Below are 55296 nucleotides of genomic sequence, written 5' to 3' on the forward strand. Positions count from 1 at the left end.
GCAGGCTGGTGAGCAGGGCGAGGGGGGTGCGAAGTCCGCTGTGCCTCGGGGCGTTGCTGGCTTTGAGTCTGCTTCTGTGCACGAAGTCCCTCCGGGGATGGGGCCGTACGAACAGGTGCGAAGACAAGCGACGGATGCGGTGTGTGCGGGCGCCGGGGTGCGCCGTCACCCCGGAGACGTGGGTGTCCTGAACACTTCAGGGACGGTAACCGCGTTCTTCCAAAGCCAACACCCCTTGGAGCGCTTCTGGTTCAACTTTTTCCCAACTCAGGACAAAGCGGGACGCGGGCAGGGCCGGCCGGGGACCGGCGCCGCCGCCGGCCCCCGTCCCCGGCCCGCTGCGGGCCCTGCGGTCAGTTGTTGAACGCGGCGTCGAAGGAGGCGCTGGGCGGCTCGAAGTCGAAGGCCTTGAGCCGCTGGAGCGCCTCGGGGGCGCCCTGGAGCCGGTCCATGCCCGCGTCCTCCCACTCGACGGACACCGGCCCCTGGTAGTCGATGGAGCGCAGCATGCGGAAGACGTCCTCCCAGGGAACGTCGCCGTGACCGGCGGAGACGAAGTCCCAGCCCCGCCGCGGGTCGCCCCAGGGCAGATGGGAGCCGAGGCGGCCGTTGCGGCCGTCGAGGCGCTTGCGGGCCTCCTTGCAGTCGACGTGGTAGATCCGGTCGCGGAAGTCCCACAGGAAGCCGACCGGGTCGAGGTCCTGCCACACGAAGTGGGAGGGGTCGAAGTTGAGGCCGAACGCCGGACGCCGGTCCACCGCGTCCAGGGCGCGGACGGTGGTCCAGTAGTCGTAGGCGATCTCGCTGGGGTGGACCTCGTGCGCGAAGCGCACGCCCTCGGCGTCGAAGACGTCCAGGATCGGGTTCCACCGCTCGGCGAAGTCCTCGTAGCCGCGCTCGATCATCGACTCGGGGGCGGGCGGGAACATGGCGACCAGGTGCCAGATGGCGGAGCCGGTGAAGCCGATGACGGTGTCGACGCCCAGGAGGGCCGCGGCGCGCGCGGTGTCCTTGATCTCGTCCGCGGCCCGCTGCCGTACGCCCTCGGCCTCGCCGTCGCCCCAGATGCGGGCGGGCAGGATGGCCTGGTGGCGTTCGTCGATGATGGCGTCGCAGACCGCCTGTCCGACCAGGTGGTTGGAGATCGCCCAGCACTTCAGCCCGTACTTGTCGAGCAGCTGGTGGCGGGAGGCGACGTAGGAGGGGTCGGCGAGCGCCTTGTCCACCTCGAAGTGGTCGCCCCAGCAGGCGAGTTCGAGTCCGTCGTAGCCGAAGTCGCGGGCGAGTCGGCAGACCTCCTCCAGCGGCAGGTCGGCCCATTGGCCGGTGAAGAGCGTGAAGTTGCGCGGCATCGTGTCCGTCCTCTCAGGCGGCGATCGGTGTGTAGACGGAGTTCTTCCCGGCGCTCTCCTCCACCGCCGCCAGGACGCGCTGCACCTGGAGCCCGTCGGCGAAGGAGGGGGCGGGGCTGCGCCCGTCCGCCACCGCGTGGACCAGGTCGCGGGCCTGGTGCACGAAGGTGTGCTCGTAGCCGAGGCCGTGGCCCGGCGGCCACCACGCCTCGAGGTAGGGGTGGTCGGGTTCGGTGACGAGGATGCGGCGGAATCCGGCGTGGCCGGCCGGCTCGGTGCCGTCGTGGAACTCCAGTTCGTTGAGCCGTTCCAGATCGAAGGCCAACGTCCCGCGCTCGCCGTTGAGTTCGATGCGCAGGGCGTTCTTGCGGCCGGTGGCGTACCGGGTGGCCTCGAAGGAGGCGAGGGCGCCGGAGGAGAAGCGGCCGGTGAACAGGGCGGCGTCGTCGACGGTGACCGGTCCGGTGCCGGCGGCGGAGACGGCGGCCAGGCCGCTGCTGGGTGCGCTCGGCAGCGGCCGCTCCCGTACGAAGGTCTCGGTGAGCGCGGAGACGCCCGCGAGCTGCTCCCCCGCCAGGTACTGCGCCAGGTCGACGATGTGCGCGCCGAGGTCGCCGAGCGAACCGGAGCCGGCCTGCTCCCGGCGCAGCCGCCAGGTCAGCGGGAACGCGGGGTCCACCAGCCAGTCCTGGAGGTACACCACCCGCACGTGCCGCAGGGTGCCGATCCGGCCCTCGGCCACCATCCGCCGGGCCAGCGCGGTGGCGGGCACCCGGCGGTAGTTGAAGCCGACCATCGCGATCTGGCCGCGCGCGCGGCCCTCCTCGGCGGCGCGGACCATCGCCTCGGCCTCGGCGACGGTGTTGGCGAGAGGCTTTTCGCACAGCACGTGCTTGCCCGCGGCGAGCGCGGCCAGAGCGATCTCGGCGTGGCTGTCCCCCGGTGTGCAGATGTCGACGAGGTCGATGTCGTCCCGCTGGACCAGTGCGCGCCAGTCGGTCTCGGCCTCCGCCCAGCCGTGCCGGTCCGCCGCCGCGCGCACGGCGTCGCCGTCCCGGCCGCAGATGACGGCCAGTTCGGGACTGAGCGGCAGGTCGAAGACGCGGCCCGCGGTGCGCCAGCCCTGGGAGTGGGCGGCGCCCATGAAGGCGTAACCGACCATGCCGACGCGCAGCGGTGGCTTCCCCGCCCGATCCCCTTCGGACGCTTGCGGCTGTGCCATTCGGATGTCCTCCTCGTCATCGTGGCGGGCGGGGGTGGGCCCCGCCCGGTGGGCTGGTCAGGCCCGTGGGGCGGGGCTCCTCACTTGAAGCCGGTGGACATGTACTGGTCCACGTTCTCCTTGTCGACCACGGCCGAGTAGCAGGTCACCGACGAGGGGATCTCGAACTCGGCGAGGCCGCCGACGCCCTTGCCCTGGCCGAGGGCGCGGGCGAGGTCGATCGCGGAGGCCGCCATGGTCGGCGGGTACAGGACGGTGGCCTTCAGGACACCGTTGTCGGCCTTGATGGCCTCGAAGGCGGAGAGCGCGCCCGCGCCGCCGACCATGAGGAACTCGTCGCGCCCCGCCTGGTCGATGGCGCGCAGCGCGCCCACGCCCTGGTCGTCGTCGTGGTTCCACAGCGCGTCGATCTGCGACTGGGCCTGGAGCAGCTGGGCCATCTTGGCCTGGCCCGACTCGACGGTGAACTCCGCGGCCTGGCGGGCCACCTTCTCGATGTTCGGGTAGTTCTTCAGCGCGTCGTCGAAGCCCTGCGTGCGCTGCTTGGTCAGCTCCAGGTTGTCCAGGCCGGCCAGCTCGACGACCTTGGCGTTCTGTTTGTCCTTGAGCTTCTCGCCGATGTAGTGGCCGGCGTTGAGGCCCATGCCGTAGTTGTCGCCGCCGATCCAGCAGCGGTACGCCTGCGGGGTGTTGAAGATCCGGTCGAGGTTGACCACCGGGATGCCGGCCCGCATCGCCTTCAGCCCGACCTGGGTCAGCGCCTTGCCGTCGGCGGGCAGGATCACCAGGACGTCGACCTTCTTGTTGATGAGGGTCTCGATCTGGCCGATCTGCTGGGCGGTGTCGTTGGAGCCCTCGGTGATCTCCAGGGTGACGTCCGAGTACTTCTCGGCGCGCTTCTTGGCGTTGTCGTTGATGGCGTTGAGCCAGCCGTGGTCGGCCTGCGGTCCGGCGAAGCCGATCGTGACCGGCTTGCCGGGCTTGTCGTCGGCGGCGGGCTGGTCGTTGTTGGCCGGCTCGTCGTCGCCCGAGTCGTTGCTCGTGCAGCCGGTGACGAACACGCCGGCGGATACGGCGGCCGCTCCGAAGAGCAGTCCTCTGCGGCTGGCGAAAGGTGTCTCTGGCATGGCGGTGAACCCTTTCCTAGGTCGTGCTCGCGGTACGGCGCTGGACCAGCACGGCGGCGACGATGATCGCGCCCTTGGCGATCTGCTGGACGTCGCTCTGCAGGTTGTTCAGGGCGAAGATGTTGGTGATGGTGGTGAAGATCAGGACGCCGAGGACGGAGCCGACGATGGTGCCCCGGCCCCCGGTGAGCAGGGTCCCGCCGATGATCGCGGCGGCGATGGCGTCGAGTTCGTAGAGGTTGCCGTTGGTGTTCTGGCCGGAGCCGGCCAGAACGATGAGCAGGAAGGCGGCGATGCCGCAGCACAGCCCGGACAGCAGGTACAGGTAGAGCCGCTGGCGGCGCACGTCGATGCCGGCGAGCCGGGCGGCCTCGGCGTTGCCGCCGACGGCGACGGTGCGGCGGCCGAAGGTGGTCCGGTTCAGGACCAGCCAGCCGATGACAGTGACCGCGGCGAACACCAGGACCAGCGGCGGGATGCCGAGGATGTAGGAGTCGCGTTCCCCGAGGTCGAGGACCCCGTCGACGGTGACGATCTGCGTCCGCCCGTCGGTGATCTGCAGGGCGAGTCCGCGGGCGGAGGCGAGCATGGCGAGGGTGGCGATGAACGGGACCATCCCGCCGTAGGCGATGAGCACCCCGTTGACCAGGCCGCAGCCCAGACCGACCAGCACGGCGGTGAAGAGGATGCCGCCGAAGCCGAACTCCTGGGTGGCGACCGTGGTGGCCCACACCGAGGCGAGGGCGACGATCGCGCCGACCGACAGGTCGATGCCGCCGGAGATGATCACGAAGGTCATGCCGACGGTGACCACACCGATGACGGAGGCCTGGGTGAGGACGAGCTGGAGGTTGCGGGTGTCCAGGAACTGGTCCGGTTTGGTGATGCCGCCGATGAGGATCAGTACGGCGAGTACGCCGAGCAGCGACATCGTGCGGACGTCGGCGCGGAACAACACGGCGCGCCAGGCGGGCTGTTCGGCGGCCGACGGCACCTTTCCGGTGCTGTCCCGCGGCGGGGAGACGTTCTGCGTCATGACGCCGGGCTTCCTTCCATGACCAGGTCGAGTACACGGTGTTCGTCGAGTTCGCGGGCGGGCGCCGTGTGGACGACGTCGCCCTCGCGCAGCACCAGGACGCGGTCGGCGAGGCCGAGGACCTCGGGCACCTCGCTGGAGACCAGCAGCACGGCGAGTCCCTCGTCCGCCAGCCGGCGGACGACCGCGTACAGTTCGGCGCGGGCGCCGACGTCGACGCCGCGGGTGGGTTCGTCGAGCAGCAGCACCCGGCAGCCGCGCAGCAGCCAGCGGGCGAGCACGGCCTTCTGCTGGTTGCCGCCCGAGAGGGTGCGCACGGGCACGTCGGGGTTGTCGGGCCGCAGGGACAGTTCGCGGACCGCCGCACGCGCCGCCCCCAGTTCGGCACCGCGGTCGATCCAGCCGGCCTTCGCGAAGCGCGACATGGAGGAGACCGACACATTGCGGGTGACGGACTCCAGCATGAGCAGGGCCTGGGCCTTGCGTTCCTCGGGGGCGAGCCCGAGCCCGGCGCGTACGGCGGCCCGCACACTGCCCGGTTTCAGCGGCCGCCCGCCGACGAGGACCCGTCCGGTGTCGGGTTTGCGGGCGCCGTAGATCGTCTCCAGGATCTCGGAGCGTCCCGAGCCGACGAGCCCGGCGAGCCCGACGATCTCCCCGGGCCGCACCTCGAGGTCGAGCGGGGCGAACTCGCCCCGGCGGGACAGGTTCTCCACGGTCAGTACCGGTTCGCCCCGTGGCGGGTCGGCGGGCCGCTCCGGGAAGACGTACTCGACGTTGCGTCCCGTCATCAGGGCGACCACCTCGCGGGTGGGCGTCGACTTGGCGGGCAGTCCGCCGGCCACGGCCCGGCCGTCCTTGAGGACGGTCACCCGGTCGCCGATGCGCCGGATCTCCTCGAGCCGGTGCGAGATGTAGACGACGGCGACCCCGTCGGCGGTGAGGTCCCCGACGATCCGGAAGAGGTTGTCGACCTCGTCCGGGTCGAGCGCGGCGGACGGCTCGTCCATCACGATGAGCCGGACGTCGTGGGAGAGCGCCCGCGCCATGGACACGATCTGCTGCTGCGCCGCGGACAGGTCCCCGACCAGCCGGCCCGGGTCGACCTCCGGGTGTCCGAGCCGCTTGAGGAGTTCGGCGGTCGACGCCCGGGCGGCCTTGCCGCGCACGACGAAACCCGCGGTGGTGGGTTCGTGGCCGAGGTGGACGTTCTCGGCGACGGACAGGTGCTCCACCAGGTCGAGTTCCTGGTAGATGGTGGCGATGCCGAGACGCATGGCGGCGATCGGCGAGCGCAGGGTGACGTCCTCCCCGCGCCAGCGGATGGTGCCCGAGTCGGGCTGGTGGGCGCCGGCCAGCACCTTGATCAGGGTGGACTTGCCGGCGCCGTTCTGTCCGAGCAGGCAGTGCACCTCGCCCGCCTGGACGTCGAGGTCGACGCCGTCCAGGGCCCGGACTCCGGGGAAGGACTTGGTGATGCCGGACATGCTGAGCAGCGGTGCTTCTGGTGCCATGCGGATTCCCCTCGGCGGGCGTACGGGCCGGTGTCAGGGCGATCCCCTTGCGGGGCAAGCGTTTTCAGGCAGGGCGGAGCGGAGCGTTGGCGGGGCCTGGCGACTGAACGGTGCGCGGGTGGGGCGGGTGGGGCGTGCTGGGTGCGTGTGATGGAGCGGGTGGGGCTCGGGGCGTGCGTGCGATGGAGCGGGTGGGGCTCGGAGCGTGCCTGTGGTGGAGCGGGTGGGGCTCGGGGCGTGCGTGCGATGGAGCGGGTGGGGCGTACTACGGGTGTGCGGTGGAGCGGGGCGGTGCGCGGGGCCGTGCTGCTTACGCGGGTGAGAACAGGTGGTCGCTGATCAGCCGGGCCCCGCCGATGACTCCGGCGGTGGGGCCCAACTCCCCCAAGACGATGGGCAGGTTGCCCGTCGCCAGGGGCAGCGACCCGCGGTAGACCTGGGTGCGGATCGCGGCGAGCAGGGTGTGGCCGAGGCCGGTCACCCCGCCGCCGATCACCACCAGGCCCGGGTTGAAGAAGCTGACCAGGCCGGCGATGACCTGGCCGGTGCGGTTGCCGCCCTCGCGGATCAGATCGAGGGAGGTGGCGTCACCGGCCGCGGCCGCCGCGGAGACGTCGACGGCGCTGAGCGTGCCGTTCGCCTCCAGCCGGCCGGCGAGTTCGGCGGAGAGCTGCTGCTGGGCGGCCTCGGTGGCGTCCCGGGCGAGGGCCGCGCCGGAGAAGTGCGCCTCCAGGCAGCCCCGGTTGCCGCAGGCGCACGGGCGTCCGTCGGGCACGGCCTGGATGTGCCCGATGTCGCCCGCGCTGCCCGTCGTACCGCGGTAGACCTCGCCGCCGACGACGATGCCGCAGCCGATGCCGGTGCCGATCTTCACCACGAGGAAGTCGTGCACGGTGCGGGCGACGCCCGCGTGCTGCTCCCCCATGGCCATCAGGTTCACGTCGTTGTCGACCATGACCGGGCAGCCGAGGTCCTGGCTGAGCGCCTCCCGCACGGGGAAGCCGTCCCAGCCCGGCATGATCGGCGGAGCCACCGGGACACCCTCGGGGAACCGGACCGGGCCCGGGACGCCGATGCCGGCGCCGTCGAACCCCTCCGCGAGCCCCGAGGCCTTCAACTTGGCGGCCATGGACAGCACTTGCTCGAAGACCGCGACCGGTCCCTCGCGTACGTCCATGGGCTGGTTGATATGCCCGAGGATCTCCAGCTCGGCGTTGGTGACGGCGACGTCGATCGAGGTCGCGCCGATGTCGACGCCGAGGAACCGCAGGTGCGGGTTGAGCCGGATGTTGTGGGAGCGCCGGCCGCCGCGCGAGGCGGCGAGTCCGTCGGCCACGACGAGTTCCGTCTCCAGCAGCCGGTCCACCTCCACGGCCAGTTTCGACCGGGAGAGGTCGACCTGGTCGCCCAGCTGGGCACGGGAGTTGGGGCCTCCGTCGCGCAGCAGCCTGAGCAGTCGGGCCTGATGGGCGTTGGCGGGTCGCGCGGTCATACGTCTCACGAGCCCCTCCCCGCCTCATCGGCCTGTGCGCGCCGGATTCCGGCCACGTGTGTGGCGTTCCTTCGGATGGGAAGTTAGCAGCGCTTGCCGGAGGTGGGAAGAAGTCGCGCAGGAATTGACCCCTACTTTTTCCACTCACAGGACAAAGAGGGGCCGGGCGGCACGGCGGGCGCAGGTCACCCGAAGCACGGGCGGGCGCTCCCGCGCGGGAATCCGCAGGTGCGCGAGGAACCGCGGCACCGCAACCGCGGCGGCCGAAAATGTGTCTGTCACCGCGAGGGCCGGATGCCCCGGAGTGCCGCGATACTCCCGGGGACAGGGCCGGTCCCGGGGAGTGAGGAACACGATGAGCATGTGGACGGTTCCGGGGTACACCGAGTCGCTGGAGCTGGGCGCCGGTGCGAGCGGGCGTGTGGTTCTGGCCATGCACGAGGGGACCGGGGTCCCGGTCGCGGTCAAGTACCTCAGCGAGTCGCTGCACACCCGCCCGGGGTTCGTGCACGACTTCCGTGCCGAGGCACGGCTGCTCGGCGGGCTGGACAGCCCCTTCGTGGCGGGGCTGTACGAGTACGTGGAGAGCCCCGACGGGGCCGCCATCGTGATGGAGCTGGTGGACGGGGTGTCCCTGCGGGCCGTGCTGGCCGAGCGGGGGCCCCTGGATCCCGAGGCGGCGCTGCTGATCCTCAAGGGGTCGCTGCTCGGCCTCGCCGACGCGCACCGGGCCGGCGTGGTGCACCGTGACTACAAGCCGGAGAACGTCCTGGTCACCCCGGACGGCGCGTCCAAGCTGGTCGACTTCGGGATCGCGGTCGACACGCAGGCGCGCGCCGGGGTGGCGGGCACGCCCGCCTACATGGCGCCCGAGCAGTGGCGGGGCGAGGCCGCCTCTCCGGCCACCGACGTGTACGCGGCCACGGCGACCTTCTTCGAGTGCCTCACCGGCCGCAAGCCGTACGCCGGCGACAACATCGCCGAGCTCGCCCTGCGGCACGTGGACGCGCCGGTCCCGGTGGCGGAGGTGCCAGAGGCGGTGCGGCCCCTGGTCCGCCGGGGCCTCGCGAAGGAACCGGTGGGGCGGCCGGCGGACGCCGAGGCGTTCGTCGCCGAGCTGGAGGCGGTCGCGGGCGCGGCGTACGGGCCCGACTGGGAGGAGCGGGGCCGCCGGCGGCTGGCCGCGCTGGTGGCGCTGCTCCCGCTGCTGCTGCCGTCGGCCCGTACTCCGGGGCACTCGACGACCGACACCGCCCGGACGGTGCTGCGGCACCCGCCGGACCGGGGCGGCTGGGCGCGGGCCTGGAAGCCCACCGGGCCGGGCATGCTGGCCGCCGCGGCGGCGGCGCTGCTCGCGGTCCTGCTCGCCTACGCGGCACCGCCGGGTTCCGGCGGGCCGCAGCAGCGGGCGGCCGAGGCCCTGGCCACCACCCGTGCCGACCCGGACGTGACCTCCGGCCCGACGGCCCCCTCCGCGTCCCCCGCGGCGGACGCCTCCACGGCGTCCCCGTCCGGCCCGGCCTCCACGGGCCCCGCCGACGCGTCGGCCTCCGCGACCGGTACGGCGACGGACCCGGGCACGGACCCCGGATCCGACGCGGGCACGGAGCCCGGCACGGATCCGGGCGGGGACCCCTCCCCCGGCACTCCCCCCGGTCCGGCCTCCGAGCCCGGCACCCCGGCCGATCCCCCCACGGACCCCGCCCCGGCCGCGCCCGCGGTCAAGGACGTCATCGTGACGGAGTTCCGGCAGACGGGCTCCAGCACCGCCACGACCACGGTCACCGTGGTCACGGACGGCACCGGACCGGTGACGATCGACCTCCGGTGGTCCGTCGCCGACACCGCCGGCGGGCCGGGATCGCCGGACGGCACCGGTCAGGTCTTCCGGCGCAGCGGTGCCACGCAGTACACGGTGACCGCAGAGCACGCCTTCCAGAAGCTCGGCTGCTACTGGACGGTTTCGGCGACGACCGCCCCGGCGTCCGCCGACGGGGGTGCGTCCGGGCAGCTCCTGACGAAGCGGTGCGATCTGCAATGAAGCCGACGAACGAGCCCGACGACGACTACAGCGCCACCGTGCTCGCGAGCCACTGGATCCAGCGCCCGCAGGAGGACACCGCGCCCACGGTGACCGGCACGGCGTACGACGGCGGGGTGCGGCCGGACCGGATCGAGGGCGCCGTGCTGCGCTTCGGCCCGGGTGTGCGGGAGGCTCTGGCGCACCGCACCGGCGGCACGCCGTTGCCGCCGCCGTCCCCGCCACGGCGGCGGGGTCTGCGCCGACACGCGCTGCCGGCCCTCGTCGTCCTCGTCGCCCTCGCCCTGCTGGCCTGGCAGCGGCTCGGAGCGCCGCTCACGGTGGAGGCGGCGACGGTCGCGGCACCGCGCGCCGCGGTGGGCTGCGACGGCACGGCGGACCTGGTGGGCACGGTCACCACCAACGGCCGCCCGGGCACCCTGACCTACCGCTGGATCCGCAGTGACGGCACCGAGTCCGGCGTACTGCGCGAAAGGATGGCACGGGGTCAGCGGGAGGCACGGCTGCGCCTCCTGTGGACCTTCGAGGGCACCGGCCGCTACGAGGCGACGGCCGAGCTGCGGATCCAGTCCCCCTCCACCCGCACCACCACGACCCGCTTCACCTACGACTGCTCCTGAGGCCTGCGCACGGGCCCTACGCGTCCTCCCGTGCGTGGTACGAGCGGCGGGTGTGTTCGGTGTGGTCGCGCATGAGGCGGGTGGCCCGTTCCGCGTCGTGGGCCGCCATCGCGTCGATCAGCTCGCGGTGTTCGGCCCAGGAGCGCTCGCCGCGCTGCCGGGCGACCGGTGTGTAGTACCAGCGCACGCGCCGGTCGACCTGGGCGCCGAGTTCGGCGAGCACGGCGTTGCCCGACAGCTCCATGACCTTCGCGTGGAAACGGGCGTTGAGGGCGACGGCGGCGTCCACGTCGTCGGCGGCGACGGCCTCGAGGCCCTTGGCCAGGATCTCCTCCAGCGCCTCGATGCCCGCGCGGTCGGCATGGCCCGCGGCGAGCCGGGCCGCCTCGGCCTCCAGCAAGGAGCGCACGGTGAGGAGTTGGTCGGCCTCCTGCTCCGTCGGCTCGTGCACGAACGCGCCCTGGGCGGGCCGGAGGTCGACCCAGCCCTCGGTGTTGAGTCGCTGGAGCGCCTCGCGGACCGGCTGGCGGGAGACGCCGAGGTGGCCCGCGAGTTCACTCTCGACGAGGTGCCGGCCCGGCCGGAGGGCGCGGGTGGTGATGAGTTCGAGCAGCGCCTCGTAGACGCGGTCGCGCAGCGGGCCGGGCCGTTCGAGCTTCGGCACCGCCCCCTGGGGCAGTCCGGTCGACGACATCGCGGGTCCCCCTCCTCGGCAGCGCCGTGCGCCGCCGCGAACGCCGGTGCCACCGCAGACGCCAGTGGTGATGGTGTTTCGTCGGCAGTGTACGGCGGCGGGCGTGACGTCAGGGGCAGCGCACGACCTGGCCCGCGTACGACAGGTTCCCGCCGAAGCCGAACAGCAGCACCCGGTCGCCGGCCGACAGCGTGCCCTGCTCGACGAGTTTGGACAGGGCCAGCGGGATGCTCGCGGCCGAGGTGTTGCCGGAGTCGGTGACATCGCGGGCCACGACGGCGTTGACCGCGCCGAGCCGGCGGGCGAGGGGTTCGATGATCCGCAGGTTGGCCTGGTGCAGCACCACACCGGCGAGGTCCTCGGGCGCCAGTCCCGCCTTCTCGCACGTCTGCCGGGCCATGACCGGCAGCCGGGTGGCGGCCCAGCGGTAGACGCTCTGCCCCTCCTGCGCGAACCGCGGCGGCGTCCCCTCGATCCGCACCGCGTGCGCCATCTCCGGCACCGAACCCCACAGCACGGGTCCGATGCCTGCCTCCTCGCCCGGCGCACAGGCCTCCACCACGGCCGCGCCCGCCCCGTCGCCGACGAGGACGCAGGTGGAGCGGTCGGTCCAGTCGGCCACGTCGGACATCTTGTCGGCGCCGATGACCAGGACCCGGCTCGCGCCGCCGGCCCGCACGGTGTGGTCGGCGGTGGCGAGGGCGTGGGTGAAGCCCGCGCACACCACGTTGAGGTCCATGACGGCGGGTCCGGGCATGCCGAGGCGGGCGGCGACCCGGGCGGCCATGTTGGGCGAGCGGTCGATCGCGGTGGACGTGGCCACCAGGACCAGGTCGATCTCGGCGGGCGTCCGGCCGGCCGCCGCCAGCGCCTTGGCGGCGGCGTGCGCGGCCAGTTCGTCGACGGGCTCGTCGGGACCCGCGATGTGACGGGTGCGGATGCCCACCCGGCTCGTGATCCACGCGTCGCTGGTGTCGACCATGCCCGCCAGATCCTCGTTGGTGAGGACCCGGGCGGGCTGGTAGTGGCCGACGGCGGCGATGCGCGAGCCGATCATGGGTGATCATCCCCCTCGTTTCCGGTTACGGGCTGCCCCAGTCTGATCAGTGACTCACCGGTACGAGGGCAGGTGAAGCAACAGGAAACGGGGGCCGGGCTTGTCGGCTTCCCTCAGCCTCCAAGGTGCCGTCCCGGCGGTCCGCGATCAGCCCGTGAACAACTGTGTCGCCTTGCGCACGAGCTCGTACAGACCGTAGGCGAGCGGTACTCCCACCCACAGCCAGGAGAAGACGATCAGATTGCGGTGGTCGCCGCTAGGCGGATTCCGACTGCTGTCGCCGGTCATCGGCGGCCTCCTTCGGCAACTCGGTGTCGGGCACATGGTGGCGGGGATCGACGGGCCGGACCAGTTCGTTGGCGACGAAGCCGATGACGAGCAGTCCGATCATGATGAGCAGCGACGTTCCGTAGAGGGACGGTCCGTGCTTGCCGGCCTCCTCCTGGCGGTCGGCGACCCAGTTCACGATCAGCGGCCCGAGCACACCGGCCGTGGACCAGGCGGTGAGGAGCCTGCCGTGGATGGCGCCGACCTGGTAGGTGCCGAAGAGGTCCTTCAGGTAGGCGGGGACCGTGGCGAAGCCGCCGCCGTAGAAAGAGAGGATGACCAGGGCGCACAGCACGAACAGGGGCTTGGAGGTGTCGCCCAGCAGCCAGATCAGGGCGTACATCAGCGCGCCGACGCCGAGGTAGACGCGGTAGATGTTCTTGCGGCCGATGAGGTCGGAGGTGGTGGACCAGCCGATGCGGCCCGCCATGTTGGCCGCCGACAGCAGGGCGACGAACCCGGCCGCGGCGGTCGCCGACACCGGGGCGGAGGTGTCCGCGAAGAAGTCGGTGATCATCGGTGCGGCCTTCTCCAGGATGCCGATGCCCGCGGTGACGTTGAGGGTGAGCACCAGCCACAGCAGCCAGAACTGCGGGGTGCGCACCGCGGAACGGGCGGACACCTGCGGCCCGCTCGACACCGTGGGCGCGCCGGCCACGGGGGCGGCGGTGCGCGGCACCCGGACCAGCAGCACGCCGAGCAGCATGAACACGGCGTAGGTGAGCCCGTGCACGAGGAAGGCGAGCGCGATGCCATCGTTGTCGGTACCGAAGGACTCGAGCATCTGCGCCGACCAGGGCGAGGCGATCAGCGCGCCGCCGCCGAAGCCCATGATGGCGATGCCGGTGGCCATGCCGGGCCGGTCGGGGAACCATTTGATCAGCGTCGAGACGGGTGAGATGTAGCCGATGCCCAGGCCGATGCCGCCGACGAAGCCGTAGCCGAGGACGATCAGCCAGTACTGCTCGGTGGCCGCGCCCAGCGCGGAGAGCAGGAAGCCGGAGGAGAAGCAGACCAGGGCGACGGTCATCGCCCAGCGCGGGCCCCGGCGTTCGACGAGGGTGCCGCCGAACGCGGCGGACAGCCCCAGCATCACGATGCCGAGCTGGAAGGGCAGCGCGCTCTGGGTGCCGCTGAGGCCGAGCGAGGACTCGAGCGGTGGCTTGAACACGCTCCACGCGTAGGCCTGGCCGATGGACAAGTGGACGGAGAGTGCGGCGGGCGGAACGAGCCAGCGGCTCCAGCCCGGCGGTGCTACGGGGGGACTCATGAGTCCACAACCGTAAGGACGCGAAGGGCCGTTGAGAAGACAGTTGAGGCGACAACTATTAAGGCGGTACACAGTCTTGCCGAGGGACTCCATACTGTAGACAATGTGGCGCCGACGCCCCCGCGCACGCCCTGCCGCGCACGTAGGAGTCCGCCGGGCGGACGGCGGGTACCTGGGACAATGGACCGGGACGGCCGCCGCGCCGCACGACACCGAGCGGAACGGTAGGGACGATGGGACGAGTCACGGAACGACGCAAGGTGCTCCGCATCCGGGACGGGGCGGTCTCCAGCCGCCCGGACACGCTCGTCGCCGAGGAGCCCCTGGAGATCCGGCTGAACGGCAGGCCGCTGGCGATCACCATGCGCACACCCGGGGACGACTTCGCGCTCGCCGCCGGGTTCCTGGTCAGCGAGGGCGTGCTGGCCGACGCCTCCGACCTGCGGAACATCGTGTACTGCGCGGGCGCGACCGTCGACGGGTCGAACACCTACAACGTGGTCGACGTGCAGACGGCCCCCGGCGTGGCGGTCCCGGACATCACCCTGGAGCGCAACGTCTACACCACCTCCTCCTGCGGACTGTGCGGCAAGGCGAGCCTGGACGCGGTGCGCACCACCACCCGCCACCCCGTCGCCGACACTCCCCCGCTGGCGCTGGAGCCGGAGCTGCTGGCGAGCCTCCCGGACCGGCTGCGCGCGGCCCAGCGGGTCTTCGACCGCACCGGCGGCCTGCACGCGGCGGCCCTGTTCGACGAGCGGGGCGAACTGCTCGACGTACGGGAGGACGTGGGCCGGCACAACGCGGTCGACAAGCTGGTCGGCCGGGCCCTGCAGAACGGCGGCCTGCCGCTGTCCCGCACGGTCCTGCTGGTCTCCGGGCGGGCCTCGTTCGAGCTGGCGCAGAAGGCGGTCATGGCCGGCATACCGGTGCTGGCGGCCGTCTCGGCCCCGTCCTCGCTGGCGGTGGACCTGGCGGCGGAGACGGGGCTGACCCTGGTGGGCTTCCTGCGCGGCAGCTCCATGAACGTGTACGCGGGTGAGCACCGCATCGCCCTGCCGGTCGCGTCGAGGCCGTGACTACTGCTCGCAGAGCGCCGTGTCGAGGGCGTCCGCGAGGTGTTCGTGGACGTCGAGCGTGGTCGCCGTCGCGGTGACGGCCACGGTGGCGGCCCGGCCGTCCTCGGTCACCCCGTTGCGGGTGCTGTAGCCGACGGCGTCGCCGCCATGGGTCCAGGCGAAGCCGCCGCAGCTCAGCTTCACGGTCGCGAGGCCGAGGCCGTAGGTGCTGCCGTCGGTCACGTCGAAGCCGGGGGCCTTCACCGTCTTCTGCATCTCCTTCAGCTGGGCCGGCTTCAGGAGTTCGCCGTCCAGGAGGGAGGTGAGGAAGCGGTTGAGGTCCGACGGTGTACCGATCAGCGCTCCCGCGGCCCAGGCCGCGGACGGGTCCTGCACGGTGACGTCCGCCCACGGCTCGTCCTGCGTCATCCTGAAGTAGCCGTGGGGGTGCCGTCCCTTGACGGTCTGGTCACCGACCCCGGGCCAGTAGGTGTCCCGCAGCCGGAGGGGCTCGATGACGCGCTTGGTAATCTCCTCGCCGATCGGGCGCCCGGTCACACGCTGGACGATCAGTCCGGCCAGCGTGTAGTTGGTGTTGCTGTAGCCCCAGGCGGTGCCGGGAGCGAACTCGGCCTTCTTGGCCAGCGCGAGGTCGAGAGTCTCCCTCGGCTCGAAGTGGCGGTGCTGCTGCTTGGTGAGGTAGTCCTTCACCACGTCGTCGTCGTAGTCGGGCAGCCCGCTGGTGTGCTGGAGCAGTTGACGGACGGTGATGTCCCGGCCGTCGATGCCGTCACCGCGGACCAGACCCGGCAGATATGTCTCGACCGGCTCGTCGAGTCCGACCTTGCCCTCACCGACCAGTTGCAGCACCACCGTGGCCGTGAACATCTTGGTGTTGCTGGCGATCCGCACCTTTCCGTCGACCGGGACCGCGGAACGGGTCCTCAGGTCGCCGACTCCCGCGGTGTAGTGGCGGGTCCGCCCGCCGGGGTCGCGCACGGCGGCCAGCGCGCCGGGGATGCCGTCGTCGATCAGCCTGTCCAGGCTCTTGCGCACGGCATCGTGGTGCCTGCCCGGCCCGGCCTTCGCCACGGCCGGCTCCCGGGTGTCCTTGGTGCCGCCGCCGTCCGCCGACGCGACTCCTACGCCCGCCATGACCCCCGCCAGCGCCGTGAGGGCGGCGCCCAGCAGGATCCGGCGGCGGCGGGAGGGTGAGGCGTGGGCGGCACGCCCCCGGCCGGGAGTGGCCGGCACGGGCCGGACACCGGACGGGGGCTCGGGGCAGGAGGAGGGCTGAGTCACGGACAACTCCCTGATGGACGGGCCTGCTTGACGGTGACCAGCCTGCTGGTGCCACACCGGCGGATCGATCCCCCGCACGGGCCGATCGCGGGTACAGCAGGCGCTACCTGATCAATTGCCAGGGCGCACCGACGATCAGTAGGTTCGAAGCGACGAATATCGAACGGCAGGCCGATTCCGGTGTGTCAGGGGGCAGGGGGCTCACGGATGCGCGCGCGTTGTCGGAACTCGGACCGCCCGGCCCGGACCTCACGGGGGAAGGCGGACGCACCCCGCCGCGTCACCAGGGGCCTGCTGGCCCTGGCCGTCGTGTGCGTGGCGGCCGCGGGGACCGGATGCGAGGTCACCGGGGACCCGGACCCGGGTCCGTCCGCGTCCGCCGCGGACGGCGCGGCGCCCGGCCGGGACGGACGCCGGGCGACGAACCCGCCGCCGGGGCTGCCCGTGTCCTTCACCACCGGCCAACGGCTCGACTGGGCGGCCTGTCCGGCACCGTCCGGGGCCCAGGGGGACGGTGACGCCCCGGGCGACGGCTGGGAGTGCGCCACGATGAAGGCGCCGCTGGACTACGAGCATCCGGGGCGCAGGACGATCGACGTCGCCATGATCCGCAAGCGGGCCACGGGACCCGAGAGGAAGCGGATCGGATCGCTGCTGTTCAACTTCGGCGGCCCCGGCCGGTCCGGCGTCACGGGGCTCCCCGAGTTCGCGCGGGACTATGCCGCACTGGGCGAGCAGTACGACCTGGTGAGCTTCGATCCGCGCGGCGTCGGCGGGACGGCCCCCGTGCTGTGCGGGAAGGACGACTTCGAGAGCGTCGACGCCTGCGAGAAGCTCTCCGGCGAGCTGCTGCCGTACGTCGGCACCTCCCACACGGCGCGCGACCTGGACCTGATGCGCTATCACCTCGGTGACGAGCAACTGCACTACCTGGGCGTCTCCTACGGCACCAGGCTGGGCGGCGTCTACGCCCACCTGTTCCCGAAGAACGTGGGCCGGCTCGTGCTCGAAGCCCCCGTCGACCCCACGCTGGACCGCCAACAGGCCGAGGCCGGTCAGGTCAAGGCCGTCCAGCGCGCCTTCGACCACTTCGCCGCGCACTGCGCGAAGGCCTACGACGACTGCCCCACCGGCAGCGGCCCCGCACAGGCGACACAGCGCGTCACCCGGTTGCTGGACCGGCTCGCGGAGAAGCCCGCGCCCACCGACGACGGGGGTGAGCTCGACGACGGTCTCGCGGCCCGTGCCATCGGGAACCACCTCGACGGCGGCAGGTCCGGCTGGCCGGACCTGGCGAAGGCGCTCCGCCAGGTCATGGAGGAGAACGACGGCACGGCGCTGATGGAGGAGGCGTACGACCACGGCCCGGACACCCACCCGCGCGGCGCCCGGGCCGGCGCCGGGTTCCGCGCCGCGTCCCCGGGCGGCAACGTCACCTCCGCCTTCGTGGCGATCACCTGCGCCGACTCCGACGTGCGCCCCGGTGCCGCCGACGAGGAGGCGATGCGGAAGCGGACCGAGGCGGCCTCCCCGATCTTCGGCCGAGCGTGGTCCGGCAGCGTCTACGTCTGCTACGAGTGGCCGTTCGACGGCGAGAGCGCCACTCCCGACGTCGGTGCGGACGGCGCCGCCCCGATCCTCGTCGTCGCCAACACCGGCGACCCGACGACACCGTACGAGGGCGCCGGGCGGATGGCGGCCGAGCTGGGCGAGGGGGTCGGCGTGCTGCTGACGGTGCGTGAGGAGGGCCACGGCTCGTACCCCTTCAACCGCTGCGCGACCCGGACCGTCGACACCTACCTGCTGCACGGCACGACTCCCCCGGCCGGCACGACCTGCTCATGAGACCCGTACCCCGGTGAGGCCCGAAGCGCCATGGACCCGGCCCCGGCACCCGCCGGCGTTCCCGGCCCTGCCCGACGACACGGCCGGTGCACGGCGGCGGACGGGGCCGGGATCGCACGACGCCGGCCCCGGTTCCCGCGGTGTGCTGTTCACCATGGCCGCGGGGGCCGAGGGGCCGGCCACGGTGGCGTCGTACGGGGCCTGCTCCCCGACCGGGCCGTGGCACGGACCGGAGCGGCGGTTCACGCCCGCGCTTCCTGCGGACGGGGCCGCCGCCCACAACCCGCAGGCGCACCCGGGGCCGGGCGACGACGGGCGGCCGGTGCTCGGCCACGACGTGAACCGGCTGGAGACGGCCGCGGCGGCGGGATGCTCAGCCGGAACGTGTCCCCGTACCGGCCCCGCTTCGTGAGCCTCCGGCCCGGTCCGCCGTGGTGACCTTCCCGGCGGCCTCGGCGGTCTCGTCGACCGGGTCGCGCGAGCGGCGCTTGGCGAGCACCGCGCACACCATCAGCTGCATCTGGTGGAACAGCATCAGCGGCAGCACGGCCAGCGAGGCCTGCGCCCCGAACAGCACGCTCGCCATGGGCAGCCCGGCGGCCAGGGACTTCTTCGAACCGGCGAACTGGATCGCGATCCGGTCCTCCCGGCCGAACCGCAGCGCCCTGGCGCCGTACCAGGTCAGTGCCAGCATCACCGCGAGCAGCACCGCCTCCACCGCGAGCAGCCCGCCGAGCCGCGCGGGGCTCACCCGCTGCCAGATGCCCTGGACCATGCCCTCGCTGAACGCGGTGTAGACGACGAGCAGGATCGAGCCCCGGTCCACCAGCCCCAGCACCTTCCGGTGCCGGGCGACGAAGGAGCCGATGAAGCGGCGCAGCAGCTGCCCGGCGACGAACGGCACGAGCAGCTGGAGCACGATGCGCACCAGCGAGCCCGCCGAGAAGCCGCCCGCGTCGCCGCCCAGCAGCGTCGCGGCGAGCAGCGGGGTGACGACGATGCCGACCAGCGAGGAGAAGGAGCCGGCGCAGATCGCGGCGGGCACGTTGCCGCGGGCGATGGAGGTGAAGGCGATCGAGGACTGGATGGTGGACGGGACGAGGGTGAGGAAGAGCAGGCCCTGGTACAGCGGGTCGGTCAGGAGCGCGGGTACCAGTCCGCGGGCGGCCAGGCCCAGCGCGGGGAACACCACGAAGGTGCAGGCCAGCACGGTGACGTGGAGCCGCCAGTGCCGGAGCCCGTCCAGCGCCTCACGGGTGGAGAGCCGGGCGCCGTAGAGGAAGAAGAGCAGGGCGATCGCGGCGGTGGAGGCGCCGGAGGCGATGTCCGCGCCCGTGCCCCGTGCGGGCAGCAGCGCGGCGACGCCCACCGTCCCGAGCAGGAGCAGGACGTACGGGTCGATCGGCAGCCGGTTCGGCCGGTGCAGGCGTTTCACTGTGCTCCACATGCTCGTGCTCACGCTGGGTCTCCGGGGCGGCCCGCGCCGTCCGGCCGCGGGATCCCCCACTCCATCCTGGTCCCCGCGGCCGTGATCGGGAATCCCGTACACCGCTTTCACTGTCATCACGATCCGCGATGACCGGGGCTACGCTGGCGGCATGTACGACCCGACGCAGCTGCGGACGTTCCTGTCGGTGGCGCAGACACTGAGCTTCACGCAGGCGGCGCGGCGGCTGGGGCTGCGCCAGTCGACGGTGAGCCAGCACGTACGGCGGCTGGAGGAGGCGACCGGGCGGCAGCTGTTCACCCGGGACACGCACTCGGTGGAGCTGACCGAGGACGGCGAGGCGATGCTCGGCTTCGCGCGCCGCATCCTGGACGTGCACGAGCAGGCGACCCGGTTCTTCACCGGCACCCGGCCGCGCGGGCGGCTGCGGTTCGGCGCGTCGGAGGACTTCGTGCTGACGCGGCTGCCGGAGATCCTCGAACGGTTCCGGCACGAGCACCCGGAGGTCGATCTGGAGCTGACGGTCGAGCTGTCGGGCATCCTGCACGAGCGGCTCGCCGCGGGCCGTCTCGACCTGGTGCTCGCCAAGCGGCGGCCCGGGGATCCGCGCACGGACGCGCACCGGCTGGTCTGGCACGACGAGCTGGTGTGGATCGGCGCGCCGGGGCTGCGGCTCGACCCGCACCGCCCGGTGCCGCTGATCGTCTACCCTCCGCCGGGCATCACCCGGGCCCTCGCACTGCGGGCGCTGGAGCGCGAGGGGCGTCCGTGGCGGATCGTCTGCACCAGCGGCAGCCTCAACGGGCTGCTCGCCGCGGCCCGCGCCGGGCTCGGGGTGATGGTGCACTCACGGGGGCTGATCCCGCCGGGGCTGGCGCGGATGCCGGAGCGGGCCGGGCTGCCGGAGCCGGGCGAGGTGGACTTCGTGGTGGCGCACGGGCGGCGCCGGCCCTCGGCGCGGGGCGCGGCCGACGCCCTGGCGGCGGCGATCCTCGCGGGCGGCGACCGGCTGCACCGCGGCGGGCGGGGGTGACGGCAGGGCCCGCGTACGCGCTGGGATCAGTGGGGCGCCGTCGGCCACCTCAAGGACCGGTCATGGGCTCGTACAGATTCCGTGGAGATTACTCCATGGAAACTTACTCGTCCGTCAGGTTTCTGTCCGACCCTTCCGCATGTGAGCGCATTTTCCTCCCCTGACCAGCGCGGACGCGAGCTGCGCTCAGCTTTCCGCCCCCTCCCCGGGCCCGGATCCGTGGGGTAGCTTTCACGGCGCTGTGCGGGACGGCGTCGTCCCGCCCGAGTCCGAGCGCTCAGGAGCGGAGAGCGGGATTGCGCGAGTTCACCAACCCTCCGTCGGCCTTGGAGCCTCCGGTGGGCGGTCTGGCCGACGTGGTCTTCCGGTATGCCGAGGAGGACCCGTCGCGCGTCGCGCTGGGCCGCAAGGACGACACCGGCACCTGGCGGGACGTCTCCAGCGCCGAGTTCCGCGACGAGGTGCTCGCCCTGGCCAAGGGCCTGCTGGCGGGCGGCGTCCGGTTCGGCGACCGGGTCGCGATCATGTCCCGCACCCGCTACGAGTGGACCCTCTTCGACTTCGCGCTGTGGGCGATCGGCGCGCAGGTCGTCCCTATCTACCCCACCTCCTCCGCCGAGCAGTGCTTCTGGATGCTGTACGACGCCGAGGTGACGGCCGCGATCGTGGAGCACGAGGACCACGCGATGACGATCGCCACGGTCATCGACCGGCTGCCGCGGATGCGCCGGCTGTGGCAGCTGGACGCGGGCGCGGTGCAGGAGCTGTACGACGGGGGCGCGCACCTGGACGACGAGGTGGTGCACCGGCACCGCAGGGCGGTCACGCCGGACTCGGTGGCGACGGTCATCTACACCTCGGGCACCACCGGCCGCCCCAAGGGGTGTGTGCTCTCCCACGGCAACTTCATGTACGAGGCGGACACCGTCATCGGGCGCTGGGAGCCGGTGTTCCACTCCCGCCGGGGCGACGAGGCGTCCACGCTGCTGTTCCTGCCGCTCGCGCACGTCTTCGGGCGGATGGTGGAGGTGGCGGCGATCCGCGGGAAGGTGAAGTTCGGCCACCAGCCGCAGCTGAACGCAGCGGCGCTCATGCCCGACCTGGCCGCCTTCCGGCCGACGTTCTTCCTGGCCGTGCCGTACATCTTCGAGAAGGTGTTCAACGCGGCGCGGCGCAAGGCGGAACGCGAGGGCCGCTCGGGGCCGTTCGAGAAGGCCGTCGACGTGGCCGTGAAGTACGCGGACGCGGTGGAGGCGAAGGCCTGGGGCGACGGGCCCGGGCCGTCCGCGGCCCTGCGGATGCAGCACCAGCTCTTCGACAAGCTCGTCTACTCCAAGATCCGCGCGGCGATGGGCGGCAGGATCCGGCACGCCATGTCGGGCGGTTCCGCGATGGACCGCCGGCTCGGGCTGTTCTTCGCGGGCGCCGGTGTGCAGATCTACGAGGGGTACGGGCTCACCGAGTCGACGGCGGCGGCCACCGCCAACCCGCCCGAACGCACCCGTTACGGCACGGTCGGCCAACCCATCCCGGGGGTCACCGTGCACATCGCGGACGACGGCGAGATCTGGCTGAACGGCGGCAACGTCTTCGAGGGCTATCTCAACAACCCCAAGGCCACCGACGAGTCCCTGCACGACGGCTGGCTGGCCACCGGGGACCTCGGAGCGCTGGACGAGGACGGCTATCTGACCATCACCGGGCGCAAGAAGGAGATCCTGGTGACCTCGGGCGGCAAGAGCGTCTCGCCGGGGCTGCTGGAGGAGCGGGTGCGGGACCACCCGCTGGTCAACCAGTGCATCGTCGTCGGCAACGACCGCCCGTACGTCGCCGCCCTGGTCACCCTCGACCTCGAGGCCGTGGAGCACTGGCTGACGATGCGCGGCAAGCCGCCGATGGCACCGGCCGAGCTGGTGCGGGACGCGGACCTGGAGACGGAGGTGCGCCGGGCCGTGGTCGCGGCGAACACCCTGGTGTCCCAGGCGGAGTCGATCCGCACGTTCCGGATCCTGGCGCAGCCGTTCACCGAGGAGCACGGTCTGCTCACCCCGTCGCTGAAGCTGAAGCGCAAGGCGATCGAGAACGCGTACCGGGAAGAGGTCGAGGCGCTCTACCGGGCGTGACGATTACCGCACGTGAACATCACGGTCAGGAATGCGCCGCGGGCCGTGATCGTTGACCATGGGGGTAACACCTGTCATCAACCGAAGGATCGAGAGCTCGTGAGCAAGGTCCCCCCGATCATCCTGAACAACGGCGTCGAGATGCCCCAGCTGGGGTTCGGCGTCTGGCAGGTACCGGACGCGGAGGCCGAGGGTGCCGTGGCGACGGCGCTTCAGGCGGGCTACCGCAGCATCGACACCGCGGCGATCTACGGCAACGAGGAGGGCACCGGCCGGGCCGTCGCCGCGTCGGGCATCCCGCGCGAGGACCTCTTCATCACCACCAAGGTCTGGAACCGCGACCACGGCTACGACGCCACGCTGCGCGCCTTCGACCAGTCCCTGGCGAGGCTCGGTCTCGACCACGTGGACCTGTACCTCATCCACTGGCCGACGCCCGCGCGGGACCGGTACGTCGACACGTACAAGGCGTTCGAGAAGCTGTACGCCGACGGCCGGGTCCGCGCCATCGGCGTGTCGAACTTCCTGCCCGAGCACCTGGAGCGCCTGATCGGCGAGACGTCGGTCGTCCCGGCGGTCAACCAGATCGAGCTGCACCCGCATCTCCAGCAGCACGCCGCGCGTGAGTACCACGCCGAACAGGGCATCGCCACGGAGGCGTACTCGCCGCTGGGCTCCGGCAAGGGCATCCTGGAGATCCCGGCCATCGTGGCGATCGCGCAGAAGCACAACCGCACGCCCGCCCAGGTGGTGCTGCGCTGGCACCTCCAGCTGGGCAATGTCGTCATCCCGAAGTCGGTGACGCCAGCCAGGATCGCGGAGAACATCGACGTCTTCGACTTCAGCCTGGACGCCGAGGACCTCGCCGCGATCAGCGCGCTCAACGAGGACCGGCGGGTGGGTTCGGACCCGGCGAAGTTCAACGCCGCCTGACCGCTCGGCCCACGACGGCCTCCCCGGCGCGGGGAGGCCGTCGGCGTGTCTCAGACGGGCTGCCCCAGGGGCCGTACGACCACGGTGTTGACGTCGACTCCTTCCGGCTGCTCCAGGGCCCACACCACGGAGTCGGCGATCCGGTCGGCGGTGAGCAGACGTCCGGGCGGGAGGCTGCCTACGGCGTCCCAGAACGGGGTCTCCACGCGGCCGGGCGCGATCAGTGTGACACCGACGCCCCACTCGGTGACCTGCCGCCGGACGTTCTCGGCGAGCCCGGTCACCGCGTACTTGGTCGCGCCGTAGAGATTGCCCGGCGTGGGCACGAACCCGGCGACGCTGCCGACCAGCACGATCCGTCCGCGCGCCGCCTTCAGCGCGTCGATGGAGGCGCGGATCAGCAGGGCGGGGCCGAGGACGTTGGTCAGCACCATGTCGGTCCATCCGGCGGGGTCGCCCTCGGCGACCGAATCACCGGTGGCGAAGCCCGCGTTGGCGACGACGGTGTCCAGCCGGCCGAACCGCGCCAGCACGGTGTCGACGGCCGAGCGCACGTCCTCGTACACCGCCGCGTTCCCGGGGATCGTCAGCAGTGTCCCGGGCTCACCGCACTCCTTGGCGAAGTCGCGCAGCCGTGCCTCGCCGCGTCCGGTGACGGCGACCCGCTGCCCCGCCTCCAGCAGCCGCCGCGCGACGGCCGCGCCGATGCCTCCCCCACCTCTCGGCTTCGCTCGAGGCGGGGGGACCCCCATCCTCCTCCGGTGATGAGCGTGACGCGCGTGTCGTCGGTCATGCATACCCCCTGTGTGTCGTGTGCGTGCCGGGGAGTCCATCACCTGGAGCGCTCTCCAAGTCAAGCGGTCACACGGGCCGCACCCCCGCGTGGACGGTGTGGGCCGCCAGGACGAACAGGTCGGGGCGGTGGTGCACGCTCGCCGTGTCGTCGGGGTCGAGGAGGCGGTCGAGGGCGGCCCGGTCCTCCGCGTCCAGGTCCTCGGCCAGGCTCTCGCGGGCGCGCGAGAGGACGGCGGCCGCGTGGGCGCGGGCGCGGTCCGTGGCCGGGGCGGGCAGGTCGAGGAGGAACGTGCGCGAGCGGATGTGGTGCAGTCCGGCCGACGCCAGCAGGGCGGGCCAGTCCTCCACGACGGACACCGAGCCCGGCAGTTCGGCGCGCATCCGGTCGAACCAGTCCGCCTCCACCGCGTCGATGCGCGCCTGGAGTCCCGGCCGGCCGAACCCGATGTCGCGGGGCAGGAAGCGGGCGGGCAGGCCGCCCTCCATCACCGCCAGGGTGCCGCCGGGCGCGAGGTGCCCGGCGCACGCCGCGAGCGCGGCGCCCTGGTCGCCCAGGTGGTGGATGCTGCGGCTGGCCCACAGCAGGTCCGCCGGGTAGTCCAGTTCGTCCAGCACACCGGGAAGTTCGCCGAGCAGGGTGCCGAACCGGTCGGCCGCCCCCTGCCGCTCCGCCCGCGCGCGGGCGCGTTCAAGCAGTTCCGCGGAGCCGTCGACGGCCACCACCCGGGCGCCCGGGAACGTCTCGGCGAACAGGGCGGAGATGACGCCGGGGCCGCTGCCCGCGTCCACGATCAGTCCCGGTTCCGTCACCTCCTTCGCCAGCCAGCTCAGGGCGCGCTCGTACAGCGGGGTGAACAGCTCCGCCTGCGATTCGAGCAGCGGACCCAGCTCGGCCCAGTCGATCTCGTCGTGCCCGTGACCGTGACCGTGGCCGTGGCCGTGGCCGTGGCCGGGTTTCCGCTCGTGTCCGTGGTGGTGCGCCATGGTGATCAGCCTCTCCGCTCGGATGCCGCCAGGGTGCGACGACGCACCGCGGCGGAGCAACCGATGTTGCCGTTCACGCAAAAGCGCGGCGGTCCGCCGGGCACGGGCCTGGGCCCGGACCCGGCGGACCGGTGGTCAGCCCGTCACGACAGTGGCGGGTAGGCGTTCTGCATCAGCTCCTGGAACTGGGCGGAGAACCAGTGCCCGGAGACCGGGGCGTCGGGCAGCGCCCCGGACATGTTGTTGTTGTTGCGCGGGTTGCCCTCGTAGGTGGGGTCGCACATGCGGTCGAAGCCCTTGCCCTCGTCGTTGTCGATCTCCTCGCTCGCCCCGTCGGACTCACCCGGGGGCTTCATCCACACATAGGCGTCGATCCCGAGCTCCGGGGAGGCCTGCGGCCGCTCGCCGAGTCCGGCGCCCGACTGGTTGCACCAGTTGCCGGTGTTGAAGCGGCGGTCGTAACGGCCGCCGTCGACGTAGGTGTTCACGTCGGTGGTGGCGCCGGGGCCGGTGGGCCGGTCCGCGCCGCCCCAGCCGTTGCGGGAGGTGTCGATCAGCATGCCGATGCCGGAGTCGAAGCCGATGGAGACCAGCTCCTCGCGCAGTGCCTGGGCGTACGACAGCTCGTCGATGTAGCGGTTCCAGCTCACCCAGTCCGACTCGCGCACCGACGTGCCGTTGACGGAGTCGCCGAGGGAGAAGTTCTCCTCCTTCAGGGCGCTGTAGTTGGCCGTGTTGGCGATGAAGCCGTGCACGTCGTCGACGGTCGCGCCCTCGGCGTTGGCGGCCTGCAGGAACAGATCCGCCGAGGGGCCGAAGTTGTCGTCCCAGCCCAGCCAGCCGTGGTGGCCGGCGTCCACGTAGTTGTAGACGTTGGGCGCGTCGCCCAGCTTGTTCAGGGCGTAGCCGACGCCCTTGATGTAGTTGCCGTTGGCCTTCATGACGTCGCAGTTGTCCGTGGCGGTCTCCCGCGGCGACACGTTGGTGACCAGGTTCGGCAGCGAGTCGATCTCGACCGTGGTGACGATCCGCAGGCCGGCGTACTTCGAGTCGGAGAGGATCTCCGCGATCGGGTCGATGTACTCGGTCTTGTAGCGGTCGATCTCGGTGGGGTCCAGCTCGCCGTTGGAGGCGAGGGCGGCGCAGTCACGGCCGGGCAGGTTGTAGATGACGACCTGGAAGACGAGTTCGCCGTCGCCCTTCTGCTCCAGCGCCGCGTCCAGGTGTTCGCGCAGACCCATCTTGCCGTTCGCGCCCTCGATGGCGGCGATGCGGTCCAACCAGACACCGGTGGGCTGGTCGGCGATGCGGTCGCCGCCCGGTTCGGCCGCGGCGTTCGCCGACCACTCGGGGTTCACGTACACCTTGGCGCCGTCGTAGGGGTTGTCCACCCGCTCGCCCTCGGCGGGCGGGTCGGTCTCGTCGGGCGGATCGGTCGGGCCGTCGGAGTCGACGTTGCAGGTCACACCGTCGAGGGTGAAGGTGTCGGGGACCGGGTTGCTGCCGCTGTAGCTGCCCTGGAAGCCGAAGGTGGCCGAACCGCCGTCGGCGAGCGTGCCGTTGTAGGACTCGTTGGCCGCGGTGACGTTCGCGCCGGACTGGGTGATTCTGGCGTTCCAGCCGCTGGTGACCTTCTGGTTGCCGGCGTAGGACCACTTCACCGCCCACGACGACTTCGCGGCGCCGTTGTTGGTGACCGTCACGGACGCGGTGAAGCCGGTGTCCCACTGGTTCTGCACCGTGTAGTCCACGGTGCAGGGGACGGCGGCCGCGCCGGCGTCGCCGGGGACGACGGCGAACGCCGTCCCGGTGGCGCCGGCCACCAGCGCCATGGCGGCGAGGAGCGCGGTTCTGGTGCGACTCATGGTGCGGGTTTCCTATCCGTAGGGGGCTGTCCTTCGGGGCCGCGCACAGCGGTGCGCGGCCTGTGCCTTACGGGTGGGGGTACCGTCCGGGCCTGGTCGGGACAGGACCCGGGGCCGGCCGGACAGTCCGGCCGGCACGGACGGCACAGGGGATCCCACGGAGCGAGCGACCCCGCGTCAGGTGCTCCACGCAGGTGCGGGAATGGCTCAAAGTACTGAACGCGGGGGGTGGCGCATTGAGCGATTCCTTGCGGTTCGGACGCTTCGTCACACACGCGCCGATTGATGGAACCGCTCCCACTGGTGCACCTGAAGCTAGCGCCAAGTGACGGCGAAGAACAGAGGGACCACTGACTTTGACTCAACTCATAGCATCGAATCTTTTCGGTTCTCCACAAGGCTTGACCGGTCATCACCCCGTCCCCACTATGGGAGCGCTCCCACTGGTTCAAGGCTTGATATGACCGAGTCGCAGGAGGAACCAGCACATGCATCCCCCACCCCGGAGACGCCGGGGCTTGCGACGGCTGTTAACGGCCGCCGCGGCAGCCCTGGCGCTCCCGCTCACGATGCTCTCGGCGGGCCCGGCCCCCGCGCGGGCGGCCGCCGTCCAGTGCAGCGTCGACTACCGGACCAACGACTGGGGCTCCGGCTTCACCGCCGATCTGACCCTCACCAACCGCGGCACCGACGCCATCGACGGCTGGACCCTGACGTACGACTACGCGGGCAACCAGCGGCTGGCCAACGGCTGGAACGGCACCTGGTCGCAGTCCGGCCGGACCGTGACCGTACAGGACGCCGGGTACAACGCCCGGATCGCCGCCGGTGACGCCGTCACCACCGGCGCCCAGTTCACCTACAGCGGCAGCAACGACGCCCCCACGTCCTTCGCGGTCAACGGCACCACCTGCACCGGCGCCCACCAGCCTCCGATCGCCGTGCTGACCAGCCCCGAGGCCGGCGCCGTGTACACCCAGGGTGAGACGGTCCCGCTCGAGGCCACCGCGGCGGCGGCCGACGACGCCACCATCACCAAGGTGGAGTTCTACGACGACACCGAGCTGCTGGGCACCGACACCAGCGCGCCCTTCACGCTCTCGGTCGCCGGTTTGACCGTGGGCAGTCATTCGCTGGTGGCGAAGGCCCACGACAGCATGGGGGCCTCCGCCGATTCCACACCGGTCGGCATCACGGTCGCCTCGGGTCCCGCCGTGGTCGCCACGCCGTCCCAACTGGGCGTCCAGCAGGGTGAGACGGGCACGTACGAGGTCAAGCTGAGCAAGCAGCCGGACGAGAGCGTGACCGTCACCACGACGCGCGCGAGCGGCAACTCCGGACTGTCGGTCGCCGACGGCGCCTCGCTCACCTTCACGGCGTCGGACTGGGACACCGCGCAGACGGTGACCATCGCCGCCGACGACTCCGGCAGCGGCTCGGCCGTCTTCGAGTCCTCGGCACCCGGCCACGCCACGGCGGCGGTCACGGTGACCCAGCTCGGGGCGGAGAAGACGTACGACGCGCGCTTCCTGGAGCTGTACGACAAGATCACCGACCCGGCGAACGGCTACTTCTCCCCCGAGGGCATCCCGTACCACTCCGTCGAGACGCTGATCGTCGAGGCGCCCGACCACGGTCACGAGACGACCTCGGAGGCCTACAGCTACCTGCTGTGGCTCCAGGCCATGTACGGCAGGATCACCGGGGACTGGACGCGGTTCAACGACGCCTGGGAGACGATGGAGCAGTACGCCATCCCGACCCACGCCGACCAGCCGACCAACTCCTTCTACGACCCCTCGAAGCCGGCGACGTACGCGCCCGAGCACGACACCCCGGACGAGTACCCGTCGCAGCTCGACTCGAATGTCTCCGTCGGGCGTGACCCGATCGCGGCGGAGCTGAAGTCGGCGTACGGCACCGACGACGTGTACGGCATGCACTGGATCCAGGACGTGGACAACGTCTACGGCTACGGCAACTCGCCCGGCAAGTGCGAGGCCGGACCGTCCGACACCGGCCCGTCCTCCATCAACACCTTCCAGCGCGGCCCGCAGGAGTCGGTGTGGGAGACCGTCACCCAGCCCACCTGTGACGCCTTCGAGTACGGCGGCACCAACGGCTACCTGGACCTGTTCACCAAGGACGCGTCCTACGCCAAGCAGTGGAAGTTCACCAACGCCCCCGACGCCGACGCGCGCGCGGTGCAGGCGGCGTACTGGGCCGACCTGTGGGCGAAGGACCAGGGCAAGGGCAGCGACGTGGCCGATACCGTGGCCAAGGCCGCCAAGATGGGCGACTACCTGCGCTACGCGATGTACGACAAGTACTTCAAGAAGATCGGCAACTGCACCAGCACGTCCTGCCCGGCCGGCACCGGCAAGGACGCCTCGCACTACCTGCTCTCCTGGTACTACGCCTGGGGCGGCGCCACCGACACCTCGGCGGGCTGGTCCTGGCGCATCGGCTCCAGCCACGCGCACGGCGGGTACCAGAACCCGCTCGCCGCGTACGCGCTGAGTGAGTACGCGCCGCTGAAGCCGAAGTCGGCGACGGGCGCGGAGGACTGGGCCGAGTCCTACGAGCGGCAGCTGGAGTTCTACCGCTGGCTGCAGTCCGACGAGGGCGCCATCGCGGGCGGCGCGACCAACAGCTGGGCGGGCCGCTACGCCGCCCCGCCGTCCGGCACACCGACCTTCTACGGCATGTACTACGACGAGAAGCCGGTGTACCACGACCCGCCGTCGAACCAGTGGTTCGGCTTCCAGGCGTGGTCGCTGGAGCGGGTGGCCGAGGTGTACCAGCAGACGGGCAACGCGCTCGCCGAGTCGGTCCTCGACAAGTGGGTCGACTGGGCGCTGTCCGAGACCACGGTCAACCCGGACGGCACGTTCCTGTTCCCGTCCACGCTGCAGTGGTCCGGCAAGCCCGACACCTGGGACGCGTCGTCGCCGGGCGCCAACAGCGGGCTGCACGTCGAGGTGGTCGACTACACCAACGACGTCGGTGTGGCCGGCGCCTACGCCAAGATCCTGACGTACTACGCCGCCCGCTCCGGTGACACCGAGGCGGCGGACACGGCGAAGGCGCTGCTGGACGGCATGTGGGAGAACCACCAGGACGACCTCGGCATCGCCGTCCCGGAGACCCGCTCCGACTACGAGCGCTTCGACGACCCGGTGTACATCCCGTCCGGCTGGACCGGCACCATGCCGAACGGCGACCGCATCGACTCCTCGTCGACGTTCCTCTCGATCCGCTCCTTCTATGAGGACGACCCGGCCTGGTCGAAGATCGAGAGCTATCTGGAGGGCGGCGCCGCGCCGGTCTTCACGTACCACCGGTTCTGGGCCCAGGCGGACGTCGCCACGGCCATGGGCGCGTACGCGGAGCTTCTCGAATAGTCCCCGCCGACGCTCCGTGTACCGGCCCCGGTACCTGATCCCGGGGCCACCACCCGGGCCGGGCGGCCCCCTCGCGCACGGGGGGCCGCCCGGCTCCTTCGACGAAGACCCGCCGGTGCACAATGGCCCCCACCCCACCGGCGACAACGAGGGAGCCCACGTGCCCGTCCGGATCGTCTTCCTGAACGACGCGCCCGGTTCGGGCAGGCCGGGCATCGCGCGGGATGCCGTTCCGGCAGGTGTCCGGTGACCCCGGGCGGTGGGGTTCGGGCCGGGCGGGTGGCTCTGCTCGGGGGCGGGTTCTCCACCGACGACGACGGGCTGCTGGACGACTGGGTGCTGGGGCAGGCCCGGGCGGAGCGGCCCAGGGTGTGCTTCGTGCCCACGGCGAGCGGGGACGCCCCCGGGTACATCGAGACGTTCTTCGACGCGTTCCGGGGGCGGGAGTGCGAGCCGTCCGTGCTGCCGTTGTTCCGGCGGGAGAGGGACGACGCGGCGCTGCGGGCGTTTCTGCTCGCGCAGGACGTCGTGTACGTCGGGGGTGGCAACACCGCCAATCTGCTGGCCGTCTGGCGGGTGCACGGGGTGGACCGGCTGATGCGTGAGGCGTACGAGGGCGGGACGCTGCTGTGCGGGATCAGTGCCGGGGCCAACTGCTGGGCCGAGGGGGCGCACACCGATTCGTTCGGCCCGTTGACGCATCTGCGGGACGGGCTGGGGCTGCTGCCGGGGTCGGTGTGCCCGCACTACGACAGTGAGGCCGGCCGCCGGGACTCCTACCGGGCGGCCGTGGCGGGCGGCCGGCTGCCCGCCGGGTGGGCGGTGGAGGACGGGGTGGGGGCGCTGTTCGTGGAGGGGCGGCTCGTCGAGGTGGTGGGGCGCAGGCCCGGGGCGCGGCTGTACCGGGTGGCGGTGGGGGACGGGGGTGAGGTCGAGGAGCGGGGTGTGGAGGGCCGGCTGCTCAGGGGGTGAGCGGCGGGGTGGGTGGCTTGCGGTAGGCGCGGAGGGTGAACACGGGGTCGGGGCGCGGCCGGTCCTGGTCGGGGAGCTCGGCCAGGCGGGCGGCGAACTCCTCGGCGAGAGGTTCCCCGGGCGGCAGAGTGACGAACCAGCCCCGGCGCAGGTCCGCGATGGTGCGGCGGGGGCTGCGGCCCTGGCCGTGGCCCCGGAAGCGGGCCTGTCCCGCGGGGAGCAGCCCGTGCCCGGCGGCGAAGGACGTCACATCGGCGGGGGCGTCGGGCACCGGGCTGGGCGGACGGGCCGCGAGGACCGCGTCGATGTCGCTGCCGACGTTGTGGGACGGCCCCTTGTGGACGGTGGTGACGTAGACCCCGCCGGGCCGCAGCACGCGGGCGCACTCGCCGATGACCGCCCGCACCTCCCCCGGGCCGGGGAGCAGATGCAGCAGCCACACACTGACCACGGCGTCGAACCGGGCGTCGTCGAAGGGCAGCCGGCGGCTGTCGGCGCGGACCACGGCGCCCGGCAGACGGGCGGCGGCCGTCCGGGTCATCGACGCGGCGAGGTCGGCCCCCGTCACCCGCAGGCCGGCGCGGGCGGCGGGGAACCGCCGGGTCACGATGCCGGTGCCGCAGGCGACGTCCAGCAGATCGCGCGCACCGCCCGGTATGAGACTCAGCACGGCCTCGGCGGCGGCGGACGCCCGGGGTTCGCCGCCGCGCAGGGCGTCGTACCGTTCCGCTTCCTCGTCGTAGTCCAGCACGCGCCTCAGTGTGCACCGTGTCCGGGTGCCAGGTCCTCCACCCTGCGGGCGAGCTCGAAGTCCTTGGCGGTCACGGCGCCGCCCGCGCTGTGGGTCCGCACGGCCAGCGCCACGGTGTTGTAGCCGAGGGTGAGGTCGGCGTGGTGGTCGAGTTCGTCCTGCACCCGGGCGATGTGCATGGTCATCGCCGCCGCCGCGAAGTGCGAGCCGAGCCGGTAGGAGCGGGTGAGCCGGCCCCCGTCGAGCGACCAGCCCGGCAGCTCGGCCAGCCGGTCCTCGATCTCCTTCTGCGACAGCGGTTCGACGGGCATGGGCTGCGCTCCTTCGCCGGGTCCGGGTTCTGTACCGGACATCAGGCTGCCACAGATGCGGCCCCGGGGCCCTGGTCACGGACACGGGGTTTCCCCGGTACGGCCGCCCGTCGTCTACCGTCCTGGCATGACCACTGTCCCGACCGAGGCCACCGCCGGCACCGACGGCGTGGGCCCGCTGCTGCGCGCCTGGCGGGACCAGCGGCGGGTCAGCCAGCTGGAGCTGGCCCTGCGCGCCGGCTCCTCCGCCCGGCACATCAGCTTCATCGAGACCGGCCGGGCCCGCCCCAGCGAGGAGATGGTGCTGCGGCTGGCCGAGGAGCTGGACGTCCCGATCCGGGAGCGCAACGCCCTACTGCTGGCCGCCGGGTACGCGCCCCGCTTCCCGCACACCCCGCTGGACGACCCCGCGCTGGACGCGCTGCGGGACGGCATCGAGCGGCTGATCGGCGGCTTCGAGCCGTATCCGGCGCTGGTGGTGGACGCGATGTACGACGTCGTGGCGGCCAACCGGGGGGTGATGACGCTGTTCGAGGGGGTCCCGGAGTCGCTGCTGACGCCCCCGCTGAACGCGGTGCGGCTCACCCTGCACCCGCGGGGCCTGGCCCCGCGGATCGTGAATCTGCGGGAATGGCGGGGGCATCTGCTGGAGCAGATGCGGCGCAACATCGCGCTGCGCCGCTCCGAACCGCTGCGGGCGCTGTACGAGGAGGTCGCGGCGTACCCGGTCCCGGACACCGGCGAGCGGCGCCCGGCGGAACCGGAGGCGCCGGTGGCGTACTTCGCGCTGCCGATGGTGATCGAGCACGCGGGCCGGAGGCTGTCGTTCGTGTCGTCGATCTCCACCTTCAACACCCCGATGGACGTGACCGTCGCCGAGCTGGCCGTGGAGACGCTGCTCCCGGCGGACCCGGCGACGGCGAAGTACCTTCAGTCCTGGCTGAGCTGACGGGCCCGCAGCGCCAGGTGCTGCAGGACGGCGAAGCCCGCCACGACGAGCGCCTGGAGCACCGTCCACACCGCGCCCGCGGCGGTCGGGTCGAGCCACAGCGCGAGGGCGGCGAGACTGGCGACGGCCCAGGCGAGGTTGCCCTCGACGACGATCCGTACGCCGGCCGCGGGCGGCTCGGGGCGTGCGGCCAGCAGGCCCACGCCGGCCGTGTACAGGGCAAGGAACGCGCCGAGGCCGAGCAGCAGGCCGGAGCCGGCCCCGAAGAAGTCGCCGAGCGGGCCGGAGAGGGCCAGATAGGCGAGCGCGTTGACGCCGGTCACCACGGCGTCCAGGCCCAGGAAGCGGCGCAGCATCCGCTGCGGCTCCACGGTTCTGGCGAGCACGGCAAGCTGGGTCGCGGACATGACGAATCACCCTCCGTCGGGATCGGTGGCGGCGGTGCCGGGTCCCGGGCCGGGGTGCGAGGCCGGTCCGGGACCCGGTGCGCCCACGATCCCGTGGGGGCGGCGCCGGGTCGATTACCTGCCGGGTAATGCTGCCGAGGGAGCAGGGAAACAGGGCGGTCCACCGCGGCGCGTGAGAGTGTCGGAGGGACATGAAAGACTGAGCGCATGCCCGGGGCGCGTTGGGGAGGCGTGGCGTGAGTGAGCGACGGGCCGCACCCACCGTGGGCCAGGTGGTTCTGGGAAGGCGGCTGCAGGAACTGAGGGAGGCCGCGGGCCTCTCACGGGAGGCGGCGGCGCGGATCCTGCGGGTGGCGCCCGCGACCGTACGGCGGATGGAGACCGCCGAGGTCGCGCTGAAGATCCCGTACGTCCAGCTGCTGCTGACCGCCTACGGGGTGCCGGACAGCGAGTCCCTGGCGTTCGTCGAGCTCGCCGAGGAGGCGAACCGGCCGGGCTGGTGGCAGCGCTACCACGACGTGCTGCCCGAGTGGTTCAGCATGTATGTCAGCCTGGAGGGCGCCGCCCGGATCATCCGGTCCTACGAACCGCACTTCGTGCCGGGGCTGCTGCAGACCGAGGACTACGCTCGCGCCGTGCTGAAGGCCGGGACGATCGGCAACGCGGGACGGGAGGCCGTCGAGCGGCATGTGTCCCTGCGCATGGAGCGGCAGCGGCTCCTCGACCGCCCCGATGCCCCGCATCTGTGGGTACTGATGGAGGAAACGGTGCTGCGGCGCCCGGTGAGCGCCGACGGACGGGTGATGCGCGACCAGCTCGACAAGCTCCTCGAATACTCCGAACGGGACCGGATCACACTGCAGATCGCCGAGTTCGCCGACGGTCCGCACCCGGGGACGTACGCCCCCTTCTCCCTGTTCCGCTTCGCCGAGCCGGAGCTGCCGGACATGGTGTTCACCGAGTATCTGACGGGCGCCCTGTACCTGGACTCCCGCAAGGAGGTCTCGGTCCATCTGGAGGTGCTGGACCACATGACGGCGCGGGCGGCCTCGACGCAGCGCACGGAGAAGCTGCTGCGGGAGTGCCGGGAACACTACTGAGGCCCGGGCCCCGGGCAACCCTCCGGGTCCCCCGCCCGCCGGCGCCGGGTCAGGCCGCGCCGTCGTCGCGCCGTCCGCCGGTGTCCTTGTCGTCGTCGACGATCTCCGCGTCGACGACGCCCTCGTCGTCCTGCGGTGCGCCGGCCGGGGCCTCCTCCGCGGTGTCCCCGGCGGGGGCCGACGCGGTCTGCGCGTACATCGCCTGGCCCATCCGCTGGCTGACCGAGGCCAGTTTCTCGACGCCGGCGCGGAGTTCGGCCGTCTCGGTGGTCTCCCGCTCCAGCAGCTGCTTCAGTTCCGCGACGGCGGACTCGACCTCGCTCCTGGTGTCGCCGGGCACCTTGTCGGCGTTGTCCCGCAGGAACCGCTCGGTCTGGTAGACGAGTTGCTCGGCCTGGTTGCGGGTCTCGGCCGCCTCCCGGCGCCTGCGGTCCTCCTCGGCGTACTGCTCGGCCTCGCGCATCATACGGTCGATGTCGTCCTTGGGCAGCGCCGAGCCGCCGGTGACGGTCATCTTCTGCTCGCGGCCGGTGGCGAGGTCCTTCGCGGACACGTGCATGATCCCGTTGGCGTCGATGTCGAAGGCCACCTCGATCTGCGGGACGCCGCGCGGGGCCGGCGGGAGGCCGGTGAGGTCGAAGGTGCCGAGCTTCTTGTTGTAGGCGGCGATCTCGCGTTCGCCCTGGTAGACCTGGATGCCGACGGAGGGCTGGTTGTCGGTGGCGGTGGTGAAGATCTCCGAACGCCGGGTGGGGATCGTGGTGTTGCGCTCGATCAGCTTGGTCATGATGCCGCCCTTGGTCTCGATGCCCAGGGACAGCGGGGTGACGTCGAGGAGCAGCACGTCCTTGACGTCGCCGCGGATGACACCGGCCTGGAGGGCGGCGCCGAGGGCCACGACCTCGTCGGGGTTGACGCCCTTGTGCGGTTCCTTGCCGGTGAGTTCGCGGACCAGGTCGGTGACGGCGGGCATCCGGGTGGAGCCGCCGACGAGGATGACGTGGTCGATGGCGGAGAGCTTCACACCGGCGTCCTTGACGGCCTGGTGGAAGGGCTTCTTGCAGCGTTCCAGCAGGTCCTCGGTGAGTTCCTGGAACTGGGCGCGGGTGAGTTTCTCGTCCAGGTGCAGGGGGCCCTCGGCGGAGGCGGTGATGTAGGGCAGGTTGATGGTGGTCTCGGTGGAGGAGGACAGTTCGATCTTCGCCTTCTCGGCGGCCTCCCGCAGCCGCTGCACCGCCATCTTGTCCTGGGCCAGATCGACGCCGTACTGGCCCTTGAAGCGTTTGGCGAGGTACTCCACGACGCGCTGGTCCCAGTCGTCGCCGCCCAGGTGGGTGTCGCCGTTGGTGGCCTTCACCTCGATGACGCCCTCGCCCATGTCGAGCAGCGAGACGTCGAAGGTGCCGCCGCCCAGGTCGAACACCAGGACGGTCTGGTCGTTCTCCTTGTCCAGGCCGTAGGCGAGGGCGGCCGCCGTGGGCTCGTTGATGATCCGCAGCACCTTGAGTCCGGCGATCTCCCCGGCCTCCTTGGTGGCCTGCCGCTGGGTGTCGTCGAAGTACGCCGGTACGGTGATGACGGCGTCGGTGACCTCCTCGCCGAGGTACGCCTCGGCGTCCCGGCGCAGCTTCTGCAGCACCCGGGCGGACAGTTCCTGGGCCCGGTAGCGGGTGCCGTCGATGGAGCCCTCCGCGGGGAAGCGCCACTGGGCGTCGCCCATGTGCCGCTTGACCGAGCGGGCGGTGCGCTCGATGTTCGTCACGGCCTGCCGCTTGGCGACCTCGCCGACCAGCACCTCGCCGTTCTTGGCGAAGGCCACGACCGAAGGGGTGGTGCGCGCGCCCTCCGCGTTGGCGATGACGGTGGGCTCACCGCCCTCCAGCACGGCCACCACCGAGTTCGTGGTTCCCAGGTCGATTCCGACGGCACGTCCCATCGCTGTCCCCTTCCGCCAGGGCACCCCTCCGGACTTCCAGCACAAAACTTGAGCGCCCTGTTGTCAATGGTTTGTACGGGTGGTGGTCAACGGCGGGTGCGGGCGTTCGTGTGCCCGCGCAGTTCCAGCGCGCGCCGGGGACGGTCGGTGATCAGCACGTCCACCCGCGGGTCGCCGAGAAAGGTCCGCAGCGCCCGGTCCTCGTTCACCGTCCACACCATGGTGAACAGTCTGTTACGGGCGGCCTCGCGCAGCACGGTGGCGCGGGCCAGATGCCGGTGCGCGGCGACCCCGTGGGCGCCGCAGGCGCGCACCCGGCGCATGGGGAGCAGCTCGCTGAGCCGGGTGGCGGGCAGCCGGCGCCGGCCGATGTCCTTGCCGTCGCGGCCGAGGGACAGCAGGGTGCGCACGCCCGGGTGGGCCGCGGTGACGGCGGCGACGGAGCGGTCCTCGAGGGTGGTGGCGACGAACCCGTCCGCGCCGAGGAGGGCGACCGCGCGGCCGATCAGCTCCTTCTCGTGGCCGGTCTCCTTGAGGTCGAGATGGCCCAGGAGCCGCCCGGCGATCAGCTCCATGACCTCCTCCACGCGGGGCACCCGGTATCCGGCGCGCGCGTTCAGCCCGGCGTGGGTGAGGGTGGACAGGTGCGGGCCGGAGCGGCCCACGCGGGGGTCGTGGTGGACGACGAACACGCCGTCGGCCGTGCGCCGGACGTCGAACTCGGCGTACTCCGCGCCGGACGTGAGGGCGTCCTCGTACGCCTCCAGGGTGGCCGGGCCCGCGCGTTCGGAGCCTCCCTGGTGGGCGGAGACGGCGGGGCGTGGCGTCATGGTGGTCGCTCCCGACGGGGGACGTGCCGCAGGCCGCCCCTGGTGGAGCGGCCTGCGGGGGCTCGGCGCGCGAGCGGGGTCAGGCGAGCTTCGCCGTCAGGGTGATGTTCGTGCCCTTCAGCGCCTGGCTGACCGGGCAGTTCACCTTGGCGTCCTCGGCGGCGGCCACGAAACCGGCCTCGTCCAGACCGGGGACGGTGCCCTCGACGGTCAGGTGGATGCCGGTGATGCCCTCACCCGGCACGAAGGTGACGTCGGCGGAGGTGGTCAGCTTGGTCGGCGGGGTGCCGGCCTTGTCGAGACCGTTGGAGAGGGCCATCGAGAAGCAGCTGGAGTGCGCGGCGGCGATCAGCTCCTCCGGGCTGGTCCTCCCGTTCGCCTCCTCGGCCCGCGACGCCCAGGTGACCGGCTGCTCGGCGATGCTGCCGGAGGAGTCGAAGGCGACGACCCCGCTGCCCTTGAAGAGACTGCCTTCCCAAACGGTGTGTGCGGAGCGCGTGGCTGCCATGACGCATCCTTTCGAAAAATTCCGGCCGGACGGCCGGCGGTGCTCGGTCTCAGGGCCCCCGGCGGACGGGTGCCCTCCCCCATCCGATCACATCACGGCTCAACTCACCCGGAAGACGGGCCCTCTCGCGGTGAACGGCAGCCGCGCGCCCTGCGGGATCAGATACGCGTGCTCGCGGCGCACCCGCAGCACGTCGCACCATCCGTCGGTGATGACGAGGACCGGCGCGGCGGGCGGGAAGTCGTCGGCGCGCTGGAGCAGGTCGATGCCGGGCTGCAGCACCGTGCCGCCCCGCCCGTGCACCCGCACCCTCCCGGCGATCTCGGTGACCGGCACATAGCCGGCGTCGTGCGGGGCCGCGTCGCAGAACACCACGCGCGCGGCGGGTACGTCCCGGGCCTCGGCGTAGGAGGCGATGGCGCCCAGCGCCTTGCCGAGCAGCACCCGGTTCATGGAACCGGAGGTGTCCAGCACGACCCCGAAGGTGCAGCGGGTGACCTCCTCGGGCGGGAAGTGGCGTCCCGCGCGGGGGATGCCGGGGGTGGACGCCTGGCGCCGGGAGGGCCGCGCGTAGGAGCGGACCGGCTCCGGGCGCGGCACGAACTCGTCGAACCAGCGGGCCAGGCGGGCGTCCCAGGGCACCGGCGGATGGCTGAGGGCGCGGATCTCCTCGACCAGACCGCCGGGCAGGAAGCCGCGCCCCTGCCGGTCGTGCAGGTCGAGGCCCTGGGCGAGGCCGCGGCGGTAGAAGCCGTCCAGGTCGACGCAGTCGCCGGGCGCGCCGACGGGCCCCAGCGGGCCGCCCAGGATGTCGCCGAGCCCTTTGCCCCGCAGGGTGGAGAAGCGGCGCAGGCGGCGCAGGTCCGCGGCGATGCGGTCGTAGACCTCCTCGGCGGACAGCCCGGCGAGCTGTCCGTCGTGCAGCAGGCCCTCGGGCATGGTGCCGACCTGCATCTCCTCCAGCCAGCCGTTGATGACGAAGTCGCAGGCGACGTTGAACAGGTACGGGTCGCGTCCGCCGCAGCGGTCGCCGTGGCGCAGGGCGGCGTGCAGCATCTCGTGGGCGAGGACGAACCGCCACTCCTCCTCGTCGAGGCGGCGCAGCGGGTTGACGTAGATCTCGCCGGCCCCGGCGTTGACGGCGGCGACGGAGATGCCGTGCGCGCGGGCCAGCTCGGCGTCGGCGACGAGGGTGATGCCGGAGGCGATGCCGCCGAGCAGCGGGTAGGACGAGACGAACCAGCCGAGCGCCCGCTCCCAGGGGCGCCTCGGGAGGGGCTTGCCGTCCAGGCTGTCGCGGCGGCCGCCCGCCATGTCCATCGCGGCGGACACGGTGCGGGTGAGGGCGGTGGCGAAGGCCAGCTGGTGGTCGGGCGGGCTGCCGTACCAGCCGTACCACTCCTGGAGGTACAGGTCCGCCTCGCCGCCCGCGGTGCCGCAGCGCTCGTACACGGCCGGTACGCCGTCCCGGCGCCAGCGCGCGGCGAGCCGCTCCTCGTCGCCGTCGGGGTAGGCGGCGGGCAGGTGCTCGGGCGTCCGGCCGACGGGGAAACCGAGCAGGAAGCGGTTGACGACCACGCAGCGGGCGGCCAGCTCGCAGCGGTCCGGCTGCTCGCGCGTGCCCTGGGCGGCCGGGACATGGCCGAAGCCGAGGTGGAGGACCGCGTGCGCCAGGGCCCACGCCCAGGCGTCCGGGTCGGCCATGCGGTCCGGGTGGGCGTGCAGGACGGCCTCGGAGTCGACCCGGACCAGTCCCTCGCGCGGCGCCAGCGCGCAGTCCTCCCGGCGGCACACCTCGAACCCGACGGCCGCGAGGGCGGGGTTGGCCCGCACCAGCCGCAGTCCCGCCTCGAACGCCTCCTGGGCGAGGTCCCGCTTCTTCTTCGGCCCCTTCGTCCGGCCGCGGCTCACCGGCGCGCCTCGACCAGCCGGGGCATGTCGCGGGCCGCCTCGACGAGGAACCAGGAGGGCAGGACCGGGTTGCCGTCGCTGTCGGAGGCGATGACCGTCTGGGCGACCTCGACGGAGATCTCGGCGAGCTGCACCAGCAGCGACTTGGCGCGGTACGCGGTCTGCCGGCCGTTCGCCGACATGTGCTCCTTGGTCGCGGGCAGTTCCTTGACGAGGCGTCCGCGGAACGACTCGGCCAGGTAGTAGAGCAGGTCGCGGTCCTCCAGACGGTGCGGCCAGCGGGCCTCGCCCTTGATGACGGCGTCGATGCCGAAGCGGCTGCGCACGATCTTGACGTAGCCGCAGAAGGCGGTGGCGTGCGCGGGGGTGAGGGTGCCGTGCGCGAGCACCTTCAGGGTGTCCTCGTCGAGGTCACGGCCGAAGGAGTGCAGCGCGTCGGAGAGCATGTGCCAGGACCGGGGCGTGGAGAACGGCTCCTCGGTCTTGGGCGGCTTGGACCACAGGTGGTCGGGGCGGTCGGTGAGGTGGTCGGTGATCCACGGGTGGATGCCGTTGTTCGCGGCCCACACCAGCCAGTCCTTCGCGGACGCCTCCAGATGGACGTGGGTGAGGCGGTTGACCAGCGCGGAGGCGATGGGGCGGGCGAGCGCGTTGTCGGTGGCGCGGTTGCCGGCGCCGATCACGATGGAGCCCTTGGGCAGCTCGTAGTCGCCGATCCGGCGGTCCAGGATCAGCGAGTAGAACGCCTTCTGCACGTCCGGGGTGGCCGCGTTGAGCTCGTCCAGGAAGAGGCAGTAGGGCTCGTCCCGGGCGATCGCCTCCGGCGGGCAGAACACCGAGCGGCCGTCGCGGATCTGCGGGACGCCGATGAGGTCCTCGGGAGCGAGCTGGGTGCCCAGCAGGCTCACGCACTCCAGCCCCAGCGACTCGGCGAACTCCCTGACCAGGGAGGACTTTCCGATGCCCGGCGCTCCCCAGAGGAACACCGGCCGCACGGTCGCCAGACCGAGCAGCAGCTCCGGGACGCGGGCGGGGGTGACGGTGACGGCTGCCTGCACGCAGTGACTCCTGAGAGTTCGGGGAGCACCAGTGAACTGCGCGCGGCGGGAGCGCGGCAACGCGTTTTCGCGCGGTCACTCCCTCCGGGCCCGGTCGAGGATCTCGGACACCCAGTCGTGGAGGACGAGCCGAGGAAAGACCCGGTCCTCGGTGTCGAAGGGGAACGAGAAGGACGTCCCCAGGCGGAGGTCCCGGTGCGCGACGCGGACATGGGCGCGGGTGTCCGGCGCGAAGCGGGCCGAGCCGAAGGGACCGAACTGGTTGATCCTCGCGTGGATGCGGTCGCCGTACACCAGGGCGGCGCAACCGTGCTCCCGCGCCTTCTCCGCCGGGACCCCGCCGACCCATCGGTGGAACTCGTCGAGGTACCCGTGCCGGGCCAGCTCCCGCAGGCCGGTTCGCTCCGTCCGGGCGCCGCCGTCGCCGTCGCCGTCGAGGAACACCATGAGCTGGGGTATGCCCGCGCGGCGGCTCCAGTGGACGGGGAGGTCCCGGGCGACGCGGTCCAGCACGCACAGCACGTCCGCGCGCACCGCCGGGTCCAGGGCACGGAGTTCGCGCAGCGTGTACGCGGCGGCCTGGTTCACCGTGCCATCGTCCCCGAGGACGGCCCGCGGCTCAACGGTCCGCTCAGGCCGCGCGCCTGTTGTCCGGGGCCGCGGCCGACTCCGCCTCGCCGGACTCCGTGAGCCAGCGGCGCAGTACCCGGTGGATCCGCTCGGCGCCGGCGAGTTCCGTGCCGTCGGCGACCGGTGCGGACAGGGCGAGGGGGGACAGCAGGAAGGCGCGGGACTGGGCGCCGCCGAGGCCGCCGTGGGAGCCGATCTGCTCCTCGAAGGCGAGCACCTCGCCGTCCGCGGGGTCGTGGAAGGAGTTGACCATGATGTCGGCGGTGTGCGGGAAGGTGTGGGTACGCCGTACGACATCCGCGGCGCCGGGCCCGAAGGCCGCCAGGGGGCCGGGGTTGTCGTCCAGCTCCTCCAGCGGGATCTCCGCGCCGTACGCGCCGAGCACCACCCCGCCGTGGCGTTCGCTGCGCACCAGGAGGAAGCCGATGCCGGGGTGGTTGGCCAGCGTCGGCAGCAGCGCGGGGTGGCGGGCGTCGATCTCCTCCTTGCTCATCCGGTGCGGCACGTCGGGGAAGGAGATCAGGCCCAGGTTGCCGGAGGCGAGCACGACGGGTTCGGAGGCCCGGGTGGGCCGGTAGTGCTCGGCGCCCTCCTCGACGGGCCGGCGCAGCGCCGCCCGGACGGCCGCGCGGGCCTCCGCGCCGCTGTGGGTGCGCCGGGCGCGGCGCGGCACGGGCAGCCCGCAGCCGGCCCGTACCAGGTCGCCGAGGGTGAGGCCGTAGCGGGAGCGGAAGGTTTCGCCGGGGCTCTGCCCGTGGTCGGAGAGGACCACGATCCGGTACGGACGGGGGGCGTGCTCGGCGACCTTCTCGATCAGGGCGAGGGCGCGGTCGAGGCGCTGGAGGACCTTCTCGGCGTCCCGGCTCGCGGGTCCGGAGTGGTGGGCGACCTCGTCGTAGGCCACCAGGTCCGCGTAGACCGCGGTGCGTCCGGCCAGCAGGTCGCCCATCACGGCGGCCACCACCACGTCCCGTTCGACGACGGTCGCGAAGGCGCGGACGAACGGGTAGAGCCCGCCGCGCGAGACGCGCGGACGCTGCCCGCGCACCCGGGCCCGGGTGGACTGGCCGATCTCCCGGCCCACCTCGGCGACGAAGGACAGCGCGGTGCGCACGGCGTTGGCGGGGTCGGAGAAGTAGGCGAAGTAGCCCGCGCGGGAGCGGGCGGCCGGGCCGCGACGGCGGGTGGCGATGGACAGCACCAGGGCCTGTTCGTCGGCGCCGCCGCTGAACAGGTTGCCGCGGCTGGCGCCGTCGTGGGACAGCAGTCCCGCGTGGCCGGAGTACTCGATGGCGCGGGCCTGCAGTTCGGCGGCGCTGGTGGGCCGGTTGCAGACCATGACCTCGCGGCGGGCCTTCTCGTACCAGCGGAAGGCGGGCACGTCGTAGTTGCTGCCGTGGAGGATGCCGAGCTGGCTGGCGCCGGTCTGGCTGGACCAGTCGGTGCGCCAGGGGGTGAGGCGGTGGCTGGGCCGGTCGCCGGCGGTGCCGGTGCCGAGCCAGCGGGCGACGGTGGGCATCAGCCCCTTGTCGACGGCGGCCAGCAGGATGTCGTGGCCGACGCCGTCGAGCTGGAGGAAGACGGTGCCGGGCGTGGTGGGGGGCGGGGCGGAGCCGCGGCGGCGGTCGGAGCCCCGGCGGCGGTCGGCGAGACGGTACAGGCGGCGGCGGTAGGCGTCGTCGTCGCGGACGGCGAGGGCGGCACCGGTGGCGGAGGCGACCGCGGACATGACCGCGGCGACCACCACCGCGGTCTCCGGCGCGGCGGCGCCCCGCTCGACGGGATTGAGGTAGAGGGCCACCCAGAGCAGGGCGCCGTTGAGGAAGAACACCAGCAGGCCGAGGACGAGCGCCGGCACCAGCAGCAACAGCCGCACCAGCAGCGGCCAGACCAGCGCGGACAGCAGGCCGAACGCGCCGGCGCCGAGGGCGGCCGTGACCGCGATGTCGGTGGCGCTGTCGCCGTCGGCCGAGCGCAGCCGGAAGTCCGGCAGGATCCCGGCGAGCACCAGCATCGTGAGGGTGGAGACCACCCACACGGCGACACTCCGCCCGATCTGACTGGCGACCCGTCGCCAACGCCCGCCACCCACGCCCCGTACACCTCACGTTCCTGCCGGTTGGACCCGTGCCACCTCGTCCGACCCGATCCACCCTGTCACAACGGCCGGAGCAGGCGTTTTGTCCCCCGGCCGCGCGGCCGGGCGGCTCAGCGGCCGTCGTAGCCGGCGGTCGGCATCGACAGTCTGCGGTGCACCCGCGCCTTCATCGCCGCGTCGTACGACGGCTCCGCGCGGCCCACCGTCTCCACGCGCACCCCGCGCCGCGCGCACTCGGCGGTGAACTCCTCCACGGAGGACAGCGCACGCTCCAGCACCCGCAGGCTGGGGGCCACGAACAGATCGGTGCCGGGCCGTACGCCCTCCCACAGCAGGCAGTGGTCGGGGCGCAGCCCGCGCACGAGCAGTTCGCGGGCCACCACGTAGCCCTGCTCGGCGGCCCAGCGGGCGCACATGGCGTGCTGGCCGCGGGAGTCCACCAGGAAGGGATCGCGGTCCAGTTCCTCCAGCGGCGTCAGACTCGCGATCGCCGTCACCCGCGCCCGCCCCATGGCGTCCCCCCTCACCTCCGGTTTCGCCGCAGACCCTACTCCTGCACGTAGGCTTCGGGGAGTCGCACGAAGGAGGCATGGGGGTGCCGGTGGAGGTCACGTGGTGGGGTCACGCCACCTGCACGGTCGAGGACTCGCACGCACGGGTGCTCACCGACCCCCTGTTCGCCCGCCGGCTGGCCCATCTGCGGCGCCGGCGCGGCGCGGTGCCGCCCGCCGAGGCCCGCCACGCCGACGTGGTCCTGGTCTCCCATCTGCACGCCGATCATCTGCATGTGGCGTCGCTGGCCCGGCTCGCGCCGGGCACACGCCTGTTCGTGCCCCGGGGCGCGGGCCGCGCTGTGCCGGGGCTGCGCCGGCTCACGCATCTCGCGGTGAGCGAGGTGGCGCCCGGTGACGCGCTCAAGGTGGGCCGGCTGGTCGTGCGGGTCGTGCCGGCGCGGCACGACGGGCGCCGGCTGCCCGTCGGGCGGCGCCGCTCCCCCGCCCTCGGCTATGTGCTGGAGGGTGAGGCGCGGACGTACTTCGCCGGGGACACCGGCCTGTTCGAGGAGATGGCCGAGGAGGTCGGGCCGGTCGACGTGGCGCTGCTGCCGGTCGGCGGCTGGGGCCCGTACCTCGGGGCGGAGCACCTGGACGCGGGGCGCGCGGCCGAGGCGCTGGCCCGGCTCGGGGCGCCCAGCGCGGTGCCGGTGCACTACGGCACGTACTGGCCGATCGGGATGGACGCGGTGCGCCCGCACGAATTCCACGCGCCGGGTCACGAGTTCGAGCGGCTGGCGGCCCGGCACGCCCCCGGCGCGGCCGTGCACCGGCTCGGGCACGGGGAGAGCGTGCGCCTGGAGGTCGCGCGGTGATCCTTCCCGCCGCCCTGAGCCAGGCGGCCGGTGCGTCGGCGCCCTCGACCGCCTCGTCGGCGTTCCTGCCGGTCGTGGCGCCGGAGTCCACACAGCAGGCGATCGGGTATCCCTCGCTGTTCCTGCTGGTGCTGATCGGCGCGCTGGTGCCGGTGGTACCGACGGGCGCGCTGGTCAGCTCGGCGGCCGTGGTCGCCTTCCACCAGACGGCGCCGTTCTCCATGGCGCTGGTCTTCGTGACCGCGTCGCTGGCCGCGTTCCTCGGGGACGTGGCCCTGTACTGGCTGGGCCGGCGCGGGATGACGTCGAGGAACGGCTCGCGCTGGCTGGAGGCGATCCGGCAGCGCGCCCCGGAGGACCGGCTGCGCCAGGCGCAGGAGAAGCTCGCCGGCCACGGGGTGGCCGTGCTGGTGCTGTCCCGGCTGGTGCCGGCGGGGCGGCTGCCGGTGATGCTGGCCTGTCTGCTGGCCGATTGGCCGGTGCGCCGGTTCGTCCGCGGCAATCTGCCCGCCTGTCTGGCCTGGGCGGTGACGTACCAGCTGATCGGCATCCTCGGCGGGTCGCTGTTCGCCGAGCCGTGGGAGGGTGTGCTGGCGGCGGTCGTGCTGACCGTGCTGATCAGCGTGGCACCGAGCCTGTGGCGGCGGATGCGGGGGACGGCCGCGGGATGAGGCCTGCCGGCGGTCATCCCAGGACCCGGGAGGCGCCCACCGGCAGGTCCCACAGGTCCTCGCGGGGCAGCCCGGCCTTCTCCCAGGCGGCGCGGACCCGGACCAGGGGCTCCAGGACCGGCTCCGCGGAGAGGATGAACGTGCCCCAGTGCATCGGGGCCATGCGGCGCGCCCCGAGGTCCTGGGCGGCGCGGACCGCCTCCTCCGGGTCGCAGTGGACGTCGGCCAGCCACCAGCGGGGATCGTAGGCGCCGATGGGCAGCAGGGCGAGGTCGATGCCGGGGTAGCGGCGGCCGATGCGGGAGAACCAGTGGCCGTAGCCGGTGTCCCCGGCGAAGTGGACGCGGCGGCCCTCGCGGTCGGTGAGCACCCAGCCGCCCCACAGGGAGCGGCAGGTGTCGGTGAGGGTGCGCTTGGACCAGTGGTGGGCCGGGACGAAGTCGAACCGTACGCCGTTCAGCTCGGCGGCCTCCCACCAGTCGAGCTCGGTGACCCGGGTGAACCGGCGGCCGTGGAACCAGCGGGCGAGCCCGGCGGGCACGAACACCGGGGTGTCGCGCGGGAGCCGGTGCAGGGTGGGGGCGTCGAGGTGGTCGTAGTGGTTGTGGCTGATGACGACCGCGTCCACGCGCGGCAGGGCCTCCCAGGCGACACCGGCGGGCGTGATGCGCGCCGGGGTGCCCAGGATGCGGCGGGACCACACCGGGTCGGTGAGCACGGTCAGCCCGCCGATCCGCAGCACCCAGCTGGCGTGTCCCACCCAGGTGACCGCGATGGTGCGGGCGTCCACTCGGGGCAGCGGGCCGGGGTCGTACGGCAGCCGGGGGATGTCGGCGAGGCCCTCGGGGGTGGGGCGTACGGCGCCCTCGCGGGCGAAGCGGGCGAACGCCTTCAGGCCGGGCAGCGGGGCGGTCAGCCGGTCGTGGAAGGCGCGCGGCCACATCCGGCGCTCGGCGAGCGGGCGGGGCGCGGCCGGCGGGGGGTACGGGGGCGCGGAGGAGGGGGTGCCGGAATCCGGTGCCGGGGCGTCCGTGGCTGTGGTCGTGGTCGTTCGTCTGGTCGACTCGGGCCGCTGCGTCATCGAGGGGACTCCCATCGCCGAGCGTCGTCACGGAGATCGTCGAAGACCGATGTCACATGATCCAACGCGCGTCGCACCTGCGGCAGTTCCAGGGGAGCGGGAGAGCGCAGGCACTCCGCGCGCTCTTCCGGGGTGGCGCCCAGCATGGGGGCGGTGGACAGCCGCACGCGCGGTGCCTCGAGTTCGTCGCCGAAGCGGTGCCCGCCCGGCGCGGGCATGCCCAGCCGGGCGGTGAGGAAGTCCTCCAGTTCCTGGGCGTCGCCGACACCGTACGCGGTGAGCGCGGGCGCGAGCGGCGTCAGGTCGACGTACAGGTGCCGGCCGCAGCTCGGGGGCCGGGACAGGGCGCCGGCGGCGACGACCGCGTGGTGCGCGGCGGCGGCGAGGCCCGCGTGCAGACGTACGGCGGCGGCCACGCGCGCAGTGACCGGCTCGGGCTCCGACAGCGCGTACACCGCGGCGGCGGCCACGGGGGCGGCGACGCGCGCGTCCAGCGCGGTGAGCACGTCGAGCACGCGCGCGTGCAGCGCGTCGCCCTCCTCGCCGGCCGGGAAGCGGGCCACCGCCGCGGGCCAGCCGGGCGGGAGCAGGGCGCCGACCAGGTCGGTGACGACGGTGACCCGGTCCGGCCACATCTCGGCGGGGCTGAGCAGCACGGTGCCGTGCGGGTCGTGCAGGGTGTCGCGCCAGGTCTCGTCGCTGACCAGGTGCAGCCCCTCGGCCACGGCCGCCTCCACGGTCTCGTGCAGCTGCTCGGGCGGGGCGACGGTGGCGGTCGGGTCGTCGGCGACGGAGAGCACCAGCAGGCGCGGGTCGCCGCCCTCGTCCCGCAGCCGGCGCACGGTCTCCAGCAGCGCGTACGGATCGGGTACGCCGCCGCTCTCGGCCGGGGTCGGCACGTGGAAGACGGGCCGGCCCAGCAGCCGGGCATAGGGCGACCACCACGCGGCGCAGGGCCTGGGCACCAGCACGTCGCCGCCGAGGGCGGCGGTCAGCGCCACCAGCAGGGCGGGGGCACCGGGGGCGACGGCCACCCGGTCGACGGCGGAGGGGAGTCCGCGCCGGTCGCCGTAGCCGCAGGCGGCCTCCAGCAGGGCGGGGCCGCCGCCGACCGGCTCGGCGCCGGCCCGGGAGGCCGCCGCGGCCAGTACGGCGGACAGCTCGGGCAGCACGGGGAGCCCGTCCTCGGGGTCGGGCGGCCCGAAGCGGACGGGGCCGTGGCCTTCCGGATCCGTCCGCAGCATCGCTACCTCCGCACCGTTCCCGGCGGCGCCGGGTGCCCCGGCGTCCGCTCGTGCCGCCTCTCGGCCCGCCAGTACCCAGCGTGCCCCGTGCCATGGGCGCCGGCCGGGTGGAGGGCACGGATGTCAGGCGTCCGCACGGTCCGTGCGGTCCCGGTAGAGCCGGTGCGCGGCGGCACCGAACGCGCCCGCGATGAGCAGACCGCCGGCGGCCAGCGCGGGCACGGAGTCGGTGAAGGCCCCGCCCCCGCCGGCGTGGACGCCGTGGTGGGCGGGGGGCGCCGAGGAGGGGGTGGGGGCGCAGGGGGTGCTCCCGGACCCGGTGGGCCTGGGCTCCACCGGGCTCGGCTTGGGTTCGACCGGCTTGGGCGGGGCGGTCGTGGGCCCGGGGGACTTCGACGCGTACGCCTCGGGGCCCGCCGGGGCGGGAATCCCGGCGTCCTCCTCGGGGAGGGCGTCCGGAACGAGTTCGTCCAGGGTGGTGTCCTCGGGGAGGGCGGCGTCCGGTTCGGCGCCAGAGGTGTATCCCTCCCAGGCGTGTCCCCCGGTTTCGGGACACGGCGAGTGGGAGGCGGTGCCCCACGACGGGCCGCTGACGGGGGCCGTTCCCGCGTACGCGGCCGGTATGAGCGCGCCGAGGGCGGTGCCGGTGACGGCGGCGAGGGACAGGGCACGGGCGGTGCGACGCATGGTGCGGGCTCCTTGAGACGACGGCCGGGGCGGGCGGGCTGCTCGATTGCCCCTCCGCCATCACAGCCCGCCCGCCGCCGGTTCGCCTGCGGCCGGACGCGATTGGCGTCACGGGCCCACCCACGCGGGTGACGGCAGTGCGTGCGGCCGGGGGTGTTCGCGCAGCCCGGCGCTTACGGGGTGCCGCCCGCGCCCACCCGTGCCGCCCCAGCGGCACGACTGCCCGCGGCCCACGCGGGCAGCTATGCCTCCGTGTCGCGCAGCACCTGGTCGCGTACGCGGCCGCAGGAGCGGCTGATCAGGCGGGACACGTGCATCTGCGAGATGCCGAGCTCCTCCGCGATACCGCTCTGCGTCATGTCGTCGAAGAAGCGCATGTAGAGGATGGCCCGCTCCCGCTCCGGCAGCGCGGCGAGCCCGTCCTTTACGGCCTCGCGGTCGACCACCGTGTCCAGCGCCGGGTCGGCCGCTCCGAGCGCGTCGCCCAGCGAGTAGCCGTCGTCGCTGCCGGGCAGCTCCGCGTCGAGGGACAGCGCGCTGTAGCTGTCCAGCGCGTCCTGGCCGGTCCGGACGTCCTCCTCGCTGAGGTGGGCACTTTCGGCGATCTCCGGGACGGTCGGCCGGCGGCCGGGGATGGTCTGGGAGAGGTCCTGGGAGGCGTACCGGACGCGGTTGCGCAGTTCCTGGACCCGGCGCGGTACGTGCAGGGTCCACATGTGGTCGCGGAAGTGCCGCTTGATCTCACCGGTGATGGTCGGCACCGCGTAGCTCTCGAACGCGTTGCCCAGGTCGGGCTCGTACCGGTCCACGGCCTTGACCAGACCCAGTGCGGCCACCTGACGGAGGTCGTCGAAGTTCTCGCCGCGGCTGCGGAAGCGTCCGGCGAGGCGGTCCGCCATGGGCAGCCAGGCCTCGACGATCTCGTCCCGCAGCGCGTCGCGCTCGGGGCCGTCGGGCAGCGCGGCGAGCCTGCGGAAGGCGTCGGCCGTGTCGGGGGCGTCGTCGTGCGGATGGTGCTTCGCGGTCGCTCGGGTCGGCATGGTGCGTCGCAACTCCCTCAATGGGGTGCTCGGGGATGGACGGTCACCGCGGCGAGCGCACTGATCGGATACAGGCACCCGGAGCGACATCGTGCCGCTGCCACGGACGTGCCTGCTGTCCGAAGCACTGCCTGTCCACCTGCCCACCCTTCACCGGCCCAAACCCTCGAGAGGGGTCTCCGCCGGCTCCTCCTCGGGCCGGACGGGTGGCAGCAGGAGGTCCTCATAGCGGCCGAGCATCAGGATCACACCGAGCATGAGGGGTGGGATCAACAGGGCGAGCACCGCCATGGCCGGTCCTTTCCAGGAGGCGCGTGGGGGGCGTGTCCTCCGGGTCACCCGCCTCCCGGGGGCCAAACCCGGGCCGCCGCGATCCACCGCCCGAAGCCTGTGTCGCCCTGCGCTCCTCGGGTACGCGGGGGCCACCCCCGAAGCATCTGGAGGGAGACATGCAGCGAGGCAGTGACCGGCTCAGCGTCCACCGTGACGACGAGATGAAGCACGAACTGCAGGGCCTGCTGAGGTCCGGGCACCCCACCCGCACCGAGGAGTGGAACGACCCGGAGCCGTTCGCCGACGACGACCCCGAGGTCACCTACGGCCCCGTGACACCCGGCCGCGGCCCCACGTCCATGGAGGCGGTGCGGCTGGAACTGGCCAGGACCCTGAGCCGCGGGGTGTTTCCCGCAGGTCCGCGCGAGCTGATGCGCGCCCTCGACCGGCGGCACGCCCCCGACGCCCTCATCGAGGCGCTGGAGCGGCTGCCGCGCCAGGCGCGCTACGGCAACGTGCAGGAAGTGGCCGAGGCGCTGACCCGGACCCGGGAGGCGGAGACCGCGTGACCGGACGGAGGGCTGAGGTCATGGCCGCATTCGTCAAGGACGTGATGACCGCGGGCGTGGTCGCCGTGCGCCCGGACGCCTCGGTCGTCGAGGCGGCGCAGTTGATGCGCGCCCAGAACATCGGTGACGTGGTGGTGGCCGACGGCCAGGAGGTCGTCGGTGTGCTCACCGACCGCGACATCGCCGTACGGACGGTCGCCGACGGCGCGGACCCCATGGGGGTGAGCGTGGGCTCGGTGTGCACCCCGGACCCGCTGACGCTCGCCCCGGACGATCCGGTGTCCGCGGCCGTCGCCCTGATGCGGGAGCACGCCATCCGCCGGGTACCCGTCGTCGAGGGCGGCCTGCCCGTCGGGCTGGTGAGCCTCGGCGATCTGGCCGAGGCGCGGGATCCCGGATCCGCGCTGGCCGACATCAGCCGCGCCGAGCCGGACACGAGCGGGGTGGCCGTACAGGAACAGCCGAAAGCCGACGAAGGGACGTAGGACCATCATGCGCATCGCATTTCTGACCGCACCCGAAGGTGTCGAACAGGTGGAGCTGACCGAGCCGTGGCAGGCCGCCGCGGACGCCGGCCACGAGCCCGTCCTGGTGTCCACGCGGCCCGGCAGGATCCAGGCGTTCGACCACCTCGACAAGGCGGACACCTTCCCGGTGCAGGAGGTCGTCGGCGAGACGTCGGCGGACTCCTTCGGCGGGCTGGTGCTGCCGGGCGGGGTGGCCAACCCGGACTTCCTGCGCATGGACGACAAGGCGGTGTCGTTCGTGCGGGACTTCTTCGAGCAGGGCCGGCCGGTCGCCGCGATCTGCCACGCGCCCTGGACGCTCGTGGAGGCGGACGTCGTCCGCGGCCGGGTGCTGACGAGCTGGCCCAGCCTGCGCACCGACCTCCGCAACGCGGGCGCCACCTGGGTCGACGAGCAGGTGAAGGTGTGCGACCACGGGCCGAACAAGCTGGTCACCAGTCGCAAGCCGGACGACCTGAAGGCGTTCTCCGAGACGTTCCTGGAGGTGTTCGAGGCCGAGAGCGCCTAATGGGGCGGCACACCACAGCCGGCACACCACGCAGGACGGCACCGGGGCTCGCGTACGCGCGGGCCCCGGCCGCGTGTCCCGTGCCGCTCGGCGCTCGGCGCTTGGCACGGGCGGGGGTCAGGTTCCTGTGGTGGTGGGGGTGGTGGCGTCCGCGGCGGTGCGCTCGCGGGCTCCCTCACGGGTACGGCCCGCGGCCACCGTGCGCCGCGGGTTGCGGCGCAGGTACTCGCCCTCCAGCGCCGCCATTCGCTCGTTGTGCGTCCGCAGCGCCCCGTTGGAGCCGTACAGCAGCGTGTCGTGACGCGTGCGGTGGATGTTCTCCAGTTCCTTCATCAGCTGCTGGTCGTCCAGGCGCTCCGGCTCGACTCCGGTCATCGTGGTGCCCCGCTCGTCGTGTGCGTTCATGCGGCCCGGGTACCCGCCCGGCGGCACGGGCACTACTCCGAAGCGCACCCGGGAGGGAGCCATGGAACTCGCATTCCTGCATCCACTCTACGAACGTCCCGGCCCCTGGGCCTCCGTATACGTCGACACCTCCCGGCACACCGAGCACACCCCTCAGGAGCGGGAGCTGACGGCCCGCGCGATGGCGCGGGAGCTCGCGGGACAGGGCGCGGACGAGGCGACCTGCCGGGCGGTGCGGCACGCGCTCGAGGAACTGCGGCACTCCGCCGAACCGCACGGCCGCGCCTTCTTCGCCCGGGACGGCGAGGTGGTGCTCGACCCGCCGCTGGCCCGCTCCCCGGGGCGCGACTGGGCGGAGTGGGCGCCGCTGCCGCGAGTGACGCCGCTGCTGGAGCTGGCGGGTGAGGACCCGGTGTGCATCGTCGCCCACGTGGACCGCAGGGGCGCGGACTTCGAGCTGCGCAGCGCGCTCGGCCGGGACGACGCCGGCGGCGTCACCGGACGCCAGTGGCCGCTGCACCGGAGGGGATCCGTCGACTGGTCGGAACGGCATTTCCAGCTGCGGGTGGAGAACACCTGGGAGCACAACGCCGCGGAGATCGCCGACGCGCTCGCCGTCTGCCAGGAGGAGACCGGCGCCGACCTGCTGATCCTCGTCGGTGACGACCGGGAGCAGCGAGCGGTGCGCGAGCGGCTGCCCCAGCGGTTGCAGGGCATGGTGGTCGAGGCCTCGCGCGGTGCGGGCAGCGGGCTGCTGGACGAGGACGTGGAGCAGATCCGCGAGGAGCACGTCCAGGAGCGGGCCGCCGACGAACTGGAGCGGTTCCTGGCCGCGCGGGGGTCCTCCGGCGACGAGGAGCGGTCGGGGGCCGTGGAGGGGGTGCCGGCGCTGGTCGAGGCGGCGCGGGAGCACCGGATCGACGCGTTGCTGATCCGGCCGGACGGGCCGGACGCGCACCGGGAGGTGTGGGTCGGTGAGGATCCGGACGCGGTGGCGGTACGGCGGACGGACCTGAAGGTGCTCGGTGAGCAGAACTCCTGGTCCGCCCGGGCGGATGACGCCTTGCTGCGGGCGGTGGTCGCCGCGGACGCGGAGGCCGTGGCAGTGGCCGGGGCGGGGGTGGAGGACGCGCCGGTCGGGGGCCTGGGGGCGGTGCTTCGCTGGTAGTGCCGCCGGGGTTCCCCCTCAGCGAGGTCGCACCACCCGGCGTTCGTCCCAGACCGGTTCCGGGGTCTCTTTGACCTGGCCGTCCGAGGCGAAGACCAGGTAGCGGTCGAAGGCGCGGGCGAACCAGCGGTCGTGGGTCACGGCCAGGACCGTGCCCTCGAAGGCCTCCAGGCCCTCCTGGAGGGCCTCCGCCGACTCCAGGTCGAGGTTGTCGGTGGGCTCGTCGAGCAGCAGGGCCGTGACGCCCTGGAGTTCGAGCAGCAGGATCTGGAAGCGGGCCTGCTGGCCGCCGGAGAGCCGCTCGAAGGTCTGCTCCGCCTGGCCGGTGAGCTCGTAGCGGCGCAGCCGTGACATGGCGGCGCCCCGGTCCTGGGCGTGCTCCTTCCACAGGATGTCCAGGAGGGTGCGGCCCTCCAGCTCGGGGTGGGCGTGCGTCTGGGCGAAGTGTCCGGGGACGACGCGGGCGCCGAGGCGCCACCGGCCGGTGTGCGCCACGTCGTCCCCGGCGAGCAGGCGCAGGAAGTGCGACTTGCCGGAGCCGTTGGAGCCGAGCACGGCGATCCGCTCGCCGTAGAACACCTCCAGGTCGAACGGCTTCATCAGGCCGGTGAGCTCCAGCCCCTCGCAGGTGACCGCGCGGACGCCCGTGCGGCCGCCCTTGAGGCGCATGGTGATGTTCTGCTCGCGCGGCGGCTCCGGCGGGGGCCCCGCCTCCTCGAACTTGCGCAGTCTGGTCTGCGCGGCCCGGTAGCGGGAGGCCAGGTCGGCGCTGTTCTCGGCGGCCTGGCGCAGGGTCAGCACGAGCTTCTTGAGCTGGGCGTGCTTCTCGTCCCAGCGGCGGCGCAGCTCCTCGAAGCGGGCGAAGCGTTCCCGGCGCGCCTGGTGGTACGTGGCGAAGCCGCCGCCGTGCACCCAGGCGTCGGCGCCGGCGGGGCTCGGTTCGAGGGAGACGATGCGCCCGGCGGTGCGGGCGAGGAGTTCACGGTCGTGGGAGACGAACAGGACGGTCTTGCGGGTCTCCGCGAGCCGCTCCTCCAGCCAGCGTTTGCCGGGCACGTCGAGGTAGTTGTCGGGCTCGTCGAGGAGGAGGACCTGGTCCGTGCCGCGCAGCAGCGCCTCCAGGACCAGGCGTTTCTGTTCGCCCCCGGAGAGGGTGCGGACCTGGCGCCACTGCGCCTTCTCGTACGGGACGCCCAGCGCGGCCGTGGTGCACATGTCCCACAGCGTCTCCGCCTCGTAGCCGCGGGCCTCGGCCCAGTCGGCGAGGGCCTGCGCGTAGCGCAGCTGGGCCGCCTCGTCGTCGACCGTCATGATGGCGTGCTCGGCCCGGTCGACGGCCCGCGCCGCGTCCCGGATGCGGGGTGCGGCCACCGAGACGAGCAGGTCGCGCACGGTCGTCCCGTCCCGTACGGAGCCGATGAACTGGCGCATGACGCCGAGGCCGCCGCTGACGGTGACGGAGCCGCCGTGCGGCTTCAGCTCGCCGGCCAGGAGGCGGAGCAGGGTCGTCTTGCCCGCGCCGTTGGGGCCCACCAGGGCGACGACCGCGCCCTCCCCGACCCGGAAGGAGACATCGCCCAGGAGGGTCCTCCCGTCGGGGAGGTGGTACTCCAGATGCGCTGCTTCCAGGTGGCCCATGGTGGGGATTCTGCGGGGGATCAGGGCCGGGGGGCAAACGGGTTTCCGGAGGGCGCCTGTCCATCATGCGATATGCGGGTCTCAATATGCGGCCGGTGGGCGTAGCGTGAGAGC

At 72.8% G+C, this 55296-nt stretch carries 51 protein-coding genes (1 of these 51 cut by a window edge); 17 read left to right on the forward strand and 34 right to left on the reverse strand.

Annotated features, from left to right (window positions below):
• From AC5L3C_RS05515 to AC5L3C_RS05545, 7 genes are all read right to left on the reverse strand, one after another.
• Nucleotides 1–82, reverse strand: the 5' end (the start) of a protein-coding gene (locus tag AC5L3C_RS05515) for a ThuA domain-containing protein (RefSeq protein ID WP_493647275.1). 3623 nt of this gene lie to the left of the window's left edge; the window shows 82 of its 3705 coding nt (coding positions 1–82); its start codon is at nt 80–82; its stop codon lies off the left edge, out of view.
• 271 nt (nt 83–353) lie between these two features.
• Nucleotides 354–1352 carry a sugar phosphate isomerase/epimerase family protein gene (locus AC5L3C_RS05520; protein WP_493647277.1) on the reverse strand — a complete coding sequence of 333 codons (999 nt, stop codon included), beginning with the start codon at nt 1350–1352 and terminating at the stop codon, nt 354–356.
• A 13-nt stretch (nt 1353–1365) separates the two neighbouring features.
• On the reverse strand, nt 1366–2574 hold the full coding sequence (locus AC5L3C_RS05525) for a Gfo/Idh/MocA family protein (protein ID WP_493647279.1): 1209 nt from the start codon (nt 2572–2574) through the stop codon (nt 1366–1368).
• An 80-nt stretch (nt 2575–2654) separates the two neighbouring features.
• The gene (locus AC5L3C_RS05530; protein WP_493647281.1) at nt 2655–3701 is read right to left on the reverse strand and encodes a substrate-binding domain-containing protein; all 1047 of its coding nucleotides are present in this window, start codon (nt 3699–3701) and stop codon (nt 2655–2657) included.
• A 16-nt stretch (nt 3702–3717) separates the two neighbouring features.
• Nucleotides 3718–4737 (reverse strand): ABC transporter permease, encoded by a 1020-nt coding sequence (locus AC5L3C_RS05535; RefSeq protein ID WP_493647282.1) that lies wholly within the window; start codon nt 4735–4737, stop codon nt 3718–3720.
• On the reverse strand, nt 4734–6251 hold the full coding sequence (locus AC5L3C_RS05540) for a sugar ABC transporter ATP-binding protein (RefSeq protein WP_493647284.1): 1518 nt from the start codon (nt 6249–6251) through the stop codon (nt 4734–4736). The genes AC5L3C_RS05535 and AC5L3C_RS05540 overlap by 4 nt, the downstream gene beginning before the upstream one ends.
• 310 nt (nt 6252–6561) lie before the next feature.
• Nucleotides 6562–7743 carry an ROK family protein gene (locus AC5L3C_RS05545; RefSeq protein WP_493647286.1) on the reverse strand — a complete coding sequence of 394 codons (1182 nt, stop codon included), beginning with the start codon at nt 7741–7743 and terminating at the stop codon, nt 6562–6564.
• Between the two features lie 355 nt (nt 7744–8098).
• Between AC5L3C_RS05545 and AC5L3C_RS05550 the strand changes: the two genes are divergently transcribed.
• Nucleotides 8099–9784, forward strand: a complete 1686-nt coding sequence (locus AC5L3C_RS05550) for a serine/threonine-protein kinase (protein ID WP_493647288.1) — start codon at nt 8099–8101, stop codon at nt 9782–9784.
• Nucleotides 9781–10404 (forward strand): hypothetical protein, encoded by a 624-nt coding sequence (locus AC5L3C_RS05555; protein WP_493647290.1) that lies wholly within the window; start codon nt 9781–9783, stop codon nt 10402–10404. The genes AC5L3C_RS05550 and AC5L3C_RS05555 overlap by 4 nt, the downstream gene beginning before the upstream one ends.
• 16 nt (nt 10405–10420) lie before the next feature.
• Here the strand turns inward: AC5L3C_RS05555 and AC5L3C_RS05560 are convergent, their stop codons facing one another.
• The 4 genes from AC5L3C_RS05560 to AC5L3C_RS05575 all read right to left on the reverse strand — a co-directional run bounded on the left by AC5L3C_RS05560 (nt 10421) and on the right by AC5L3C_RS05575 (nt 13752).
• Nucleotides 10421–11098 carry a GntR family transcriptional regulator gene (locus AC5L3C_RS05560; RefSeq protein WP_493647291.1) on the reverse strand — a complete coding sequence of 226 codons (678 nt, stop codon included), beginning with the start codon at nt 11096–11098 and terminating at the stop codon, nt 10421–10423.
• 109 nt (nt 11099–11207) lie between these two features.
• Complete coding sequence (locus AC5L3C_RS05565) at nt 11208–12155, reverse strand: beta-ketoacyl-ACP synthase III (protein WP_493647293.1); 948 nt, start codon at nt 12153–12155, stop codon at nt 11208–11210.
• A gap of 147 nt (nt 12156–12302) precedes the next feature.
• Nucleotides 12303–12443 carry an MFS transporter small subunit gene (locus AC5L3C_RS05570; RefSeq protein ID WP_164555568.1) on the reverse strand — a complete coding sequence of 47 codons (141 nt, stop codon included), beginning with the start codon at nt 12441–12443 and terminating at the stop codon, nt 12303–12305.
• Nucleotides 12412–13752 (reverse strand): OFA family MFS transporter, encoded by a 1341-nt coding sequence (locus tag AC5L3C_RS05575; RefSeq protein ID WP_493647295.1) that lies wholly within the window; start codon nt 13750–13752, stop codon nt 12412–12414. Before AC5L3C_RS05575 ends, AC5L3C_RS05570 begins: the two co-directional genes overlap by 32 nt.
• Nucleotides 13753–13985: 233 nt before the next feature.
• Here AC5L3C_RS05575 and fdhD point away from each other — a divergent pair, with 233 nt between their 5' ends.
• The gene (fdhD, locus tag AC5L3C_RS05580) at nt 13986–14831 is read left to right on the forward strand and encodes a formate dehydrogenase accessory sulfurtransferase FdhD (RefSeq protein WP_493647297.1); all 846 of its coding nucleotides are present in this window, start codon (nt 13986–13988) and stop codon (nt 14829–14831) included.
• Here fdhD and AC5L3C_RS05585 read toward each other — a convergent pair whose 3' ends face one another.
• Nucleotides 14832–16112 carry a serine hydrolase domain-containing protein gene (locus AC5L3C_RS05585; RefSeq protein WP_493647299.1) on the reverse strand — a complete coding sequence of 427 codons (1281 nt, stop codon included), beginning with the start codon at nt 16110–16112 and terminating at the stop codon, nt 14832–14834.
• Nucleotides 16113–16319: 207 nt separating this feature from the next.
• On the opposite strand from AC5L3C_RS05585, the gene AC5L3C_RS05590 reads away from it, so the two are divergent.
• Complete coding sequence (locus AC5L3C_RS05590) at nt 16320–17957, forward strand: alpha/beta hydrolase (protein ID WP_493647301.1); 1638 nt, start codon at nt 16320–16322, stop codon at nt 17955–17957.
• A 373-nt stretch (nt 17958–18330) separates the two neighbouring features.
• Here AC5L3C_RS05590 and AC5L3C_RS05595 read toward each other — a convergent pair whose 3' ends face one another.
• Complete coding sequence (locus AC5L3C_RS05595; protein WP_493653743.1) at nt 18331–19404, reverse strand: bile acid:sodium symporter family protein; 1074 nt, start codon at nt 19402–19404, stop codon at nt 18331–18333.
• Between the two features lie 151 nt (nt 19405–19555).
• Between AC5L3C_RS05595 and AC5L3C_RS05600 the strand changes: the two genes are divergently transcribed.
• From AC5L3C_RS05600 to AC5L3C_RS05610, 3 genes are all read left to right on the forward strand, one after another.
• Nucleotides 19556–20437 (forward strand): LysR family transcriptional regulator, encoded by an 882-nt coding sequence (locus tag AC5L3C_RS05600; RefSeq protein ID WP_493647303.1) that lies wholly within the window; start codon nt 19556–19558, stop codon nt 20435–20437.
• 296 nt (nt 20438–20733) lie between these two features.
• Nucleotides 20734–22560 (forward strand): AMP-dependent synthetase/ligase, encoded by a 1827-nt coding sequence (locus tag AC5L3C_RS05605; protein ID WP_493647305.1) that lies wholly within the window; start codon nt 20734–20736, stop codon nt 22558–22560.
• A gap of 99 nt (nt 22561–22659) precedes the next feature.
• Complete coding sequence (locus AC5L3C_RS05610) at nt 22660–23493, forward strand: aldo/keto reductase (RefSeq protein ID WP_276313880.1); 834 nt, start codon at nt 22660–22662, stop codon at nt 23491–23493.
• Nucleotides 23494–23543: 50 nt separating this feature from the next.
• Here AC5L3C_RS05610 and AC5L3C_RS05615 read toward each other — a convergent pair whose 3' ends face one another.
• From AC5L3C_RS05615 to AC5L3C_RS05625, 3 genes are all read right to left on the reverse strand, one after another.
• The gene (locus AC5L3C_RS05615; RefSeq protein ID WP_493647307.1) at nt 23544–24245 is read right to left on the reverse strand and encodes an SDR family oxidoreductase; all 702 of its coding nucleotides are present in this window, start codon (nt 24243–24245) and stop codon (nt 23544–23546) included.
• 109 nt (nt 24246–24354) lie between these two features.
• The gene (locus AC5L3C_RS05620) at nt 24355–25272 is read right to left on the reverse strand and encodes a class I SAM-dependent methyltransferase (protein ID WP_493647309.1); all 918 of its coding nucleotides are present in this window, start codon (nt 25270–25272) and stop codon (nt 24355–24357) included.
• Between the two features lie 143 nt (nt 25273–25415).
• Nucleotides 25416–27137 carry a glycoside hydrolase family 6 protein gene (locus tag AC5L3C_RS05625; protein ID WP_493647312.1) on the reverse strand — a complete coding sequence of 574 codons (1722 nt, stop codon included), beginning with the start codon at nt 27135–27137 and terminating at the stop codon, nt 25416–25418.
• Between the two features lie 488 nt (nt 27138–27625).
• Here AC5L3C_RS05625 and AC5L3C_RS05630 point away from each other — a divergent pair, with 488 nt between their 5' ends.
• Both AC5L3C_RS05630 and AC5L3C_RS05635 read left to right on the forward strand, forming a co-directional pair.
• Nucleotides 27626–30541 (forward strand): glycoside hydrolase family 48 protein, encoded by a 2916-nt coding sequence (locus tag AC5L3C_RS05630; protein ID WP_493647314.1) that lies wholly within the window; start codon nt 27626–27628, stop codon nt 30539–30541.
• 279 nt (nt 30542–30820) lie between these two features.
• Nucleotides 30821–31513, forward strand: coding sequence for a Type 1 glutamine amidotransferase-like domain-containing protein (locus tag AC5L3C_RS05635; RefSeq protein ID WP_493647315.1), 693 nt, complete (start codon nt 30821–30823; stop codon nt 31511–31513).
• Here AC5L3C_RS05635 and AC5L3C_RS05640 read toward each other — a convergent pair.
• Together AC5L3C_RS05640 and AC5L3C_RS05645 are read right to left on the reverse strand one after the other, a co-directional pair.
• On the reverse strand, nt 31503–32264 hold the full coding sequence (locus AC5L3C_RS05640) for a class I SAM-dependent methyltransferase (protein ID WP_493647317.1): 762 nt from the start codon (nt 32262–32264) through the stop codon (nt 31503–31505). The two genes, AC5L3C_RS05635 and AC5L3C_RS05640, sit on opposite strands and share 11 nt — an antisense overlap.
• Before the next feature lie 5 nt (nt 32265–32269).
• Entirely contained in the window at nt 32270–32575 is a 306-nt protein-coding gene (locus tag AC5L3C_RS05645; RefSeq protein WP_493647318.1) for a 4a-hydroxytetrahydrobiopterin dehydratase, read from the reverse strand.
• A 127-nt stretch (nt 32576–32702) separates the two neighbouring features.
• Here AC5L3C_RS05645 and AC5L3C_RS05650 point away from each other — a divergent pair, with 127 nt between their 5' ends.
• The gene (locus AC5L3C_RS05650; protein ID WP_493647319.1) at nt 32703–33524 is read left to right on the forward strand and encodes a helix-turn-helix domain-containing protein; all 822 of its coding nucleotides are present in this window, start codon (nt 32703–32705) and stop codon (nt 33522–33524) included.
• On the opposite strand, the gene AC5L3C_RS05655 is transcribed toward AC5L3C_RS05650, so the two are convergent.
• Complete coding sequence (locus AC5L3C_RS05655; RefSeq protein WP_493647321.1) at nt 33506–33931, reverse strand: hypothetical protein; 426 nt, start codon at nt 33929–33931, stop codon at nt 33506–33508. The two genes, AC5L3C_RS05650 and AC5L3C_RS05655, sit on opposite strands and share 19 nt — an antisense overlap.
• Nucleotides 33932–34167: 236 nt before the next feature.
• Between AC5L3C_RS05655 and AC5L3C_RS05660 the strand changes: the two genes are divergently transcribed.
• Nucleotides 34168–35031, forward strand: a complete 864-nt coding sequence (locus AC5L3C_RS05660) for a Sco1979 family transcriptional regulator (protein ID WP_493647322.1) — start codon at nt 34168–34170, stop codon at nt 35029–35031.
• Nucleotides 35032–35080: 49 nt separating this feature from the next.
• Here AC5L3C_RS05660 and dnaK read toward each other — a convergent pair whose 3' ends face one another.
• From dnaK to AC5L3C_RS05700, 8 genes are all read right to left on the reverse strand, one after another.
• Nucleotides 35081–36967 carry a molecular chaperone DnaK gene (gene dnaK, locus AC5L3C_RS05665; RefSeq protein ID WP_493647324.1) on the reverse strand — a complete coding sequence of 629 codons (1887 nt, stop codon included), beginning with the start codon at nt 36965–36967 and terminating at the stop codon, nt 35081–35083.
• An 86-nt stretch (nt 36968–37053) separates the two neighbouring features.
• Nucleotides 37054–37797, reverse strand: coding sequence for a glycerophosphodiester phosphodiesterase family protein (locus AC5L3C_RS05670; RefSeq protein ID WP_493647326.1), 744 nt, complete (start codon nt 37795–37797; stop codon nt 37054–37056).
• Nucleotides 37798–37876: 79 nt separating this feature from the next.
• The gene (locus AC5L3C_RS05675) at nt 37877–38305 is read right to left on the reverse strand and encodes an OsmC family protein (RefSeq protein WP_125502873.1); all 429 of its coding nucleotides are present in this window, start codon (nt 38303–38305) and stop codon (nt 37877–37879) included.
• Between the two features lie 99 nt (nt 38306–38404).
• Nucleotides 38405–40216: a vWA domain-containing protein gene (locus tag AC5L3C_RS05680; RefSeq protein WP_493647328.1), complete on the reverse strand. Its 1812-nt coding sequence runs from the start codon at nt 40214–40216 to the stop codon at nt 38405–38407.
• Nucleotides 40213–41274 (reverse strand): ATP-binding protein, encoded by a 1062-nt coding sequence (locus AC5L3C_RS05685; RefSeq protein ID WP_125502877.1) that lies wholly within the window; start codon nt 41272–41274, stop codon nt 40213–40215. The genes AC5L3C_RS05680 and AC5L3C_RS05685 overlap by 4 nt, the downstream gene beginning before the upstream one ends.
• A gap of 75 nt (nt 41275–41349) precedes the next feature.
• Nucleotides 41350–41862 (reverse strand): hypothetical protein, encoded by a 513-nt coding sequence (locus tag AC5L3C_RS05690; RefSeq protein ID WP_493647331.1) that lies wholly within the window; start codon nt 41860–41862, stop codon nt 41350–41352.
• A 43-nt stretch (nt 41863–41905) separates the two neighbouring features.
• On the reverse strand, nt 41906–43996 hold the full coding sequence (locus AC5L3C_RS05695; protein ID WP_493647332.1) for a phage holin family protein: 2091 nt from the start codon (nt 43994–43996) through the stop codon (nt 41906–41908).
• 116 nt (nt 43997–44112) lie between these two features.
• The gene (locus AC5L3C_RS05700) at nt 44113–44514 is read right to left on the reverse strand and encodes a hypothetical protein (protein ID WP_493647334.1); all 402 of its coding nucleotides are present in this window, start codon (nt 44512–44514) and stop codon (nt 44113–44115) included.
• A gap of 83 nt (nt 44515–44597) precedes the next feature.
• On the opposite strand from AC5L3C_RS05700, the gene AC5L3C_RS05705 reads away from it, so the two are divergent.
• A complete protein-coding gene (locus tag AC5L3C_RS05705; RefSeq protein WP_493653745.1) occupies nt 44598–45371 on the forward strand; it encodes an MBL fold metallo-hydrolase in 774 nt (257 codons plus the stop codon).
• 65 nt (nt 45372–45436) lie between these two features.
• Complete coding sequence (locus tag AC5L3C_RS05710; RefSeq protein ID WP_493653747.1) at nt 45437–46042, forward strand: DedA family protein; 606 nt, start codon at nt 45437–45439, stop codon at nt 46040–46042.
• A gap of 13 nt (nt 46043–46055) precedes the next feature.
• Here AC5L3C_RS05710 and AC5L3C_RS05715 read toward each other — a convergent pair whose 3' ends face one another.
• The 5 genes from AC5L3C_RS05715 to AC5L3C_RS05735 form a co-directional block, all read right to left on the reverse strand.
• The gene (locus tag AC5L3C_RS05715; protein ID WP_493647336.1) at nt 46056–47123 is read right to left on the reverse strand and encodes an MBL fold metallo-hydrolase; all 1068 of its coding nucleotides are present in this window, start codon (nt 47121–47123) and stop codon (nt 46056–46058) included.
• Nucleotides 47120–48367 (reverse strand): aminotransferase class I/II-fold pyridoxal phosphate-dependent enzyme, encoded by a 1248-nt coding sequence (locus AC5L3C_RS05720; RefSeq protein WP_493647337.1) that lies wholly within the window; start codon nt 48365–48367, stop codon nt 47120–47122. Before AC5L3C_RS05720 ends, AC5L3C_RS05715 begins: the two co-directional genes overlap by 4 nt.
• Nucleotides 48368–48490: 123 nt before the next feature.
• A complete protein-coding gene (locus AC5L3C_RS05725) occupies nt 48491–49054 on the reverse strand; it encodes a hypothetical protein (RefSeq protein WP_493647339.1) in 564 nt (187 codons plus the stop codon).
• Nucleotides 49055–49296: 242 nt separating this feature from the next.
• Complete coding sequence (locus AC5L3C_RS05730) at nt 49297–50094, reverse strand: RNA polymerase sigma factor SigF (protein ID WP_493647341.1); 798 nt, start codon at nt 50092–50094, stop codon at nt 49297–49299.
• Between the two features lie 150 nt (nt 50095–50244).
• Entirely contained in the window at nt 50245–50385 is a 141-nt protein-coding gene (locus AC5L3C_RS05735; RefSeq protein WP_493647343.1) for a hypothetical protein, read from the reverse strand.
• A 158-nt stretch (nt 50386–50543) separates the two neighbouring features.
• On the opposite strand from AC5L3C_RS05735, the gene AC5L3C_RS05740 reads away from it, so the two are divergent.
• The 3 genes from AC5L3C_RS05740 to AC5L3C_RS05750 are packed head-to-tail and all read left to right on the forward strand — an operon-like array spanning nt 50544 to nt 51971.
• A complete protein-coding gene (locus AC5L3C_RS05740) occupies nt 50544–50936 on the forward strand; it encodes a DUF2795 domain-containing protein (RefSeq protein WP_493647345.1) in 393 nt (130 codons plus the stop codon).
• Nucleotides 50937–50956: 20 nt separating this feature from the next.
• Nucleotides 50957–51421, forward strand: coding sequence for a CBS domain-containing protein (locus tag AC5L3C_RS05745; protein WP_493647347.1), 465 nt, complete (start codon nt 50957–50959; stop codon nt 51419–51421).
• A 7-nt stretch (nt 51422–51428) separates the two neighbouring features.
• Nucleotides 51429–51971, forward strand: a complete 543-nt coding sequence (locus tag AC5L3C_RS05750; protein WP_493647349.1) for a type 1 glutamine amidotransferase domain-containing protein — start codon at nt 51429–51431, stop codon at nt 51969–51971.
• Between the two features lie 117 nt (nt 51972–52088).
• Here AC5L3C_RS05750 and AC5L3C_RS05755 read toward each other — a convergent pair whose 3' ends face one another.
• Entirely contained in the window at nt 52089–52376 is a 288-nt protein-coding gene (locus AC5L3C_RS05755; RefSeq protein ID WP_125502897.1) for a DUF6158 family protein, read from the reverse strand.
• Between the two features lie 61 nt (nt 52377–52437).
• Between AC5L3C_RS05755 and AC5L3C_RS05760 the strand changes: the two genes are divergently transcribed.
• A complete protein-coding gene (locus AC5L3C_RS05760) occupies nt 52438–53544 on the forward strand; it encodes a baeRF2 domain-containing protein (RefSeq protein WP_493647351.1) in 1107 nt (368 codons plus the stop codon).
• 18 nt (nt 53545–53562) lie between these two features.
• On the opposite strand, the gene AC5L3C_RS05765 is transcribed toward AC5L3C_RS05760, so the two are convergent.
• Complete coding sequence (locus tag AC5L3C_RS05765; protein ID WP_493647353.1) at nt 53563–55182, reverse strand: ABC-F family ATP-binding cassette domain-containing protein; 1620 nt, start codon at nt 55180–55182, stop codon at nt 53563–53565.
• Between the last annotated feature and the right edge of the window lie 114 nt (nt 55183–55296).

The organism is Streptomyces speibonae (assembly GCF_984686075.1).

Excerpts from the sequence above, each read along its gene's own strand:
- AC5L3C_RS05615 (WP_493647307.1), bottom strand. The coding sequence starts at position 24,245 with ATGGGGGTCCCCCCGCCTCGAGCGAAGCCGAGAGGTGGGGGAGGCATC.
- AC5L3C_RS05535 (WP_493647282.1), bottom strand. The coding sequence starts at position 4,737 with ATGACGCAGAACGTCTCCCCGCCGCGGGACAGCACCGGAAAGGTGCCG.
- AC5L3C_RS05765 (WP_493647353.1), bottom strand. The coding sequence starts at position 55,182 with ATGGGCCACCTGGAAGCAGCGCATCTGGAGTACCACCTCCCCGACGGG.
- AC5L3C_RS05570 (WP_164555568.1), bottom strand. The coding sequence starts at position 12,443 with ATGACCGGCGACAGCAGTCGGAATCCGCCTAGCGGCGACCACCGCAAT.
- AC5L3C_RS05725 (WP_493647339.1), bottom strand. The coding sequence starts at position 49,054 with ATGCGTCGCACCGCCCGTGCCCTGTCCCTCGCCGCCGTCACCGGCACC.
- AC5L3C_RS05760 (WP_493647351.1), top strand. The coding sequence starts at position 52,438 with ATGGAACTCGCATTCCTGCATCCACTCTACGAACGTCCCGGCCCCTGG.
- AC5L3C_RS05545 (WP_493647286.1), bottom strand. The coding sequence starts at position 7,743 with ATGACCGCGCGACCCGCCAACGCCCATCAGGCCCGACTGCTCAGGCTG.
- AC5L3C_RS05620 (WP_493647309.1), bottom strand. The coding sequence starts at position 25,272 with ATGGCGCACCACCACGGACACGAGCGGAAACCCGGCCACGGCCACGGC.
- AC5L3C_RS05600 (WP_493647303.1), top strand. The coding sequence starts at position 19,556 with ATGTACGACCCGACGCAGCTGCGGACGTTCCTGTCGGTGGCGCAGACA.
- AC5L3C_RS05730 (WP_493647341.1), bottom strand. The coding sequence starts at position 50,094 with ATGCCGACCCGAGCGACCGCGAAGCACCATCCGCACGACGACGCCCCC.
- AC5L3C_RS05650 (WP_493647319.1), top strand. The coding sequence starts at position 32,703 with ATGACCACTGTCCCGACCGAGGCCACCGCCGGCACCGACGGCGTGGGC.
- AC5L3C_RS05595 (WP_493653743.1), bottom strand. The coding sequence starts at position 19,404 with ATGTGGAGCACAGTGAAACGCCTGCACCGGCCGAACCGGCTGCCGATC.
- AC5L3C_RS05550 (WP_493647288.1), top strand. The coding sequence starts at position 8,099 with ATGAGCATGTGGACGGTTCCGGGGTACACCGAGTCGCTGGAGCTGGGC.
- AC5L3C_RS05645 (WP_493647318.1), bottom strand. The coding sequence starts at position 32,575 with ATGCCCGTCGAACCGCTGTCGCAGAAGGAGATCGAGGACCGGCTGGCC.
- AC5L3C_RS05625 (WP_493647312.1), bottom strand. The coding sequence starts at position 27,137 with ATGAGTCGCACCAGAACCGCGCTCCTCGCCGCCATGGCGCTGGTGGCC.
- AC5L3C_RS05525 (WP_493647279.1), bottom strand. The coding sequence starts at position 2,574 with ATGGCACAGCCGCAAGCGTCCGAAGGGGATCGGGCGGGGAAGCCACCG.
- AC5L3C_RS05700 (WP_493647334.1), bottom strand. The coding sequence starts at position 44,514 with ATGGGGCGGGCGCGGGTGACGGCGATCGCGAGTCTGACGCCGCTGGAG.
- AC5L3C_RS05750 (WP_493647349.1), top strand. The coding sequence starts at position 51,429 with ATGCGCATCGCATTTCTGACCGCACCCGAAGGTGTCGAACAGGTGGAG.
- AC5L3C_RS05670 (WP_493647326.1), bottom strand. The coding sequence starts at position 37,797 with ATGACGCCACGCCCCGCCGTCTCCGCCCACCAGGGAGGCTCCGAACGC.
- AC5L3C_RS05560 (WP_493647291.1), bottom strand. The coding sequence starts at position 11,098 with ATGTCGTCGACCGGACTGCCCCAGGGGGCGGTGCCGAAGCTCGAACGG.
- AC5L3C_RS05715 (WP_493647336.1), bottom strand. The coding sequence starts at position 47,123 with ATGACGCAGCGGCCCGAGTCGACCAGACGAACGACCACGACCACAGCC.
- AC5L3C_RS05590 (WP_493647301.1), top strand. The coding sequence starts at position 16,320 with ATGCGCGCGCGTTGTCGGAACTCGGACCGCCCGGCCCGGACCTCACGG.
- AC5L3C_RS05655 (WP_493647321.1), bottom strand. The coding sequence starts at position 33,931 with ATGTCCGCGACCCAGCTTGCCGTGCTCGCCAGAACCGTGGAGCCGCAG.
- AC5L3C_RS05540 (WP_493647284.1), bottom strand. The coding sequence starts at position 6,251 with ATGGCACCAGAAGCACCGCTGCTCAGCATGTCCGGCATCACCAAGTCC.
- AC5L3C_RS05740 (WP_493647345.1), top strand. The coding sequence starts at position 50,544 with ATGCAGCGAGGCAGTGACCGGCTCAGCGTCCACCGTGACGACGAGATG.
- fdhD (WP_493647297.1), top strand. The coding sequence starts at position 13,986 with ATGGGACGAGTCACGGAACGACGCAAGGTGCTCCGCATCCGGGACGGG.
- AC5L3C_RS05520 (WP_493647277.1), bottom strand. The coding sequence starts at position 1,352 with ATGCCGCGCAACTTCACGCTCTTCACCGGCCAATGGGCCGACCTGCCG.
- AC5L3C_RS05530 (WP_493647281.1), bottom strand. The coding sequence starts at position 3,701 with ATGCCAGAGACACCTTTCGCCAGCCGCAGAGGACTGCTCTTCGGAGCG.
- AC5L3C_RS05755 (WP_125502897.1), bottom strand. The coding sequence starts at position 52,376 with ATGAACGCACACGACGAGCGGGGCACCACGATGACCGGAGTCGAGCCG.
- dnaK (WP_493647324.1), bottom strand. The coding sequence starts at position 36,967 with ATGGGACGTGCCGTCGGAATCGACCTGGGAACCACGAACTCGGTGGTG.
- AC5L3C_RS05630 (WP_493647314.1), top strand. The coding sequence starts at position 27,626 with ATGCATCCCCCACCCCGGAGACGCCGGGGCTTGCGACGGCTGTTAACG.
- AC5L3C_RS05675 (WP_125502873.1), bottom strand. The coding sequence starts at position 38,305 with ATGGCAGCCACGCGCTCCGCACACACCGTTTGGGAAGGCAGTCTCTTC.
- AC5L3C_RS05735 (WP_493647343.1), bottom strand. The coding sequence starts at position 50,385 with ATGGCGGTGCTCGCCCTGTTGATCCCACCCCTCATGCTCGGTGTGATC.
- AC5L3C_RS05745 (WP_493647347.1), top strand. The coding sequence starts at position 50,957 with ATGGCCGCATTCGTCAAGGACGTGATGACCGCGGGCGTGGTCGCCGTG.
- AC5L3C_RS05720 (WP_493647337.1), bottom strand. The coding sequence starts at position 48,367 with ATGCTGCGGACGGATCCGGAAGGCCACGGCCCCGTCCGCTTCGGGCCG.
- AC5L3C_RS05575 (WP_493647295.1), bottom strand. The coding sequence starts at position 13,752 with ATGAGTCCCCCCGTAGCACCGCCGGGCTGGAGCCGCTGGCTCGTTCCG.
- AC5L3C_RS05565 (WP_493647293.1), bottom strand. The coding sequence starts at position 12,155 with ATGATCGGCTCGCGCATCGCCGCCGTCGGCCACTACCAGCCCGCCCGG.
- AC5L3C_RS05555 (WP_493647290.1), top strand. The coding sequence starts at position 9,781 with ATGAAGCCGACGAACGAGCCCGACGACGACTACAGCGCCACCGTGCTC.